Annotated in this window: 44 protein-coding genes and 2 pseudogenes (1 of these 46 only partly in view); 33 read left to right on the forward strand and 13 right to left on the reverse strand. The window is 57.3% G+C overall.

Going from position 1 to position 49,009, the window contains the following annotated elements:
- Positions 1-1,058: the 3' portion of a glutamine synthetase III gene (locus RTU96_RS01245; protein ID WP_312634490.1), read on the forward strand. Its footprint begins 1,033 nt before the window's first position; 1,058 of the gene's 2,091 nt are visible here — the last part of the coding sequence; the start codon falls outside the window, past its left edge; its stop codon occupies positions 1,056-1,058.
- A 57-nt stretch (positions 1,059-1,115) separates the two neighbouring features.
- Here RTU96_RS01245 and RTU96_RS01250 read toward each other — a convergent pair whose 3' ends face one another.
- Positions 1,116-3,314 carry a stage V sporulation T C-terminal domain-containing protein gene (locus tag RTU96_RS01250; protein WP_312634491.1) on the reverse strand — a complete coding sequence of 733 codons (2,199 nt, stop codon included), beginning with the start codon at positions 3,312-3,314 and terminating at the stop codon, positions 1,116-1,118.
- 238 nt (positions 3,315-3,552) lie between these two features.
- Here RTU96_RS01250 and RTU96_RS01255 point away from each other — a divergent pair, with 238 nt between their 5' ends.
- The 3 genes from RTU96_RS01255 to RTU96_RS14715 all read left to right on the forward strand — a co-directional run bounded on the left by RTU96_RS01255 (position 3,553) and on the right by RTU96_RS14715 (position 4,597).
- Positions 3,553-3,882 carry a hypothetical protein gene (locus RTU96_RS01255; RefSeq protein WP_312634493.1) on the forward strand — a complete coding sequence of 110 codons (330 nt, stop codon included), beginning with the start codon at positions 3,553-3,555 and terminating at the stop codon, positions 3,880-3,882.
- 281 nt (positions 3,883-4,163) lie between these two features.
- Positions 4,164-4,418, forward strand: coding sequence for a hypothetical protein (locus tag RTU96_RS01260; RefSeq protein WP_312634494.1), 255 nt, complete (start codon positions 4,164-4,166; stop codon positions 4,416-4,418).
- A 29-nt stretch (positions 4,419-4,447) separates the two neighbouring features.
- A complete protein-coding gene (locus tag RTU96_RS14715) occupies positions 4,448-4,597 on the forward strand; it encodes a hypothetical protein (protein WP_397356235.1) in 150 nt (49 codons plus the stop codon).
- 257 nt (positions 4,598-4,854) lie between these two features.
- On the opposite strand, the pseudogene RTU96_RS14720 reads toward RTU96_RS14715, so the two are convergent.
- Positions 4,855-5,496 (reverse strand): annotated as a pseudogene (locus tag RTU96_RS14720) (response regulator transcription factor); the annotation flags it as partial.
- 229 nt (positions 5,497-5,725) lie between these two features.
- On the opposite strand from RTU96_RS14720, the gene RTU96_RS01270 reads away from it, so the two are divergent.
- The 7 genes from RTU96_RS01270 to RTU96_RS01300 all read left to right on the forward strand — a co-directional run bounded on the left by RTU96_RS01270 (position 5,726) and on the right by RTU96_RS01300 (position 9,006).
- Entirely contained in the window at positions 5,726-5,854 is a 129-nt protein-coding gene (locus RTU96_RS01270) for a hypothetical protein (RefSeq protein ID WP_312634496.1), read from the forward strand.
- A gap of 221 nt (positions 5,855-6,075) precedes the next feature.
- Complete coding sequence (locus tag RTU96_RS01275; protein WP_312634497.1) at positions 6,076-6,531, forward strand: hypothetical protein; 456 nt, start codon at positions 6,076-6,078, stop codon at positions 6,529-6,531.
- 212 nt (positions 6,532-6,743) lie between these two features.
- Positions 6,744-7,010: an S-layer homology domain-containing protein gene (locus tag RTU96_RS01280; RefSeq protein WP_312634499.1), complete on the forward strand. Its 267-nt coding sequence runs from the start codon at positions 6,744-6,746 to the stop codon at positions 7,008-7,010.
- Positions 6,970-7,218 carry an S-layer homology domain-containing protein gene (locus RTU96_RS01285; RefSeq protein ID WP_312634500.1) on the forward strand — a complete coding sequence of 83 codons (249 nt, stop codon included), beginning with the start codon at positions 6,970-6,972 and terminating at the stop codon, positions 7,216-7,218. Before RTU96_RS01280 ends, RTU96_RS01285 begins: the two co-directional genes overlap by 41 nt.
- A 404-nt stretch (positions 7,219-7,622) precedes the next feature.
- Positions 7,623-7,859 (forward strand): hypothetical protein, encoded by a 237-nt coding sequence (locus RTU96_RS01290; RefSeq protein WP_312634502.1) that lies wholly within the window; start codon positions 7,623-7,625, stop codon positions 7,857-7,859.
- A 275-nt stretch (positions 7,860-8,134) separates the two neighbouring features.
- Positions 8,135-8,887: a hypothetical protein gene (locus RTU96_RS01295; RefSeq protein WP_312634503.1), complete on the forward strand. Its 753-nt coding sequence runs from the start codon at positions 8,135-8,137 to the stop codon at positions 8,885-8,887.
- Entirely contained in the window at positions 8,884-9,006 is a 123-nt protein-coding gene (locus RTU96_RS01300; RefSeq protein ID WP_312634504.1) for a hypothetical protein, read from the forward strand. Before RTU96_RS01295 ends, RTU96_RS01300 begins: the two co-directional genes overlap by 4 nt.
- A 141-nt stretch (positions 9,007-9,147) precedes the next feature.
- Here RTU96_RS01300 and RTU96_RS01305 read toward each other — a convergent pair whose 3' ends face one another.
- The 3 genes from RTU96_RS01305 to RTU96_RS01315 all read right to left on the reverse strand — a co-directional run bounded on the left by RTU96_RS01305 (position 9,148) and on the right by RTU96_RS01315 (position 14,350).
- Entirely contained in the window at positions 9,148-10,527 is a 1,380-nt protein-coding gene (locus RTU96_RS01305) for an undecaprenyl-phosphate glucose phosphotransferase (protein WP_312634505.1), read from the reverse strand.
- A 162-nt stretch (positions 10,528-10,689) separates the two neighbouring features.
- Positions 10,690-13,140, reverse strand: a complete 2,451-nt coding sequence (locus RTU96_RS01310; protein WP_312634506.1) for an O-antigen ligase family protein — start codon at positions 13,138-13,140, stop codon at positions 10,690-10,692.
- A 49-nt stretch (positions 13,141-13,189) separates the two neighbouring features.
- Complete coding sequence (locus RTU96_RS01315) at positions 13,190-14,350, reverse strand: glycosyltransferase (RefSeq protein WP_312634507.1); 1,161 nt, start codon at positions 14,348-14,350, stop codon at positions 13,190-13,192.
- 431 nt (positions 14,351-14,781) lie between these two features.
- Between RTU96_RS01315 and RTU96_RS01320 the strand changes: the two genes are divergently transcribed.
- Both RTU96_RS01320 and galE read left to right on the forward strand, forming a co-directional pair.
- Positions 14,782-17,490 (forward strand): S-layer homology domain-containing protein, encoded by a 2,709-nt coding sequence (locus RTU96_RS01320; RefSeq protein ID WP_312634508.1) that lies wholly within the window; start codon positions 14,782-14,784, stop codon positions 17,488-17,490.
- 344 nt (positions 17,491-17,834) lie between these two features.
- Positions 17,835-18,824 (forward strand): UDP-glucose 4-epimerase GalE, encoded by a 990-nt coding sequence (gene galE / locus RTU96_RS01325; RefSeq protein WP_312634509.1) that lies wholly within the window; start codon positions 17,835-17,837, stop codon positions 18,822-18,824.
- Positions 18,825-19,122: 298 nt separating this feature from the next.
- Here galE and RTU96_RS01330 read toward each other — a convergent pair.
- Together RTU96_RS01330 and htpG are read right to left on the reverse strand one after the other, a co-directional pair.
- Positions 19,123-19,230 (reverse strand): annotated as a pseudogene (locus RTU96_RS01330) (AbrB/MazE/SpoVT family DNA-binding domain-containing protein); the annotation flags it as partial.
- Between the two features lie 313 nt (positions 19,231-19,543).
- The gene (htpG, locus tag RTU96_RS01335; RefSeq protein ID WP_312634510.1) at positions 19,544-21,436 is read right to left on the reverse strand and encodes a molecular chaperone HtpG; all 1,893 of its coding nucleotides are present in this window, start codon (positions 21,434-21,436) and stop codon (positions 19,544-19,546) included.
- A gap of 258 nt (positions 21,437-21,694) precedes the next feature.
- Between htpG and RTU96_RS01340 the strand changes: the two genes are divergently transcribed.
- The 10 genes from RTU96_RS01340 (at position 21,695) to RTU96_RS01385 (ending at position 35,662) form a co-directional block, all read left to right on the forward strand.
- Positions 21,695-22,123 (forward strand): hypothetical protein, encoded by a 429-nt coding sequence (locus tag RTU96_RS01340; protein WP_294852941.1) that lies wholly within the window; start codon positions 21,695-21,697, stop codon positions 22,121-22,123.
- 285 nt (positions 22,124-22,408) lie between these two features.
- A complete protein-coding gene (glgB, locus tag RTU96_RS01345) occupies positions 22,409-24,427 on the forward strand; it encodes a 1,4-alpha-glucan branching protein GlgB (RefSeq protein WP_312634513.1) in 2,019 nt (672 codons plus the stop codon).
- 12 nt (positions 24,428-24,439) lie between these two features.
- Positions 24,440-25,648, forward strand: coding sequence for a glucose-1-phosphate adenylyltransferase (locus tag RTU96_RS01350; RefSeq protein ID WP_312634515.1), 1,209 nt, complete (start codon positions 24,440-24,442; stop codon positions 25,646-25,648).
- Positions 25,645-26,760, forward strand: a complete 1,116-nt coding sequence (glgD, locus tag RTU96_RS01355; RefSeq protein WP_312634517.1) for a glucose-1-phosphate adenylyltransferase subunit GlgD — start codon at positions 25,645-25,647, stop codon at positions 26,758-26,760. Before RTU96_RS01350 ends, glgD begins: the two co-directional genes overlap by 4 nt.
- Positions 26,761-26,820: 60 nt before the next feature.
- Positions 26,821-28,497 (forward strand): glycogen synthase GlgA, encoded by a 1,677-nt coding sequence (glgA, locus tag RTU96_RS01360; protein ID WP_312634518.1) that lies wholly within the window; start codon positions 26,821-26,823, stop codon positions 28,495-28,497.
- Positions 28,494-30,929: a glycogen/starch/alpha-glucan phosphorylase gene (locus tag RTU96_RS01365; RefSeq protein WP_312634520.1), complete on the forward strand. Its 2,436-nt coding sequence runs from the start codon at positions 28,494-28,496 to the stop codon at positions 30,927-30,929. The genes glgA and RTU96_RS01365 overlap by 4 nt, the downstream gene beginning before the upstream one ends.
- Before the next feature lie 381 nt (positions 30,930-31,310).
- Positions 31,311-32,615 carry an SPFH domain-containing protein gene (locus RTU96_RS01370; protein WP_312634522.1) on the forward strand — a complete coding sequence of 435 codons (1,305 nt, stop codon included), beginning with the start codon at positions 31,311-31,313 and terminating at the stop codon, positions 32,613-32,615.
- Between the two features lie 21 nt (positions 32,616-32,636).
- Entirely contained in the window at positions 32,637-33,713 is a 1,077-nt protein-coding gene (locus RTU96_RS01375; RefSeq protein WP_312634524.1) for a Trm112 family protein, read from the forward strand.
- 13 nt (positions 33,714-33,726) lie between these two features.
- Positions 33,727-34,602: a TPM domain-containing protein gene (locus RTU96_RS01380; protein ID WP_312634525.1), complete on the forward strand. Its 876-nt coding sequence runs from the start codon at positions 33,727-33,729 to the stop codon at positions 34,600-34,602.
- A 190-nt stretch (positions 34,603-34,792) separates the two neighbouring features.
- Positions 34,793-35,662, forward strand: a complete 870-nt coding sequence (locus tag RTU96_RS01385; RefSeq protein ID WP_312634526.1) for a DNA/RNA non-specific endonuclease — start codon at positions 34,793-34,795, stop codon at positions 35,660-35,662.
- 51 nt (positions 35,663-35,713) lie between these two features.
- Here the strand turns inward: RTU96_RS01385 and RTU96_RS01390 are convergent, their stop codons facing one another.
- Positions 35,714-36,817, reverse strand: a complete 1,104-nt coding sequence (locus tag RTU96_RS01390; protein ID WP_312634527.1) for a PhnD/SsuA/transferrin family substrate-binding protein — start codon at positions 36,815-36,817, stop codon at positions 35,714-35,716.
- 167 nt (positions 36,818-36,984) lie between these two features.
- On the opposite strand from RTU96_RS01390, the gene RTU96_RS01395 reads away from it, so the two are divergent.
- From RTU96_RS01395 to RTU96_RS01405, 3 genes are all read left to right on the forward strand, one after another.
- On the forward strand, positions 36,985-37,269 hold the full coding sequence (locus RTU96_RS01395; RefSeq protein WP_312634528.1) for a cupin domain-containing protein: 285 nt from the start codon (positions 36,985-36,987) through the stop codon (positions 37,267-37,269).
- A gap of 11 nt (positions 37,270-37,280) precedes the next feature.
- Entirely contained in the window at positions 37,281-37,634 is a 354-nt protein-coding gene (locus RTU96_RS01400) for an Hpt domain-containing protein (RefSeq protein WP_312634529.1), read from the forward strand.
- Between the two features lie 400 nt (positions 37,635-38,034).
- Positions 38,035-39,324 (forward strand): ATP-binding protein, encoded by a 1,290-nt coding sequence (locus RTU96_RS01405; protein WP_312634530.1) that lies wholly within the window; start codon positions 38,035-38,037, stop codon positions 39,322-39,324.
- A 115-nt stretch (positions 39,325-39,439) separates the two neighbouring features.
- Here the strand turns inward: RTU96_RS01405 and RTU96_RS01410 are convergent, their stop codons facing one another.
- The 3 genes from RTU96_RS01410 to RTU96_RS01420 are packed head-to-tail and all read right to left on the reverse strand — an operon-like array spanning position 39,440 to position 40,775.
- Positions 39,440-40,150 (reverse strand): MBL fold metallo-hydrolase, encoded by a 711-nt coding sequence (locus tag RTU96_RS01410; RefSeq protein WP_312634531.1) that lies wholly within the window; start codon positions 40,148-40,150, stop codon positions 39,440-39,442.
- On the reverse strand, positions 40,150-40,461 hold the full coding sequence (locus RTU96_RS01415) for a YbjQ family protein (protein WP_312634532.1): 312 nt from the start codon (positions 40,459-40,461) through the stop codon (positions 40,150-40,152). Before RTU96_RS01415 ends, RTU96_RS01410 begins: the two co-directional genes overlap by 1 nt.
- A gap of 53 nt (positions 40,462-40,514) precedes the next feature.
- Positions 40,515-40,775, reverse strand: a complete 261-nt coding sequence (locus tag RTU96_RS01420) for a hypothetical protein (RefSeq protein ID WP_312634533.1) — start codon at positions 40,773-40,775, stop codon at positions 40,515-40,517.
- A 151-nt stretch (positions 40,776-40,926) separates the two neighbouring features.
- Here RTU96_RS01420 and mutY point away from each other — a divergent pair, with 151 nt between their 5' ends.
- From mutY to RTU96_RS01450, 6 genes are read left to right on the forward strand one after another with little or no spacing between them, the layout of a single operon-like run.
- Positions 40,927-42,063: an A/G-specific adenine glycosylase gene (gene mutY / locus RTU96_RS01425; protein WP_312634534.1), complete on the forward strand. Its 1,137-nt coding sequence runs from the start codon at positions 40,927-40,929 to the stop codon at positions 42,061-42,063.
- Positions 42,035-42,517, forward strand: coding sequence for a GNAT family N-acetyltransferase (locus RTU96_RS01430; RefSeq protein WP_312634535.1), 483 nt, complete (start codon positions 42,035-42,037; stop codon positions 42,515-42,517). The genes mutY and RTU96_RS01430 overlap by 29 nt, the downstream gene beginning before the upstream one ends.
- A gap of 51 nt (positions 42,518-42,568) precedes the next feature.
- On the forward strand, positions 42,569-43,051 hold the full coding sequence (locus RTU96_RS01435) for a GNAT family N-acetyltransferase (RefSeq protein ID WP_312634536.1): 483 nt from the start codon (positions 42,569-42,571) through the stop codon (positions 43,049-43,051).
- A gap of 22 nt (positions 43,052-43,073) precedes the next feature.
- The gene (locus RTU96_RS01440) at positions 43,074-43,658 is read left to right on the forward strand and encodes a PF20097 family protein (protein ID WP_312634537.1); all 585 of its coding nucleotides are present in this window, start codon (positions 43,074-43,076) and stop codon (positions 43,656-43,658) included.
- A 38-nt stretch (positions 43,659-43,696) separates the two neighbouring features.
- Positions 43,697-44,284 (forward strand): thymidine kinase, encoded by a 588-nt coding sequence (locus tag RTU96_RS01445; protein ID WP_312634538.1) that lies wholly within the window; start codon positions 43,697-43,699, stop codon positions 44,282-44,284.
- Positions 44,281-45,150: a 4Fe-4S cluster-binding domain-containing protein gene (locus RTU96_RS01450; RefSeq protein ID WP_312634539.1), complete on the forward strand. Its 870-nt coding sequence runs from the start codon at positions 44,281-44,283 to the stop codon at positions 45,148-45,150. The genes RTU96_RS01445 and RTU96_RS01450 overlap by 4 nt, the downstream gene beginning before the upstream one ends.
- Positions 45,151-45,329: 179 nt before the next feature.
- Here RTU96_RS01450 and RTU96_RS01455 read toward each other — a convergent pair whose 3' ends face one another.
- On the reverse strand, positions 45,330-46,103 hold the full coding sequence (locus tag RTU96_RS01455) for an IclR family transcriptional regulator (protein WP_312634540.1): 774 nt from the start codon (positions 46,101-46,103) through the stop codon (positions 45,330-45,332).
- 268 nt (positions 46,104-46,371) lie between these two features.
- Here RTU96_RS01455 and RTU96_RS01460 point away from each other — a divergent pair, with 268 nt between their 5' ends.
- Positions 46,372-47,418, forward strand: a complete 1,047-nt coding sequence (locus tag RTU96_RS01460) for a site-specific integrase (RefSeq protein ID WP_312634541.1) — start codon at positions 46,372-46,374, stop codon at positions 47,416-47,418.
- A gap of 224 nt (positions 47,419-47,642) precedes the next feature.
- Here RTU96_RS01460 and RTU96_RS01465 read toward each other — a convergent pair whose 3' ends face one another.
- Positions 47,643-49,001: a solute carrier family 23 protein gene (locus RTU96_RS01465; RefSeq protein ID WP_312634542.1), complete on the reverse strand. Its 1,359-nt coding sequence runs from the start codon at positions 48,999-49,001 to the stop codon at positions 47,643-47,645.
- Positions 49,002-49,009: the final 8 nt, after the last annotated feature.

The raw sequence follows: 49,009 nt of genomic DNA on the forward strand, positions 1-49,009 counted from the left end.
GCCAGAACGCCCAGTTTTTGCTGTTCCTCGCGGCCTTTATCAAGGGCGTGGACGAATATCAGGATGTGCTGCGCTCCACCGTGGCTTTCGCGGGAAATGACCATCGTCTGGGCGCGCAGGAGGCGCCTCCCGCCGTGGTGTCTGTCTTTTTGGGCGACGAGCTGAACGCCGTGGTGGAATCCATCATTAACGGCACCGCCTATACGGACGCCGGAAAGCGGACGCTGGAGGTGGGCGTGGATGTGCTGCCGTCCATCCGGCAGGACAACACAGACCGCAACCGCACCTCTCCCATGGCGTTTACAGGCAATAAGTTTGAGTTCCGTATGCTGGGCTCGTCCCAGTCCATCTCCGGGCCCAACATCGCTTTGAACACCATTATGGCGGAGGAGCTGGAACAGTTTGCCGACCAGCTTGAAAAGGCGAAGGACTGCACAGTTGAGTTGCAGGCGCTGATCCGCAAGACCTTTACCGAGCATCAGCGCATTATTTTCAACGGCAACGGCTATGATGACGCATGGATTCAGGAAGCCGGACGGCGGGGCCTTTCCAATCTGGCCTCCTCTCCCGACGCGCTGAAAACCTATACCGCGCAGAAGAACATGGATTTGTACATCAAGCACGGCATCTATACTAAGAGCGAGATTGAGGCACGGGCTGAGATTCACATTGAGAATTACGCCACCACCATCTCCATTGAGGGGAAAATCATGTCGGATATGATTCGGCGGCAGATTCTCCCCGCTGTCTCGGCCTATGCCGGGGAGCTGTGCCGCCGTGCGGCCGACAAGAGTGCCATGGGCGCGTCCCATAGGTATGAAACGGATATTGCGGCAAAGATCGGTACGCTTGCCGACGGTCTGTTGGATGCTACAGAGCGGCTGGAGGCGGATCTGGGCAAGCCTCATGGTGATTCCAGAGCGGCGATGGATTACGCCCACGACGCGATCCTTTCCGACATGACCGCCGCTAGGAAGATTGCCGACGAGCTGGAGACGCTGACCGCCCGGGAATACTGGCCCTTCCCGGTGTACGGCGACCTGCTGTTCTATATTTAATTGTAAAAGCTGCGCGCCGGGAAGCGGATTCGCTTCCCGGCGCGTATTTTTTTGCAGTTAGCTCTCCATGTGTTTGCCCATAAACGAGGCGATGGTCTGCGCCAGCTTATATTCCGTTTCGGAAACGGGGATCAGGGGGCCTTGACCGACAAATACCACTGCGCCCAGCAGGTCGCCTTCCGACAAAATGGGGGCCGCCAGCAGAACCTGAAACTTTTCAACAGAGTCGCTTACCGGCATGGTAGGCTGGGCCGGGTCTGCCTGATAGACTTTCCGGGTTTCCATCTGCTCTTCCAGCTCCGGAGAAACGTGCTTGCCCATTAGCTCCCGCCGCCCGCCGCCGGCCACGGCCACAATGGTGTCCCGGTCGGTGACGGCGCAGATGGCGCCGGTGGACTTACTGACGGACTCGCAAAGCTGCCCGGCAAAATCCTCCACGCCGCCCAGCAGCGAGTATTTTTTAAAAATGACCTCGCCGTCCCGGCTAGTGTAAATCTCTAACGGGTCGCCGTTGCTGATAAGATTGACATCAAACACCTTGGCCGGCCTGTTTGGGCTGGACTGAGCAATTTGCAGGGGATGCTCCGCGCTCTGCATGGACTTTTCTCCGCCCTCCAAAAGTGCCATGGCGGGGACCGCTTCCTCTTCAGTCCCAGGGGATGCGTCCGTTCCTGCGGATTGCAAAATCGCGTCTACATCCGCTTTGAGCTGAATTTCAATGTGGTCTTCAAAAATATTCATGCGGTGAATCATCAGCTCCAGATCGTTTCGCTCCAGCTTGGGTTTTTTGAGAATGTCCTCAAATACGTCCAAGGCGGTTTTGGCAACGCGGTTTACCTGAATGATGGTGTTGCGCTTGTCCTCGGTCATGGAAATCTGGTTTTGCAGGCCCGATATGCGGCCCAAAAGGTCGTTCTCCAGCTCGTCGTAGGTCTGCTCCAAAGCGTCCTCCTGCTCCGGGTGGCGCATGATGTCCCGGATGCGCTGGCGCTTGGTGGCTTTCAGTTCCTCCTGAAGGTCCCTGAGGATTTCGTCGAGATGCTCTGCCGAACGCTCCGTTTCGTCCACGTCCTCCTGTTCCCGGACAAGATCTGCGTTCAGCCGGTCCAGCATGGCGGAGGAGTGCTCTCGCACTTTGCGGAGATAGGCCTTCATCACCTCATCCAGCCGATCCACCCGGATATGGTGGCTGGTGCAGGCCTTCAGGCCCCGCTTGTGATACTCTCCGCAGCGGTAGGCGTCCTTTAAATCCGGGCGGCTCATGGCAAACATGGGCGAGCCGCAGTCGCCGCAGAAAAGAAACCCGGAGTATATGTTGTCGTTGACCTTCACGCCCCGGTAATTGGAGGTGGTGCGCTTTTCCCGCAGGGCCATGGTGGTGGCGAAGGTGCGGTAGTCAATCGTTGGCTGATGGTGGTTTTCAAATACCAGATGATCTGATGCATCCCGCTTACATTCTCTGCCGTTAATTTTTTTGCGGGTGTATTTACCCTGCCGCAGCGTGCCGATATAAAAATCGTTGTCCAGAATGCCCTGCACTGTGACGATGCTCCATGTTGACTTCACCTGGCGGCGGTACTCCGCGCCCGCGGCTTCCTTGCGGTCCCGCTCTGCCATGCGGGGGGTGGGAATGCCTTGCTCGGTCAGGTGATTGGCGATTTTTTTATAGCCCCAGCCATCGTTGTAAAGGGAAAAGATGTTACGCACAATATCCGCCTCGGTGGGGACAATTTCAAACAATTGCTGCTTGTTGACGACATAGCCATAGGGCGCGGCGCAGATCCATTTCGCATCCGCCTGCCGCCTCTTGATGACGGATTTTACCTTTTTGCTGGTGTCTGTCACTGGCATCTCGTTGATGAGAAACTGAAACTGGATTTTCAGCCAGTCGTCGTCGTTGGGAAAGTCGATGCCGTCCCCGATGGAGATGATACGCACGCCCGCGTCTCTCAAATCCTCCAGTTCCACCAGTCCTCGGCTGTTCCGGCGGGAAAAACGGGAGAAGTCCTTGACGAGAAGAATGTCCTTCCCATGGGACATCAGCTCCCGCCGCATAATCTGATACCCCTCCCGCTGCTCAAAGGTATAGCCTGAGCGGTCCCGGTCCTCGTAGAAGGAGAGGGAAGAGCCGGGAAAGCGCTGACGCACAAAGTCCGAGAGGATGGCCTTCTGGTTTTCAATAGAGGTGTTGTCCCGGTCCAACTCTTCATCCACGGAGATGCGGCAGTATCCGGCAATGTCAAAACGCTCTGTCAATATAAATCACATCCATAATATTATAGATAGACAACATTGTATATCAACTTTGAAAAATGCGCAAGTGAAAAGGTTGGAAGATGGTTAGGCAGGTGATTTTATCCGAAATCTGGACGAGCCATGTAAGCCGACAGCCATCGTTCTTGCGGCGGTGCTGACAGTCCTTGCGTTAATGCTGGAAAGTCCCCAGAGCATCACGGCCCCGGAGTGAAACGGCGTTTATGATCTGACTGAACTCATGGATTTAAGCGCTTCCGCCATTCTCCTCGCCCCCGGTAACGCCTATTATCCCGGCACATACCTGTCGCCGGGAAACGCCGATACCGCTGTCCCCGAGAGCACCGGTCGGTTTGAGAAAATTCGGGCCGACTATCTCTCCCAGCGGTTTGTACTGAAGGTTCCCGATGACGGGACCGTAAATGCTCTTACCTTTAAGCTTTCCGGCCGCCATACCATGGGGGCGCTGCTGTACGCGGAGGTGCTCCTGCTGGGTATTTACCTGCTCCTTTCCCGCACAAAGGCAACTCTGCGCTGGCCTGCGCTGTTATGGCGGTGTGGGGATACCTGAAAAGCCAGAGTTGGACATTGCTCCCCATATTCGGAAATTTCTCTTTTATGCTGGAATACCTAAGCCCGACGCTTCTGACCACTGCTCTTTCTCTATACCTCGGATAGTATGCGGTTGGCAGATTCCTGCGGGGTGTTCAATATACGGCGCTCATCGGCTCCTGTATTTACGGGGCGCTCGTTCTGTTTGGCGATTCCGTTTTCTATACGTCGGTGCTGGGATATTATCAGTTGTTGCTGGCTTTGTGTATTGTTTCCGGCATCACAGGTATGTTTCGGAACATGCCTCGTCCCACAAAGGAGCAGTCCGCGGCACTATACGGAATCACCGTGTTCTTTATTGCCTCCTTGGGCGACATCGTGATGTACAGCGGCATTTTCGGAGATCGGCGCAAAACGCCCGTGTCGGAAGCAGCCATGCTGGTGTTCGTTCTGGCGCAGACGGTTTCCCAGTTTTTCATGAACGACCGGATATTGGGAGAGGCAAAAAAGTGGAGCAGAAGCTGGAGGCGGAAAAAGCGGCTCTGGAGAATCTGAACCGCTTGAAAACCGAGTTTCTCTCCAACGTGTCCCACGAGCTGAAAACACCGCTGACCGCGGTTTCAGGCCACGCGCAGCTTCCCGGACCGGAACCGCCGCCGCGCAGGACAAATCCCGCATCATTTCCTCTGAGGCCGACCGTCTTGCCCTCATGGTGGGGTAGGTGCTGGACGTGACCCGCATTGAGGAAGGGGGCGTGGTTCTTGAAAAGCGGCCTTGTCATGTGGACGAGCTGGTCTATCGGGCGGTGGAAACCCACTTCCCCATCCTGAACAAGGGCGGAAATCGGCTGGAGATTGATGTGGGACTTGATTTGCCGCAGGTGAACGCCGACGCAGGGCGCATTACGCAGGTGCTGGTAAATCTGATTGCCAACGCGCTTCGGCACACGACAAAGGACGTCATCACTCACGCTGCCGTCGTCCAGCCCCAGATGCTTTCGCAGCCTTGAAATATTTACCGAGACAAGACTCTTCCAGTCGCTCTCCCCGGCGCCCCAGGTGCGCCGGTAAAGCTCCTCACCGCACACCCTACGCCCGGCCGACAGAGCAAGGCAGCAAAGGAGCTGAAGCTCCTTTGGAGGCAGAAAAATCTGGTGGCTCTCCAATGTGACGATTCCCGACAGAACATCAATAGACAGCGGCGGAAACTCAATGCGTCCTGCGCATTCCAGCTCTTTGCGGCGGAGCTGGGTGGCAATCCGCGCGCTCAGGACAGTTAGGTCATAGGGCTTGGCAATGTAGTCGTTCCCTCCCTGCATAAGGCCCTTTACCACGCTCTCATTTTCGTCCCCACTGGTCAGGAAGATAATGTGCGCGTTTGTTTTTCTCGGTAACTCCGCGCAGAAGTCAAAGCCCAGTCTGTCGGGAAGCATTACCTCTAAAAGGACGAGATTCGGCGTGTGCTCCTCCAGTAAAAGTCGCGCCTGAGAAAGCGTTTCAGCCGCGGTGACGCCGTATCCCTGCCCATCCAGATACTTCTGGTTGAAGCTGCCGACCTTCTGCTCGTCCTCCACCATGAGGATATGCGCCTGTCTCATGGATTCACTCGCTTTTTGCTTTTTATGTTGCACCATTTTACCGCAAAAAGTCGCAGATTACAATTTTGCAATTCCGGACACAGGAAAAAATTTCCATGCCATGCTCGAAAATGCAAGGGAGGTGGTGGAAATGCCGGAAATAAAAGGCGTCTAGTCCGGCGCAGATATGCTTGATATCCATCTGGACAACGGGAATATCCTGCTTCTGGACTGTGGCCTGCTCATCAATCAGCCGGGCCTTGAGGCGCTGGCATAGGACGGTGGGGTGTATTTTCCCCGGGCGGAAAAGGATCGCATTTTCTGGGCGGACGGCCCGGAGCTGACGCTGGAGGATATTGTAAAGTTTGTGACCGGCACTAAAACCGAGGAGCAATCAAAGGACGCGGTGCGTTAGCGGCATATTCTGTGAGAGTGAAAATGGAGGGGTAATCTGTATGAAGCAAACGTTTAAGAAGCTCGGCAGCAACACCTCCGATGAGAATTGGTCGTGGGATGAAGCGAATAACACTTTTACCATCAGGGCAATATTTCGGGTGACATTGAATTCAGCAATGAATCGGGAGACGTCACGCTGACGGAGAGTGGATTTTCCCCCTCGTCAGCCCCACGCTTTATTTGAACGTGGCGGAGACGGGAGACAATCCCTTTTATCTGGATCCCGCTTTTGTCAGTCCCTACACTGGTCAAACCGACAAATATGATTGGGACGGCGTTGGGAAAGTACTGGCGTTATTCGGATTTAATTATGCAAGTGACGAAAACACGGCGTTGCGCATTGAAAACGGCGATGTGACGTTTGCGCTGGCTTTCGGCATGACCAAGCGCTTTACCAGCACCTACACGGGCAATGGCAGCAGCTACGGCATCGATGTGCTGGGAGGTGCTACCGTCTGCGGAGGCACGGCTACGGCCTCAGGCGGGCCAGCAGATTCAGGGAGCAAATTGTTAGGTATCTATGTATTTGATGGTGCTAAACTACTTATAGACACCGGGAAACTGATCGCTAAGGGCGATACACAGGCAATAGATATTGGGGATGATGGCGTAAACATGGGCTTGCCCAGCGCTTAGCCAACGCGGTAGCCTCAGCCCCTGGCGGGGAGGGCACCGGAAAAACGGAGGCCGAGTTTGTAAACGATGCCACTTATAAATATATAAAGATTGAGACAGGTGAAGCCTATGTTGAAATCAGTGATCAGGCGGGCTTAGCGGCCATTGCCAATAACCTGTCCGAAAACTATTGCCTTGTCGCGGACATTGCCCTGATCGGCAGTAGGGCGCCCTTGGGATCCGGCACGACGGCAGCAACCTTTGGCCCCAATAGGACGCTGACAAGAGACCGGTTTATTATTATGCTGATGCGGGCCTGTGAAATAGCGCCGGATGAGAACCCGACAGATAATTTTTCCGACGCCGAAAACACCTATTATATCGGCTATCTGGCAGCGGCAAAGCGCTTAAATATCTTCAGCGGTGTAAGCGACAACAGTTTTATGCCCGGAGCCGTCATTGTCCGGCAAGAAATGTTTACGCTGCTGTACCGCCCTTAAGGTTCTAAACAAGCTGCCTTCTGGCAACTCCAGAAAAACTCTCGCTGATTTCACAGACAGCGACAGCATCGCAGCTTATGCACAGGGAGCCATGACCTGTCTGGTGGAAACGGGGGCTGTCAGCGGACGCAACGGCCTGCTGAGTCCGAAAGCTGTCACCACCCGCGCACAAATGGCTCAAGTGCTTTACTACCTGCTGGCAAAGTGAAATCGCACTTTAAAAGCAAAGGACAGCCGGCCACATTTGCGACCGGCTGTCTCTTTGCATTTATATTGTCGTTGTGTGATAGCAAGTGCTTGCTGCGGGGTAAAACTTGACTTCTCACAGCGCGCGCACTCGGCTTGCCTTGCGGGGCGGGTTCATAATCTATCTTTGGCTGAGCCGCTCTTTTTTGGATAAGTGCTTAAAGATAAAAAGGGTTATAAGCGCTGCGGACGTTGTACGTATGCGCGGCATATACATCCACAATTTGGGAATACTGATTGCAGCATTGGCAGCGCGTCCCTTTGGGTAAAAGGTGAGGATTACGGATTTGTTTACCGAAGGAAGCAGTAGGTCTGCGTTTTGAAAAGCGGCGCCGTATGCAATTTTACAAAAGGAGACAACGCCTGTTGGAAATATGCGTCAGGTCCAATCAAAAGCTGGTGGAGGTCTGGCTGACAAATGAAGAGCGGCAGGACACGGCCTTGCGGGAGGAACTGAATGCCCTTTATCAAACATATAGGGAAAAAAGCTTTCTCGTGGCGGTTTTCCAGTCCGGCGGGCAAAGCCTTGCCGACGTCACCAGCGACCTTCTCTGCCATAGCCGCAAGCGTCTGGCGCAATTGGAAGTCTGCGGAGCGGGCTGATTTTAACGCACGAAACCGACAAGCCGTGAGGTCCTCCTCACGGCTTTTTATTTATTCAGCGGCAAAGCCGTAAAAATTTTTACAGAAAGTGTGTACGCTGGCGTACATGAATCCTTCTTAAACTGTGTGAGAATAAGACCCGTTTTTGTTTTCACGGAATTTAATTGATTTTCCGGCGGCGGGCGGGCTTAAAAACGCAGCGGGGCAGATCCGCAGCGCCACACATCCGGCGCGAAAAGATGGAAACACGCGCCGAGGACAAAGGAGGAACTTTTTTGGACCGGACAGAACAATATCAACTCAGCCGCTGGCAAAAATCGGACCGCATTCTGATGGATGACTTCAACGCAGACAATGCCAAAATCGATGCGGCGCTGGCGGTAAATGCCGCCGCAATTGCAGCGGAAAAAGCCACCCGCGAAGCGGGGGCCGCCGCTGAAGAATCTGCACGCAAAAGTGCGGACGCGAATGAAGAAGCCACCCGCAGAAATGCGGACGCAGCAGAAGAAGCCGCGCGCAAAAGTGCGGATGCGGCTCTGCAAAGCAGCATCATCACCACAAACCCCATCGCCCGCTTGGCCGACGTGACCCTTGCGTATGACGCCAATCAGGTCAATCTTTCCCTCGCGGGCATCGACTGGGCAGCATACGCCGAGGTTGTGTTTTATGCTAGATTAAGAGCCGTGGCCTACTCAACGCGGGTGGAACTGACGCTGGACGAAGACCGGGGTGCTACAAGCTATTATTTTTCCACCAGCACCGGGTACAACATTCAATCCACCCTGGGCGGGTTATATGTTGATTCGGGGGGATCTTCGTTTGGAGCCCGCATTCCCTATACCCGGCTTGGCTTTCTCCTGCATTGGTTTGGTGCGCCGGACAGCAATACCAGCGGTTCGCCGCTGAGCTACATAAGTTATTGCAACGGGACTCAAAAACAGCGAATCCAGTACTCCAATCTGAATTTTAACGCTTCTCAGCCACTGGCGGCGGGAAGCCGCATCGTGATGTTGGGGGTGAAGCTGTGAAAATTGCGGTTTTGAACGTGGACGCCGACGGCACGCAAACCCTGCTGGAAAAAGAGGTCCCGGAGGATTTCTTTGAGGTTTTGTCCGCACCCCGGCAGGAGGAAGCTCACGGAGAATAAAAGCAGAGAAGCCCCCCTCCGAAAGGAGCGGGGCTTCTCTAATAAGGATGGGCGGTTCGCATTACGCGGATCGCCTATCCTTGTAGAGAAAAAAGGACTGGCGCCGCCCAAATCGGGCGCAGGGACAGTGGGAAGCGCCTGTCAAATTTTCAGCTTTTCATGGTTCACCGCACGAAACACAGTCATCAGCAGAATTTTCACATCGAACAGAAGACTCCAGTTCTCAATGTAATAGAGATCGTGTTCGATGCGGCCCTCGATAGATGTGTCGCCCCGAAAGCCGCAAACCTGCGCCCAGCCGGTGATGCCGGGGCGCACCTGATGCTTGACCATGTAGCGGGGAATATTCTCCCGGAACTGCTCCACAAAGTGGGGGACTTCCGGCCGCGGTCCCACCAGAGACATGTCGCCCTTGAGGACATTGAAGAATTGGGGCAGCTCGTCAATGGAGAGCTTGCGGATCAAAGAGCCGAACCGGGTTTTTCGAGGATCGGCATTGGTGCTCCAGCCGGTGGATTCCTTGGCGTTGACCCGCATGGAGCGAAATTTGTACATCTGAAAGGGCTTTTTGTTGCGCCCCACCCGTTCCTGCCGGAACAAAATGGGGCCGGGAGAGCTGAACTTCACGCCGATGGTCGCAAATATCATCAGCGGCGAGGTGAGGATAATCAAAATCAGTGCGCCGAGAATATCCTCCGCCCGCTTCAAAAAGGCGTTGCCCAGATTGTCCAGCGGAATGCGCCGCAGGTTAATAAGAGGCAGTCCGTCCAGATTGTCCACCTGAGGATTGCTGGGCAGATGTGCGGCGTAAAAGGGAATAATGGACGCCTTTGTGCCGGTTTTTTCGCAGACGGAAATGAGACTTGGCATCTTCCCGTTGTCCGCTCCCGGAATCGCCAGCACCACCTCGTCCGGCTTGCGCTGATTGAGTAGGTCCTCCAAATGGTCATATCCGCCTAAAAGAGGAAGCGCGCCCCACGGGTCTCCGTCGGAAACCACGCCGTCCACCAGAAAGCCGAGGTTTTTCTGGGCCGCCACCTTTTTTAGATAATTTTCCGCTGCCGGGCCCCTGCCCACCAGCACCACATGCTTAAGATTATAGCCTTTGGCCCGAAAGCGGTGCAGCAGAAGCCGCAAAAACGCCCGCTTCGCCAGAAGAAGCCCACTTGCAAAGCAGAAAAACAGAACCAGAGTCCAGCGGGACATGTTGTTCAGATGAAACACAAACAGAATCGCCACCAGCAGCGCGGTGTCCATGGCGGTGACGCTTAAAAGCCGCGCGGCCTCCCGATGAAAGCGGATGGAGCGGTAGGACTCGTACAACCCCGCCATGGCGTAGCTCAGCAGGCACAGTGCCGCAGCCGTCCCGCCCAAAGCCACATAATAGAAAAATGGAATCCCCTCAATGCCGCCCAGAAGAGAAAAACGCACCCAATAGGCCAGCAGCATGGAGACAAACACCAATACCCCGTCAGACAGGACGTGCAATTGGTTCAGCAGCCGCTGGTTCTCCTTAATCATTCCAAAATCCTCCCAAAACCGACATTTTATGCGCATTTGATTGTACCCCGGAAGCGGACTTCTGTCAACCGGCGCGGGCTTGTCCGGTTCACAAGGAATATGAAAAGCGGCAGCCCTCAGTTCGGAAGGCTGCCGCTTTTTGGTCAATGCCCGGTGCGGGCGTTATTTAAGAGAGTCCAAATAGGTCTGAGCCCGGCCGTACAAGGTGACGGGCTGAAGAAGATAGTGATTGGCCTCCTGAAGCTGCGCCGCAATGCCCAAGGACAGCTCCCGGAATTCCGGCGTACCGTCGTCCTGCTCCGCCAGAAGCGTAAGCGCATACTGCCACGCCCCTGTCCGCGCCCGGTTGAATGCGAGGTGGCGGGAGAGGGCGGTAAACGCACCTTGCGGAATGTGGTTGTCAAAAAAGTACTCCGCAAGGTAGTCCGGGTCGGTATTTCCGGGTCGGGTATAGGTCGAGGCATACAGGCCCGCCTGATTCTGAATCGCCTCGTCGTCGGACTGCGCGCTGTAATAAATATAGGCCTGCGTGGCATCCTGACGGCTGAAAGGATCGCTGCCGATGGCGCTGTCAAGCCGCTGGAAAACGGTGCCCTGCCCGAACATCATGTCGTTGTCCGCCCGCAGATGGTTCAGGAGAAGTCCGCTCCAGATCGTTGTGATTGCAAGGGCGGAGAGCAGCAAGGCCTTGCGGGCTGTCCAGCCCTTCGCGGGAAAAGGCTGCATGTTCCCGGCATTGGGCTTCGATGTGGGCTTCTTTGTTTTTGTATCCGCAGCCACAGCGGTTTCCATGGCGGGGACTTTCGCCTGCTCCGGAGCGGTCTGCGTGCAGTGGACAGCGATTCCTGCCCAGATACAGAACATCAGTGACAGAAATGAGCTAAGAGAAAAGGCTGCTTGGTTGAGTGCCTGAAGCGCGGCGAAACCCGTCGCCGCAAACAGCGCGGGAGCCAGAGGCGCACCTCGCTTCCGTCCTGCCAGCGCCGTCCAAAAGGAGGAGGCCAGCACGCCCGCAAACAGGGCAAGGCCGATTACGCCGGCATCCGCCAGTGTCTGGACGTAGTGGTTGTGGACGTACCGGCTCTGGTACTCAAACCGGGCGACGGAGTAAAGCCCCGCTTCCACCGCCCCAAGTCCTTCGCCCAGCAAGGGGGACTTTTCCCAGATGCGCAGGCCGTCCCGCCAGAACTCCGTCCGCTGGACGGAGTTCTGATTGGCCCAAAGGCCCTGAAGCCGATTTGCCATGAATCCCGGCAGCAGCCTGTAATGAAGCTTCAGACTTCCGTCCTCCGTCCCGGTATAGGAAAGCTGTTCCACCGTCCCGCCCTCGGGCAGGGAGACGGCAAACCAGACCGCCTCCGTCCCCACCGGCACGGTGAAAGTCGCACCGTCAGATACGCCGTCGTAAAGCACCGTGGAGGTGTGGAGAATCAAGTCGGTTTCATTCTGACAGGTAACGCGTACAGCGGCGTTTCCGCTGCTCTTGGCGGAAAGGGTGTACGCCCCGGCAGAAAGGTTCGCAGCCCGGTTCAAAACCTCGCCCGGCGCCAGGGAGGCCGGGCCGGTGAGCTGAAACGCCAAGATTCCGTACACCGCTCCGCAGAGCACCAGCGCACCCGCTACGCCGAGAGACAGCGCTTTGTGTCGGGAAAGAGCCGTGCAGATTCGCTGGGACAAAAGCCTGTCCAGCCCCGCAAGGCCCGCGGACCCCGCCAGCGCCGCAAGCAGGGGAACGAGGGAGAACTGCTTTGTCCCGTCAAACACGGAGATATAAACCGCCAAAACCCCAAGCATGGTAACCGCCAGCGTTTCCACCATTAAAACGGCGGCGGGGAGCCTTTCCCCCTTGGGCATCACCAGCAAAAACAGCACGAACGCAACGGCAATAAAGCCCATGGCGCCAAGGCTGAACGCCAGTACGAAGCCCAGCGCCGAGAGAAACAGACACACAGTGTGAAACGCCCGCTCCCGGCCTTGGCTGCTCAGGGCCAGACCCAGTGCCAGCAGCACGCCCAGTCCTGTCACACTGGCGAAGGTGTTGCCGTCGGCCAGAAGAGAGTTGATGCGGGTTCCCGTCTCAAGGCCGGAATTGACGCTGTAATCCTGTGTAAACGTCTCGACGATGGCGCGAAACGCACCGGAAAACCAGTGGGTGGATACCAAATCAATACTCAAAAAAGAAAACAGAGCGGAGACGGCGGAGACAGCGGAAATTGCGTTTCGTCCCGCGTTTTTCCCGCTTCCTGCCGTAAAAATAATCAGCAAAAACAGCAAAAACCCCGCCAGAATCTTTGCAAACTCCTTTAAAGCCAGCACGGGGTAGGGACTGCGGAAGCAGGATATGCCCGCCCACAGCACATACAGCGTCACCGCTAGAAACAGAAGCCCCAGACGCGGGGCTATGGGCCGCTTACGCAGAAGAGCCGCCGTCAGCAACGCTCCCAGCGCCAGCAGAATGCACAGCATTGTTACAGACTCCTGTGCGGTGAGTGTCACCAGTAAAAACAGCCCCCCGGCAAACAGAGTCAGACTCCGCCGGTCGCAAAGCTCCTCCGGCAGCGCGCCCGCTGCACCCGGCGCGTAAAGCAGGTGGTTCTTTTTTGTGTTTTTCATCTATCAGACCTCCGGTTATGCGTTTTTATAGTCTATCGTCACCGCGCGCTCAGCGCTTGGCGCTTTCGGTCGTCCCCGCGAAAACGGGCTTCCGCTCCGCCATGCCGGGTACAACGGAGAGGTATGCCTCCATCACCTGCGGCAAAACCCGCCCCAGCCCATAGGGCAGGGATGCTTCGTGGGCCTGCGCACCCAGTTTTCGCCGCAGGTCCGAATCCTCCGTCAGTCGGAGAAGCTGCGCGGCGCAAGCCGCCGCGTCGCCGTAAGGATACAGCAACCCGCCGCCGTCGGCAAGCAAATCCGTGTGCCCTTTCACCGCGCTGGCCGTCACCGGAAGCCCGACGTACATGGCCTCCATTACATTAAAAGGCAGTCCCTCCGACCGGCTGGCGGAAACCGCTAGGTCAGCAGCGGCGTACCACCGGGGCATGTCCGGCTCCGAACCGGGAAAAAACACCCGGCGTTCAACACCCAGATGGGTTGCAAGCGCTTTGCATTCTTCCAGCAGTGCGCCCTGTCCGGGCAGGGCCAGCTTCACTCGCTCCGGCAGCAGCGCCATGGCCTGAAGCAGTACGGACTGCGACTTCCGGGCGGAAAATTCCGCCGCGTGAACCGCGAGAAGATCATCCGGACCAAGCCCCAGTTCCTGCCGCAGCGCCGAACTGTCGGCCTCCCGGCCCTCCAGATGGGAAAAATCCACCCCCATGCCGGGAACGTTCTCCACCCGCTGTCCCAGTTTCTTTTCCCGTGCCAGCGCATAGTCCCATTGGTTCATGGTCAAAAGCAGATCGGTCTGGGGAGCGGTCATCCGCTCTGCCGCGAGGAGAATTTCCCGCTTGAGAGGTGCCGTCCTATTATCAAATAAATATCCGTGAGCCACGGTGACAAGGAGGGGCCTGCGCCCGCTTAAGCCCGCCGCGGCGCGGCGGGTAAAAAACGCCGCCAGAGACGTGTGAGCCACCACAAGGCTGTATTGCGTCTCCTCCATGGCGCGGCGCAGAAGCGCCTGAGCACGGAAGTTGGCAGGAGCGGTCATTTTCTTTTCAAAAGGAAGGTGAATTACCCGGTCTGCTTCCGGAATTGCCATGCTTTCTCCCCCGCAGGCAATGTGAACCTCCCACCCCAGATGGCGGAACGCCGCCAGATAGGGTCGGTGAAAATTAAAAAGGTGGGAATATGTAGACGCGGTAAACAGTACGGCTTCGGACACGGCGGACTCCCTTCGGCGCTTCGCGGCTTTCTTACAAAACTCTATTATATTTGACTTGCCTCGTTTATTCAAGTAGGATTGGGTGAAATGAAGAATTTACTTTCCGTCCGCAGGAAAAATCCGCCTGCGGCGGCTGTGTTACAAGATTGTTACAAATGCGCAAAGCTATTGCGCCGTCAAAAAATATCTGCTAGAATCCAGAATGAACAAACGAGGGGGACTCTCCTTTCCCGGAGCAGATACGGGACCGGCTAGCCACGGTATGTGCGCCGGGCGAAGAAAGACCCATTCGGACGTTCAACATTTATGTCGCGGAAACCGGATCTGTGCAAGGCGATAGCGCAGGTCCCAAAACCAACGGTTTGGGGGACCGGCGTGTGTCCCTGACACGGACTTCGGCGAAAGCGGCAAATTTTTAAGGAGGAAAATCCATGAAGAAGTTCCTTTCTCTGGTAATGGCTCTGGTTATGACCATGTCTTTGGTCACCATCGGCGCCGGTGCCACCGAGTACAAGGACTTCACCGACAAGAGTGAAGTTCAGTACGAGGAAGCAGTTGCAGTTCTCAACAAGATCGGTATCATCACCGGCTATGAGGGCGGCGACTTCAAGCCCACCGGGGCTCTGACCCGCGGCGCTGCCGCCAAGATCATCGTTTCTCTGATGATCGGCTCCGAGGCCGCCGGTTCCCTGCAGGTTGCTGCCGCTCCCTACAAGGATGTGCCCGTGACCAACACCTTTGCCGCGGTCATCTCTTACTGCAAGACCGCTGGCTACATCAACGGCTACTCTGACGGCACCTTCCGTCCCACCGGCGCCCTGACTGGCTTCGCTTTCGCGAAGATGTTGCTGGGCGCTCTGGGCTATAAGGGCGACGTTGAGGGCTTCTCCGGCTCCGGCTGGACCATGAAGGTCGCTTCCGTCGGCTCTGTTGCCGGCCTGTACAACGACTTCATCACTCCCTTCCAGGGCAACGCCGGCGTGACCCGCGAGCAGGCCTGCCAGCTGGCGCTGAACACCCTGAAGGCTACCAAGGTTGAGTACAAGGGCGATAACATCAACGTCTCCACCGGCGACGCGAATGTGTCCATCACCAACCAGAACCACACCGATGTTGTCAACAGCAGCAAGACCGACGGCAATATCTGGAAGGATTCTGCCAACGGTTACGTTGCGCCTAAGGACGGCAAGATGCAGTTTGCCGAGCAGCACTTCACCGACCTGAAGCAGGTTGGCTCCGGTACTGAAGATAAGTACGGCCATCCCGCCAATCAGTGGAGCTACAAGAACGTCACCATTGGCAAGTATGCCAAGGCGGCCGACTTTACCTTCACCGCTGGCACTTCTGGCAACACCGACAGCGACAAGCTGAAGAACCTGGGCCTGGATGGCTACAAGGTTGCCGATGATACCAGCATCCGTGTGAACGGCCTGTCCGACAGCTTCAACACTGTGTTTGCTGCATTCAATGCTGCTAACGTTGATGAAGCCAAGATCAACAAGTATTCTGCCGATCTTGGCAGATTCTTGGGCCTGTTCGGCAACGGCACCAAGGTTGAGATCTATGTGGGCGATATCGCCGACGTGATTTCTGACATCGTGGTTACCAAGACCGAAATCGTTGAGATCAGCACCGTCACCAGCAAGAACATCACTGTGAAGAAGGCTGAGGAAGCTCCCTTCACCGGTTATTCTGCTGTGAAGGACGACGACGACGCATTTGCGGTTCTCTCCGGCATGAAGTCCGGCGACTATGCACTGGTCACTCCTCTGAAGGACGGTAGCACTGTGGTTGACACCGCCGCCGCTCCCACCGTGGTCACCGGCGCTCTGACCGGCGTCACCAACAGCAGCTCCAACAAGCTGAACGGCGTGATTGTGGGCGGCACCACCTATAAGCTGGCTGCTAACCGCGACTTGGATTCTCTGCCCGATACCGGCCTGAATTCCGACACCGTGAAGAACTCCAAGAAGGACGTCACCCTGCACCTGGATCAGTACGGCTATGTCATGCTGATGGAAGACGCCGGTTCTACCAGCGAGTTCTTTGTCTATGCTGCCAACGGCTCCATGATGTCTGGCAACCGTGTTCTGAACACGGTTATCGGCTATGACTTCTCCGGCAACGAGATCGAGCTGAACATCGGCAATGACACTTATCCCACTACGGCTAACACCGCACACTTTGGCGACATCCTGACCTACACCAGCACCGGTGCTTCCAGCAAGGCCGACTATGCGGTCTCTAAGGTTGCATATAATTCCACCAACAAAACCAAGGGTTCTGTGACTCCTGGCACTCTCCCCGCTGTGAGTTCTAGCACCACCAGCATTGCTGGCTTTACTGTTGCTAGCGATGTGAAGACCATTTTTGTCAACTGGGACAACGACACCATGACCGCTGCTGGCCAGCCCACCAACACCACCGTTGAGGTCAAGAATATCTCCGTCGTCAGCGGTGTGGCAAAGGCCACCGCTCTCGAGTTGACCAATGCACAGTTGTACCTGAACAAGGACGGCGTTGTCAAGGCTATCGTCATCATGGATGAGTCTCAGTCCGCTGTCAGCGACAAGGTCATGTTCATTGAGAACGTGAAGGTCTATGGCTCTGGCACCAACGGCAACACCTATACCTACAACGCTTGGATTGACGGCACCCCCGATGTGGAAGTGCAGTCCACCGACAGCGTGACCACCGGCCAGTTTGCCACCTATGTGGAGAAGGCTGACGGCACCTACACTCTGCGCACCGTGAACGGCACTACCAGCGCCACTTCTTCCTTCACTGTGAAGCTGAAGTTCAACGGTACTGCTCTCACCGCCATTAACGGCAACAATGAGAACCTGATTTATAATCTGGGTAATGCTACGGAAGTTAAGGTATACAACGCTGCCGGTACCGATGTCAGTGCTACGCTTAATACAGATCCCGGCATGCTGAATCTGGCTGGCGCTGTGTGGTCCGATCTGACAGAGCGCGGCTTTGCCTCCGGCAAGAGCTTGGCCGACTTCCCTGCCGACGAGTATCCCACCGGCAAGGACGTGATTGAGCTGAGGATCATCATGAACAACAATACTAACGCTGAGAGCCAGTACAAGATTTCTCAGGTCGTGGTTGTTGGTTTCACCAACGCTCTCTAATTCCTGACTGACTGAGAACTTCGGTTTTTTGTTAGAAAACGGCCCGCCCCGAAAGGGGCGGGCCGTTTTTTGCGCTATGCTTTGCAGGATAGCACTTTTAGTTGCTTTAGGGAACCTGCTTTAACTGAATAAAAAATTTTACACAAGCAAGCGGGTGTGTTTCTTACTCTAATCTCCTCCTGCGCGGATGCTTGCGTGGCGGTTTGATCGCTTTTATCCGGGGCTTTCCTTGCTATAAAAAACGTGGTACAATATTCGGGAAAACAACAGCATCCGCCTGTGCCCACTCAGAAGACGCCGCGCTTTTTAAGCGGGGCCGCGCAGGTGAAACGGAGGAAAAGACAATGGCAATTCTGGTTCTGGGGGGCGCGGGGTATATCGGGTCCCACACTGCGCTGGCCCTTTTAAACGCGGGCCGGGACGTGGTGGTGGCCGACAGTCTGAAAACCGGATTCCGGGCGGCGGTGCCCCCATCAGCCCGATTTTATCAAGGAGACATCCGGGATCGGTGCTTTTGCGATTCTCTCTTTGAGCGGGAGAAGATTGACGGGGTGATTCACTTTGCCGCCAGCTCCCTTGTGGGCGAGAGCATGACTGCTCCCCTGCGGTATTACGACAACAATCTGGGGGGCACACGGGTCTTATTGGAGAGCATGACGGCCCACGGCGTGCGGGACATCGTGTTTTCCTCCTCCGCCGCGGTGTACGGAGAGCCGGAGCGGGTTCCGATTTCCGAGACGGACAGAAAAGTTCCCACGAATTGCTACGGCGAGACGAAGCTTGCCATGGAGCAGATGATGAAATGGACTGCGGAAGCTCACGGACTGCGCTATGTCGCCCTGCGGTATTTTAATGCCTGCGGCGCGCAGCCGGGGGGCTCTATGGGCGAGGCCCACGATCCCGAAACGCATTTGATTCCCCTGCTTTTGCAGGTGGCAAACGGCAGGAGAGAGCAAATTTTTATCTTCGGGGACGACTATCCTACCCCCGACGGTACTTGCATCCGGGACTATGTGCACGTCTGCGACTTGGCTGGGGCCCACATTTTGGCGCTGGACTATCTGGCGGCAGGCGGGGACAGCGGCGCGTTCAACTTGGGGAGCGGGGCTGGCTTTTCCGTCAAGCAGGTATTGGAGGAGGCTCGCCGCGTCACCGGACACCCCCTTCCGGCTAAGATTCGGCCCCGCAGGGCGGGGGACCCGGCGCGGCTGGTGGCCTCGGCGGACCGGGCGCGGACGGTGCTGGGCTGGGCGCCGGAGTACGGCGATTTGCGTACCATTCTCCAAACTGCGTGGGACTGGCACAGCGCCCATCCGGACGGCTACGGAAAGTAATGCTCCAAGGCAAAAAAGTTCATCAAAGCTTGCAGCCAGATTTGCCAGAGGTGTTTCGTAGAGCGGAAAATGCACTGAAACGCGGTTGCATCAGAGCGACGGCCCGGAGGTGGGCCTTATCTTTCCGGAATGCTGTTTGCCGAGGGCGCTGTTTTCCAAGCCAAAAACAAGCCGTGCCGGTCGTTTTAAGACGATCAGCACGGCTTGTTGCGTTTCTCAGGGCGTTATGTACTCAGAAGCCTATCCGTTGGGAGAGGGCCAGCAATCCTCCGCAAAACCGCTGCCACGGTGTCAATGTAATCAACAATGGGTCGCCCTCGCGAATGCGCATGGTGCGGCGAATTTCTTTTGGGATAACCACTCGGCCCAGATCGTCAATGCGGCGTACAATTCCAGTTGCTTTCATCTATAAATTCCTCCTAAGGCATCATTTGGACAGGTGGCCATAGTATCCGCAGGATTTGTTTCCCTATGCGGATGGATTTACTGGAACTGTCTGGAAATAGCTTTCTATTTTTAAAAATTTTACGCCGCTAGGTATAGTCTCGGGCAAAAAAATATGGCAAGGCCGAAAGAAAAAGCTTCCACCCGTGTGCGGTATGGCACACGGATGGAAGCAAAGGGAATAAAGACCTGGCAACAGATTTTGCGGTTAGGTACGAGTCTTTTACTTTGTGCATCGCCGCGTTTTATTTCGCTGCGATGCGCACTTTTTGAAATCAAACCAGCAGCTCGCACACCAGGTCGGTGTAGCCCGAAGGGTCTTCCAGCGGGAGGCCCGCGATGAGCAGAGCCTGATTGAACAGGAGGGCGGCGTATTTTTTCGCTTTTTCCGGGTCCTCCGTCACGGCCTTTTCCAGCGCGGCGAAGACGGGATGGGCCGCGTTCAGCTCCAAAATACGCTCTGCCTTCGGTGCTTGCTCGGGCTGTACCGCAGCAAAATATTTCTCCATTTCAAAGCTCAGGCCCGGCCCGGCGGTAAGGCATACGGGATGGGATTTCAGGATTTTGGAAGCCCGCACCTCTTTGATCTGCTCTCCGAGAGCTTCCTTCACAAAGTCAAACACAGCTTTGTGGTCGTCTTCCTCAGTCTCTTTGGGCGCTTCCTCGCTTTCCGCCTTGGGGGCGGCCTCACCGGAGAGGGCGGAGAGGAACTTTTTCTCCTGATAGGTCATCAGTGCTTGTGCGGCAAATTCGTCCACATCCTCGGTGAAGTACAAAATCTCCGTCCCCGCGTCCTTGAGGGCTTCGAGCTGGGGCAGGCGGTCGATGGCTTCCACTGTTTCGCCTGCGGCGTAGTAAATGCTCTCCTGGCCCTCCGCCATGCGAGAGATGTAATCCGCCAGAGATACGGGCTTTTTCTCCGTGGAGGAGTAAAATAGCAGCAGGTCCTGAAGCTCTTCTTTCTTTGCGCCGTAGTCAGACACCACGCCGAATTTCAACTGGCGACCAAAGTTTTTCCAAAACTTTGCGTATTCCTCCGGCTCATCCTTCATCATTTTCTGAAGGTCTGCCCGAATTTTTTTATCCAGATTGGCGGCGATGACCTTTAGCTGCCGGTCGTGCTGCAACAGCTCACGGGAAATGTTCAGACTCAGGTCGGCGGAGTCCACCACGCCCCGGACAAAGCGGAAATGCTCCGGCAACAGATCGGCGCACTTTTCCATAATCAAAACGCCGTTGGAATAGAGCTGCAAACCCGATTCAAAGTCCTTGGAGTAGTAGTTGAAGGGCTGTTGAGAGGGGACAAACAGCAGCGCCCGATAGGTCACCGCCCCCTCGGCGGACACGGCGATCACCCGCTGTGGCTCCGCATAATCGTTGAATTTATCCCGGTAAAACTTGTCGTATTCCTCTTTTTTCACCTTGGACTTCTGCCGCTGCCATAGAGGGATCATGGAGTTGAGCGTTTCCACCTCGGCATAGGTTTCGTACTCGGGATGATCTTCGGGAGAATCTTCCTTTTTGCGGGTTTTGCTGATCTCCATGCGGATGGGGAAACGGATGTAATCCGAGTATTTGCGCACCAGCTCCTGAAGACGCCAGCCCTCTAAAAACTCACTGAATTTTTCGTCGTCTGTGTCGGGGCGCAGATGCATAATCACGTCGGTGCCAAAGCTTTCCCGCTCACACTCCGTGACGGTGTACCCGTCTGCGCCGGAAGACTGCCACAGATACGCCGTGTCAGAGCCGTATTTCTTTGTCACCACCGAGATGTGGTCGGCCACCATAAACGCGGAGTAGAAGCCCACGCCGAACTGACCGATTACGTCGGCATTTTTAGCGTCATCTCCCACCTCCTGCCGGAACTGAAAGGTGCCGGAGGAGGCGATGACGCCCAGATTGCTCTCAAGGTCCTCCTTGTCCATGCCGATGCCGTTGTCGGACACGGTGAGAATGCGCCCGGTCTTGTCCGTTTTGATTTCAATTTTGAAATCCTTGCGCCCAAGGCCCACGTCCTGATCCGTCAGCGCCCGGTAGCACAGCTTGTCGCAGGCGTCACTGGCGTTGGAAATGATCTCCCGGAGAAAAATCTCGTGATGGGTGTAGATGGAGTTCACCATCAGATCAAGAAGTCGCTTGGACTCCGCCTTGAATTGTCTCTTTGCCATGGATGATACACTCCTTTTTCATTTTTCAAAACGACACTATTATAGCATCGCCCTGCTGAAAATGGAATATCAAATTTCAAAATTACATTTAAAATGAACGTAAAAATCCTGCAAAAAACCCGCCCGGAGCTTTAAAACCGAAAAAGAAGTAACCAAATTGTAAATTCCGAACGGAAAGAGTTGTGAAGAGAAAAAAATGCGAGTAGAATATATTGAATCCCGAATGGGATATGTTGTTTTGAAAAGGAGCCTTCCTCTATGGGATTTGTGCAGAGGCTGCGAGGCGGCCTGGCCCGCCTGATGTACGGGCGAAACGGCGCGGATCGGCTGGGTCTGGTGACGATTTGGACCTCGCTGGGCCTGAACATTGTCTCCGCCCTCCTTCGAGGGCGGGTGCCCGTGGCGGGCGCGGTGCTTTATTGGGCGTCCATGGCCTTGGCGGTCTGGGCGATTTTCCGGATGTTTTCTAAGGACCTCTACAAGCGCAGGGAGGAGAACAGCCGTTTTTTGCAGTTTTGGTGGAGACTTCGCAACGGACACAAAAACGCGAAGGATCGCCGGGCCGACACGGAGCATAAATACTTCACCTGCAAAAGCTGCAAAACCATCTGCCGTGTTCCGGTGGGCAAGGGTAAGGTGGAGATCACCTGCCCCAAGTGCGGCGCTAAAATCCGCGGAAAAACCTGAATTCAGAGGACAGCCGTCTTTGGCGGCTGTCCTCTGTTGTTTTTGGGGATGGATGGAGCCGGGAAGAACCTTTTGCAGGAAAAGACAAATTTGCCCGAAAGCGTTTGTGCAGTCTATAAAAAGTCGTTGAAATCCACGAAAGCACAACCTACATTTCGACAGGGCACATTCTTGACGCTCCGAAGGCCCTAGGGTATAATTGAAATAAAAATTGGGCGCACGCAGCGCACACGAAAACGATTAACCGCCGATGGAGGAATTTTCCCGGCGGGAAGGAGTGAGGATATGGGGGAGAGCGGACATGCCTTGGCGTTCCACGCGGGGACGCTGTCAGACGGCTGGAACTGGCTTGGCGCCCACCCCGCTGGGGAGGCGGGCCTTGAAGGCTGGCGCTTTCGGGTCTGGGCACCCCATGCGCTGACGGTGAGCGTGGTGGGAGATTTCAACGAATGGGATATCTCCGCCGATCCTCTCACGCGGGAGGGGGAGACGTGGACCGGCTTTGTGCCGGAGCTTCCCGGATTCACCTCATATAAATACGCCGTCACCGGCCCGGACGGGAAGGTCCGCTATAAGGCGGACCCCTATGGCTTCCACACGGAAACCCGCCCCGCCACCGCAAGCAAGCTTTATGATATCTCCGGATTTTTGTGGACCGATAAAGATTTTCAAAAAGAAAAAGCGGGCCGTCCCGGAAACACCGGGCCGCTGAATGTGTACGAGGTGCATCTTGGCTCTTGGCGCAGGCGGGAGAATGGGGATTTTTACGATTACCGTTCCATGGCAAGGGAGCTTGCCGCCTATGTAAAGGAAATGGGCTATAACGCGGTGGAGCTGCTGCCGGTGACGGAGCATCCGCTGGACGACTCATGGGGATATCAGTGCACCGGGTATTTCGCGCCCACCTCCCGGTACGGAACGCCGGAGGACTTTATGTGGTTTGTGGACCATATGCATGAAAACGGCATTTCCGTAATTTTAGACTGGGTTCCCGCCCACTTCTGCAAGGATGAGCAGGGACTGTATGAGTTTGACGGAGATTGCTGCTACGAATATGCGGACCCGAAAAAGCGGGAACATGCGGGATGGGGGACGAGGGTTTTTGACTATGGACGGACGGAGGTAGTGAGCTTTCTTCTCTCTTCTGCCCGGTTCTGGCTGGAGGTCTATCACATCGATGGGCTGCGGGTGGATGCGGTGGCCTCCATGCTGTATCTGGACTATGACCGTCCTGCGGGCCAGTGGACCCCCAACAAAAACGGTGGCCACGAAAATCTGGAAGCTGTGGAATTTCTCCGGGCGCTGAATCGAATGGCCTTTTCCATAAATCCCGGGGTGTTGATGGTGGCGGAGGAATCTACCGCTTGGCCCTTGGTCACCCGTCCGCCAGAGGATGGAGGGCTGGGCTTCAACCTCAAGTGGAATATGGGCTGGATGAACGACATATGTCATTATTTAAAGCTGGACCCCTATTTCCGCCAGTTCAACCACAAGGACCTTACCTTTTCCATGATGTACGCGTTTTCGGAAAATTACGTGCTCCCCATGTCCCACGACGAGGTGGTACATATGAAAGGCTCGCTGGTGGGGAAGATGCCGGGAGACTATGAAACGCAGCTTCGTTCCCTCCGCGGCTTTTACGCGTATTTTCTGGCCCATCCGGGAAAAAAATTGCTGTTTATGGGCCCGGAGCTTGGCCAGTGGCACGAGTGGGACGCAAACGGCGAGTTGGACTGGTATCTGCTGAAGCAGGAGCCAAACCGCAAAACTCTGGCATTTTTTCGAGCGGCAAACCAATTTTATCAGAAAACCCCGGCTCTGTGGGAGGAGGACTTCCGGCAGGAGGGCTTCCAGTGGCTGGTGGCGGATGACAACCACAACAATGTGGCGGTGTTCCTGCGCAGGGATTCCAGGGGCGGGGCGCTTTTGTGTGCGGTGAATTTTTCGCCCAACACCTACCCCGACTATCGAGTGGGCGTGCCGGAGCAGGGGCGGTATACCGAGGTGTTCAACACCGACGGGGAAGCGTTCGGCGGCGAAGGCTATGGAAACGATTCGCCCGTGGAGACGCAGGCGGTTCCCTTCCACGGGCGGGCGCAGTCGGTGGTATTGCGCATTCCGCCCTTTGGGGGCGTGTTCCTGCGGATGGAGAAGAACGCGGCAAATTCCACGAAAGCCGCAGTGTCCAAAAAGTTCCCAAGCGCTGAAACGCCCTCTCCAAAAAGAGCGGCGGCGAAGGGGACAAAGGAGAAAAACGCCGGGCGCCAAGCCGCGAAAAAGGCGGCTCGAAAGCCCGGTAAATGAGGAGGCAGAGGCATGAAAAAGGAGTGCATCACCATGCTGCTGGCCGGCGGCCAGGGCAGCCGGCTGTACGTGCTTACCGGCGATATGGCAAAGCCAGCGGTCCCCTTCGGCGGGAAATACCGCATCATCGACTTTCCCCTGTCCAATTGCGCAAACTCCGGAATCGACACCGTGGGCGTGCTGACCCAATACCGTCCGCTGGAGCTGAACGCATATGTGGATAACGGCCAGACCTGGGACTTGGACAGCAGCACTGGCGGCGTCCACATTCTGCCGCCCTACCAGTCCGCCGCGGGCGGTACGTGGTATAAGGGCACGGCAAACGCCATTTTTCAGAACATTGCCTTCGTCAACCGGTACGACCCGGAGTATGTGGTGATTCTCTCCGGCGACCATATCTACAAAATGGATTATTCCCGGATGGTGGAGCGGCACAAGGAGACCGGCGCGGCCTGCACCATTTCCGTGATGGAGGTCCCTTGGGACGATGCTTCTCGCTTTGGCATCATGAACGTGGACGCAGGCGACATGGTGACGGAGTTTGAGGAAAAGCCCAAGCACCCCAAGAGCAACCTTGCCTCTATGGGCATTTACGTTTTTAGCTGGAAGACCCTGCGGTCCTATCTGGAGACGGATGAGGCGGACAGCGCTTCGGACAACGACTTTGGAAAGAATGTCATTCCCGCCATGCTGCAAAACGGCGAAAAAATGGCGGCTTATCGGTTCGAGGGCTATTGGAAGGACGTGGGGACGCTGGAATCCCTCTGGGATGCCAACATGGATATGCTTTCCCCGGAGTCGGGCCTTGATCTGCTGGACGAAGCGTGGCCCATTTACGCACAGTCCCTCTCCCTGCCTCCGGCCTTCCTTGGGAAGCATGCCAGGGTGAGCCACAGCGCCTTCAACCGGGGCGGTAATCTGGAGGGGACGGTCGAAAACTCCGTGCTTTCCGCCAGCGTCACGGTGGAAGAGGGGGCGCGGGTCAGCTATTCCGTGCTGATGCCCGGCGTCACCGTGAAGGCTGGGGCCGTGGTGGAATATGCCATTGTGGGGCAGGACGCGGTGATTGGTGAAAACTGCCGCGTGGGCGCGTCGCCCGAGGAGGCGGACCCCCTTTCGTGGGGGCTTGCGGTGCTGGCCCCCGGCTGCGTACTGGAGGCGGGGATCAGCGTCCCGCCCAAAGCCATGCTGGATGAACGCGGCGAGGAGGTGGCAAGATGAACGGACTGCACGGAATTATTTTCTGCTATGAGCGGCGAAACGATTTGAAGGAGCTGACTGTCGGGCGCTCCGCGTCCTCTCTCCCCTTTGCCGGACGGTATCGGGCCATCGACTTCGGCCTTTCCAATCTGGTGAATGCCGGGGTAACGGATGTGGGCGTGGTACTCCACGGGCAGTATCAAAGCCTGATTGACCATCTTGGCAGCGGCAAGAACTGGGACCTCAGCCGCAAGCGCGGGGGACTGAAGCTGCTGCCTCCCTTCGCCTATGAGCGGACGGGCGGCGGATACGGAGAATTTCGGGGGAAAATGGAAGCGCTGGCGGGGGTGCGCAGCTATCTCCAGTCCATCCGGCAGGACCATGTGGCGCTGATGGAAGGGGACCTTGTGGTAAATCTCCCTCTTGCCGAGGTGCTGGACCGGCATATTCGCTCCGGCGCGGACATTACCACCGTCTGCGGGGACGACAGCTTTGCCGTGGACAACGGCACCTATTTCCAGTCTGACGGAGAGGGACGGGTGCGGGAGGTTTTATACCAGATGCATACGCCCCGGGGCTATCGGGGGCTGGAGGTGTACATCCTGTCCACAAAGCTTCTGGTGGAGCTGGTGGACCAGTGCATCAGCCGCGACCAGTATAGCTGGCGGCACGACATTCTTCAGGCCAAGGCGGGAGAGCTGAATATCCGCTCCTTCATCTGGCCGGGGTTTGCCGCCCAGATTCGCTCCGTGCAGGAGTATTATGACCGCAGCATGCAGCTTCTGGATGCCTCCATCCGGGCGGAGCTGTTCACGCCGCTGCGGCCTATCCGGGCAAAAAACGCGGACAAATCGTCCGCTTACGCCGGTCCCGGCGGCCTCTGCGTCAACTCGCTGATTGGAGACGGCTGCAAGCTGGAGGGGACGGTGGAAGGCTCTATTCTGTTCCCCGGCGTGGTGGTTGAGGAGGGCGCGCGGGTGCGCAACTGCGTTCTGTTTAAGGACACCGTGATCCGCCGCAACGCGGATTTGGCCCATATCATTGCCGACAAACGGGTGGAGGTGCTTCCAGACCGCACGCTGATTGGACACTCCTCCTATCCACTGGTGGTGAGTAAGGGCGCACGGGTGTAAAGTCCGTCCGCTTGCGGGCGACTTGGAAGCGCGGTCATGAGTTAGAAAGGGGAAACCGCCATGAAAATTTTGTATGCCACCAGCGAGGCCGTACCCTTCTGCAAAACCGGAGGGCTGGCCGACGTGTCCGGCTCTCTGCCTGCCGCCATCGCGGCGGAGGGCGCTCAGATCGCCGTGGTGTTGCCGCTGTACCGGCGCATCCGGGATCAGTTTGGCCCTCAACTGGAGTACCTTTGCTACGACTATGTGAATCTGGCGTGGCGGCGGAGCTATTGCGGGCTGTTTCGCCTTGTGCGGGACAAAGTGACCTATTATTTCTTGGACAACGAGCAGTATTTTAACCGCGCAAATTTATACGGCTATATGGACGACGGAGAGCGGTTTGGCTTTTTCTCCCGGGCGGTGGTGCAGATGCTGCCCCATATGGCCTTTTGGCCCGATGTGATTCACTGCAACGACTGGCAGAGTGCCCTCATTCCCATTTATCTGAAAGACGACGGCGTGCGGGAAGAGCGGTACCGCGCTGTGCGCACCGTCATGACCATCCACAACATCGAGTATCAGGGACGGTTTGGGCCGGAGGTCACGGGGGATTTGTTTGGTCTGGACTCCGGCTGGGTGAACGACGGCACCATCATGATGGATGGGGACGTGAATCTTTTGAAGGGGGCCATCCTCTGCGCCGACGCGGTGACCGCCGTGTCCCCCTCCTATGCCGAAGAGCTGAAATACGCCTATTTTGCCCACGGGATGGAGAGCGTGATGCGCCGGTGCGCCTATAAGCTCTCCGGCGTACTCAACGGCATCGACATGAAGCGCTACGACCCCGCAGCCGACTCGCTGCTTGCGAAAAACTACTCCGCCGACGATCTTACCGGCAAGGCCGCCGACAAGGCGGAGCTGCAAAGGATGATGGGCCTGCGGGAGGAGCCGGACACGCCGATTCTCGCGGTGGTAAGCCGCCTTGTGGCCCACAAGGGGCTGGACCTCATCCGGGAGGTGTTCCATGACATTATGGAGCTTCCCGTGCAGTTGGTGGTGCTGGGGCAAGGAGAAGAGAAGTTTGAGGAGTTTTTCTCCTGGGCGCAGGGGCAGTATCCCGGGCGGATGGCGGCGCATCTTGGCTATGACGAGGCGCTTGCCATGAATATTTACGCGGGGGCGGATTTGTTCTTGATGCCCTCCCGCAGCGAGCCCTGCGGCCTGAGCCAGATGATCGCCATGCGGTACGGAACGGTCCCCATCGTCCGAGAAACCGGCGGGCTGAAGGACACCGTCCACCCTTACGAGGCGTGGCGGGATGCGGGCAACGGATTTACCTTTGCGGCGTACAACTCCGGGGATATGCTCTTTGTCATCCGGCAGGCCGTTGGCCTTTACTGGGACTATCCGGACCATTTCCACCGCCTGCGGCAGCGCTGCATGGAAGGGGACTTTAGCTGGCGGCGCAGCGCGGGGGAATACCTGCGGATTTACAGCGGGATCACCGGAAAGCTCCGGGTCAAGCCAGTGGGCACGGAGCCCGAGAGCCCCGCCGGGGAGGAAGTGCTTGGAAACCCCGCAGCGCAGGAGGAATCCGCTCAACCGGAAAAGGCGGTTCAACCGGCGGAGCCGGAGAAGGTTGAAAGGTCCGCCACAAAGGCGCCGGAACAAGCGAAGCAAGCCGGAAGAAAGACAGCCAAGAGGAAAGGAAGCGCGGACGAGAAGGAACTGTCCGCGGATAAGGCAGACGAATGACGGCATTTACAACAAGGGAACTGGAAGACGCGCTGACCCGCAAGCTGATGATCAACTTTGGGAAGACCGCCGAGGAGGCCGGGGAGACGGAGATGCTTCGCGCCTGCGCGCTTGTGCTGCGGGACGCCATGGCCCTGCGGGGCGTGGAAACCCGGCGGGAAACCCGCCAAAGGGAGAAAAAGAAGGTCCACTATCTGTCTCTGGAATTTCTGATGGGGCGGAGCCTTCAAAAAAACGCATATAATCTGGGGGTGCTTCCCCAGTTGAAGGAAGCGCTGGAGCATCTGGGCTTTCAGGCTGGAGACGTATTCGAGCTGGAGCCGGACGCGGGCCTTGGCAACGGCGGTCTGGGCCGTCTGGCTGCCTGCTATCTGGACTCTATGAGCACGTTGGAAATTCCCGCCACGGGGTATTCCATCTGCTATGAGCTGGGGATTTTTAAGCAGAAGATCGTGGAGGGCCAGCAGGTGGAACTGCCCGACGCGTGGAAGGGCATCGGCTCCGCGTGGCTGCTGCCAAAGCCGGAAGAGGCCCGGCAGGTCCGCTTTGGCGGGACGCTGCGGGAGTTTTGGAACGACGGGCATCTCCACATCGTGCAGGAGGGGGGAACCACCGTGCTGGCCGTCCCCTGCGACATGGAAATCGCCGGGTATGACACCGGCCACACCAACAAGCTGAGATTGTGGGACGCAAAATCCCCCAAGCCCGTGGATATGAGCCTTTACTCCAAGGGGGAGTATCTCAAGGCCACGGAGGATGAGGCCATGGCGGAGGTGATTGCCAAGGTCCTTTATCCCGACGACAACCATGAGGAAGGCAAATCCCTGCGGCTCAAGCAGCAGTATTTCTTCGTCTCCGCCACGGTGCAGAGCATCGCGGAGGAGCACATGGCGGAATTTGGCACCATGGCCAACTTCCACGAGAAAAACGTGCTTCAAATCAATGATACCCACCCGGCACTGGTGATTCCCGAGCTGATGCGGATTTTGATTGACGATGCGGGCATGGGATGGGATCAGGCATGGGAGATTACCACCCGGTCTGTGGCCTACACCAACCACACGGTGCTGGCGGAGGCGCTGGAGAAGTGGCCCCAGGCGCTGTTTGAGCGGCTGCTGCCCCGCGTTTGGCAGATTACGGCGGAGATTGCCCGCCGGTGGGAGGAGAAGTGCCGCGCGTATTTCCGGGACGAGGAAAAGGTGCGGGACACCGCCGTGGTCTGGGACGGGGTGGTCCGCATGGCGAACCTGTGCATCGCGGGGGGAATGCGGGTCAACGGCGTCAGCGCCCTCCACTCGGAAATTCTGAGAAGCGACGTGTTTCAAAACGCCTGCGCCATGGAGCCGGAGAAATTCACCAACGTCACCAACGGCGTGGACCATCGACGCTGGCTGGCGGAAATTAACCCGGGACTTCACGGGCTGGTGTGCGACCTTGCGGGGGGCGAGACGTATCTCATGGACCCTCAGGCCCTTGGAAAGCTGGATGCGTACGCCGACAATCAAGAGGTGCTGCGCCGCCTTGCGGAGATCAAGCGCAGGAACAAGGAGGATTTTTCCGCCTATGCGAAACAGCAGCAGGGCGTTCTGCTGAACCCGGATGCGATTTTCGACGTGCAGGTGAAGCGCCTCCACGAGTACAAGCGCCAGCTTTTAAACGTGCTGCACATCATCGCCCTTTACCAGCGGTTGCAGGACGACCCGAACGCCATCGACCGGCCCCGCACCTTCCTTTTCGGGGCAAAGGCCGCGCCGGGCTATGCCGTGGCAAAGCGGATTATCCACCTGATTAACTCTTTGGCGGACCAGATTGACCACGATCCCGTCTGCCGCGGCAAGCTTCAGGTGGTGTTTTTGGAAAATTACCGGGTGTCTCTTGCGGAGCGGCTGATGCCCGCCAGCGAGGTTTCCCAGCAGATTTCCACCGCCGGAAAGGAAGCCAGCGGCACTGGCAACATGAAGTTTATGATGAACGGCGCCCTGACTGTGGGGACGCTGGACGGCGCCAACGTGGAGATGCACGAGGTTTTGGGGGATGAGAATATGTTCCTCTTCGGGCTCCGGTCAAACGAGGCGGCGGCTTTAAGCCGGGAGGGGTATCTCCCCCAGAGACTGTACGCCCGGGACCCGGTGCTGCACCGCGTATTGGACGCGCTGAAAACCGGCTTTCGGGACGCCGTGAGCTACGAGGATTTGTACCGGCGGCTGCTGTTCGGCGACCATGGCGCGCCTGCGGACGAATATCTGCTGCTGGCGGATTTTTCCGCCTACTGCGACGCGGAAAAGCGTATGGCGGCCACTTATGCCGACCCCCAGAAATGGAATGCCATAAGCCTGCGGAACATTGCCCGCAGCGGCGTGTTCGCGGCGGACCGGGCGGTGGCGGAGTACGCCGACCGAATTTGGAACGTGCCCCATCGCAAGGTGCGGTAAGCTTTCGCCGTGAAAAGGAGCGGACCTCACATCCATTTTGTCCCGGCTTTACAAATGAGGACAAAACGGATATAATAATAAAGCTTTGTTACGGAGGGGAAACGCGCCCGGACCCGGTCGGCATCGGCAAAACGCCGGGGCGGCGGGAAACGGCCCGAACCGAACACAAACCTTGCCCGGCTGTTTCCAAAAGCAGCCGGGCATTTTGCCGTTTTGGGCGGTGCAGCATATGAAAAAACGCTGCTGTGAAGCATTGCGGGCCGCGCGGCTGCGCTTATTTGGAAGATTCTTTCTGCGCAGCGGGCCAGAACAACCGCCGCCCGTGCGCATGGAAAATACGTTATAATTTGACCGTTTACAAATACAAAGGAGGAAACCTGCATGGGACTGATCAAAGCTGCAAAGGGCGCCGTCGAGGGGGCGCTGGCGGACCAGTGGAAGGAATATTTCTACTGTGAGGCTTTGCCTGCGGACGTACTGGCGGTGAAGGGACAAAAACGCACGTCCCGCCGCTCGTCCAACACCAAGGGAAGCGAGAATATCATCACCAGCGGTTCTGTCGTCGCCGTGGCAGACGGGCAGTGCATGATGATCGTGGATCAGGGGAAGGTGGCCGAGGTGTGCGCCGACCCCGGCGAATTTATCTACGACGCATCCACCGAGTCCTCCATTTTCTCCGGCGAACTGGAGGAGAGTGTCCACCGCACCTTTGAGAGCATCGGCAGGCGGTTTACCTTCGGCGGTGAGCCGCCCAAGGACCAGCGGGTTTACTATTTCAACACCAAGGAGCTGCCGGGCAACAAATACGGTACGCCCAGCCCGGTTCCCTTCCGGGTGGTGGACCGGAACGTTGGGCTGGATATGGATATCGCCATCCGCTGCTTTGGCGAGTACAGCTACCGCATCTGCGACCCGCTGCTGTTTTATACCAACGTCTGCGGCAATGTGGAAAGCAGCTATACCCGGGAGAGCATTGACGGACAGCTCAAAAGCGAGCTGATGACCGCCCTCCAGCCCGCCTTTGCAAGAATCAGCGAAATGGGCATCCGCTATTCCGCCCTGCCCGGCCACACCATGGAGATGGCACAGGCCCTCAACGAGGTGCTTAGTGAAAAATGGAGGAAGCTGCGGGGTCTTGAGATCATCTCCTTCGGCGTTTCCAGCGTAAAGGCAAGCGAAGAAGACGAGCGGATGATGAAGGAACTGCAACGGAACGCGGCCCTCCGCGACCCCTCCATGGCGGCGGCTCATCTGACGGGGGCGCAGGCGGCGGCGATGCAGAGCGCGGCGGCAAATACGAGTACCGGCGCTCCCATGGCGTTTATGGGAATGAACATGGCGGGGGCCGCAGGCGGCATGAATGCGCAGGAGCTTTACCGCATGGCGCGGGAGTCCGCGCCGGGACAGTCCGTACCCGGGGGCGGCTGGACCTGCCAATGCGGCGCGAAGGCCACCGGAAAATTCTGCCCCGAATGCGGCAGGCCGAAGCCCGCACAGGACGGCTGGACCTGCGCCTGCGGCGCGGTGAACAAGGGCAAATTCTGCGCCGAGTGCGGCAAGGCAAAGCCTGCGGGCGTTCCTCAGTACAAGTGCGACAAGTGCGGCTGGGAGCCTGCCGACAAGGCCCGCCCGCCCAAATTCTGCCCCGAGTGCGGCGATCCCTTTGACGACGGAGACCTTCAGTAAAACAGACGGAGGCGAATGCCCATGCCCACCAATATTACCAATTACCAGTGCCCGGCCTGTACAGGCCCTTTACACTTTGGGACCGCATCGGGAAAGCTGGAGTGCGAATACTGCGGCTTGTCCTTTGACGTAAAGGTCATTGAGCAGCTTTATGCGGACAAGGAGCAGGCGGCTGCCGCGCAGCCGGAGCCGGAAGCCACTATGGGCGGCGGCGAGTGGAGCGAGGAAGAAGCGGCCCGCCTGCGGGCCTATTCCTGCCCCTCCTGCGGAGCGGAGCTGATCTGCGACGATACCACGGCGGCCACGTCCTGCCCCTATTGCGGCAACCCTTCGGTGATTCCCGCCCAGTTTTCGGGACACCTCAGGCCGGACTGCGTGATTCCCTTCCGCCTTGACAAAAGTGCCGCCGTGTCGGCGTTGGAGCGGTATTACAAGGGCAAGCGCTTTTTGCCCAAGTCCTTTGCTTCCGGAAACCACATTCAGGAAATTAAGGGCGTTTATGTCCCCTTCTGGTTGTTTGACGGCAAGTCGGACGGGAATCTGAACTTTCGGGGAACCAGAGTTCAGGTGTTTAGAAGGGGAAACGAGGAAGTCACTGTGACCGATCACTTCCGGGTGGTGCGGCAGGGCACCGTGGATTTTCAAAAGGTGCCCGTGGACGGCTCCTCCAAAATGCCCGACGCGCATATGGACGCCATCGAGCCCTTCGACTACGGGGAGTTGAAGGAGTTTTCCACCGCGTATCTGCCCGGCTTTCTGGCGGATAAGTACGATCAGGACTCTGCGGAGTGCAAGGACCGGGCTTATTCCCGTATCAAGGCCAGCACCGAGGACGCCCTTTCCGCCACGGCCCGGGGCTATGCGACATTGAGGCAGGAGAGCGGAACCGTCCGACTTCAAAAATGCAAGGCAAAGTATGCCCTGCTGCCGGTGTGGATGCTGGCAACCCGCTGGGAGGGGAAGGATTTCCTCTTTGCCATGAACGGCCAGACGGGAAAGCTGGTGGGCGACCTGCCCATGGATTGGGTGAAATTCTGGCTGTGGTTTTTCGGGATTTCTCTGCCGCTGATGGGTCTGCTGGGCCTGATTTTGCTGTGAAGGGGGCGGGAATATGAAAAAGACAGGACTTTTTCTGCTTTTGGTGCTTGCCCTGACATTCGCGCTGCCCCTGCCCGCCATGGCGGCGGAGCTGGACGCGGTGACGGACGCGGCGGGCCTTTTGACGGAGACAGAGCGCGGGGAGCTGAACGACCGAGCGGAGGAGCTTGCCCAGCAATACCAGTGCGCGGTGTACATTGTCACGCTGGAAGACATGGAAGACATGGGCGGCAGCGATGCCTACGACCTTGCCACGGCTGTTTACACGGAGTACGACTTGGGCTACGGCGAGGAGAAGAGCGGGCTGCTGCTTCTTTTGAGCATGGCGGAGCGGGACTATGCCCTGATTGCTTACGGCTATGGAAACACCGCCTTTACCGACTACGGAAAGGACGTGCTGCTGGATGAGGATGTGCTTCCTCTTTTGGGAGAGGATGCGTATTACGAGGGCTTTTCCGCCTATCTGGATACGGCGGGGGAGTATCTGGGTCTGGCGCGGGACGGGAAGCCTTTCGACGTGGAAAACGCCCCGGGATACGATGAAACGGAGGGCCGCTATGAAACGGGCAGCGCATACGGCACAAATGCCCGGCCCAAGCATGATGATGAGGAATTTGCCATCAGGCTGGGCGCGGTAATTTTGGTGCCGCTGCTGCTGGCGGGCGGAATTTGCCTGTACTGGAAACGGCAGATGAATACCGCCGTGTCCGCCCGAACTGCCGACCGCTACATTCCCTCAGACGGTTTTCATCTCACTGGTCAGCAGGATACCTTCCTCTACCGCACCGAGACGCGCCGCAGAATTGAAAATCATACCTCCGGGGGCGGACACGCTGGGGGGACTTCTATGCGTTCGGGCGGCTTCTCCGGCAGAAGCGGAAAATTCTGACTGGGCGGCGGGGCGCCCGTTATACCCCGGCCGGGTGGACATGATTGTCGCCGCCCGCGTCCGGAAAGAGGTTATTCACCCGGGGCAGTGCCGCTTACGGCGACGGAAGAAAAAGTGTTCTTCCGTCGCCCGTTTTTCCATCTGCATCATACCGAGCCGAGTTTTAATAGTACCGATTAAAGGAGCGTTCATGAAAAAGGCACAGAGTATTTTTCTTCCGATTTTTCTCGCAGTTGCAGTTCTCTTTTCCGGCTGTGCTCCGGCGGCGCGGTCCCTTTCCTTTACACTTTCGGATGTGCCGGAGTTTTCCGACCAGCCCTACGTTCTGCTGAACGACAACCTGCCGGCTTTTCCAGATACAGATTACGAGGAAACCTCTTTTGAGGAATACAGTTCCTTGGATCTTTTGGGCCGGTGCGGCCCGGCCTATGCCTCTGTAAGCCCGGACACCATGCCTACAGAACCCCGGGGTGAAATCGGGCAGGTGAAGCCCTCCGGCTGGCACACGGTGAAATACGACCTTGTGGACGGCAAATACCTTTATAACCGCTGCCACCTGCTGGGCTATCAGCTTACAGGGGAAAATGCCAACGAGGAAAATCTGATCACCGGAACCCGGTACATGAACGTGGAAGGGATGCTGCCCTTTGAAAACGAAGTGGCCGACTATGTGCGCGAAACGGGGAACCATGTGCTCTACCGGGTTACGCCTGTTTTCGAGGGAACCGAGCTTGTGGCAAGGGGCGTTCAGATGGAGGCCGAATCCGTGGAGGACGGCGGCAAGGGCGTGCAATTTAACGTGTACGTCTACAACGCCCAGCCCGGCGTTACCATTGACTATGCCACGGGGAACAGCTATCTGACGGGCGAGAAGCCCTCGGCTTCCTCCGATACTTCAGAAGAGGAGAGCTATGTGCTCAACACGAAGTCCATGAAATTTCACCGCCCGGACTGCTCCGGCGTTCTCTCCATGAGCGAGAGCAACCGCCGGGACTATATCGGCAACCGGGAAGATTTGATGGGGGAGGGCTATACCCCCTGTGGACAGTGTAAGCCCTGAAGGCCGAAAAAGCACCGCCGGACAGGCGGTGCTTTTTTATCGCTCTAAGACTCAGCCGCCAAGAGTGGCAAGGCGGCGCATACCGTTCAGGTCGCCGTCGCTCACCGGAGCGGAAAAGACCCCGCCCAGCGCACCGGTCACGTCGCCCTGCACGCGGGACATCTCCTCCATCGCTGCCGCCAGAGCGGAGCGAAACTCCTCCCCGGTCAGTATCTCGTCTCCCGGACAAGCAGCTAAAATCGTGTCATAGTACTTCTCAGTAACGCCGATGACGGCGGTTTCGTCAAAAATTCCGCCGGGGCGCTGCAGCTCTCCCTGCCAGAAGGACGCCAAATACGGCCGTATGTCGGCAGGAATGACGGCCACGTCCGCATCTCCTGCGGCCAGCGCGGTCAGGAGATCTTGTCCGCTCCCACTCGGCAATGAGCTTACGGCCCTCCCGGTCAGGTCAGAGAGGGTGTTCCCTTCATAGTGATCCGCAAGCCACAGGTCGGTCATGTTTGTTTCATCCGGGGTCAGAAGCCACGCGGCCCGATCAAGCTCATCCCAAGTCAGGGGCGTGTCCGACGCGGCCCGGTTTGCCAACTGAAGGCCATAGTCTGACGGGCCTGCCAGAATCAGATATCGCTGCCCGCCGGAGTCTGCTTCGCTGTGAGTGCTTTCCGCGCTTTTCCAGTCGGCAGGGTCGGAGCTGTCGGGCAGGCCGCCGTGCTCGTGTGCCGTCAGCAGAGGGACGGCGGACCCGCCCGCCTCCACAAAGGAATCACCGGGCAGCACGGCTAAATCCACGCCACCCTCCTCCAGAGCCTGAGCTGTGGCCGCCGGAGACGCGCCCACGGTGACCTCTACCGCGCCAGCTTCCACGCCGTGGTTGGCCAGCGCGGATTTCAAAGCCTGCGGAAGGGCCTGGACGGCGTACATCAATGTGTCGGAAGAAAGTCCCTCCCGGCGGGTCAACTCCAGCCGCAGCGTTTCCAGCTTCAGCGGTTCGTCGGCGGAAGAAGAGGCGGACGAGGAAGCGGAGGTCGATCCGGTCCCCGCTTTGCAGGCGGACAGGCAGGATATCAGCAAAAGCGCCGCCAGCGCGGCCGCAACGTTTTTCATGGCAATTTCCTCCAGATAAATCATAGGCTCGTTGGCTGCAAGGGTAGACATTTTGGGGGCCGTGTGGTATGATAACCGCATAATTTTTGTCAGTTAATTGTATCATCGGATCCAGCCGGATGCAAGGCCGGCGGCAGAAAGAACAGGAGGAAATGGAAATGTATCAGCGCTCAGAAAATTGCCATCGCGAGGATCAAAACATACGCGGCGGGAAGGGCATGACCCACATCAAAGTTTTGGCAACACCGGATCAGATGTACGGCAAGGCCAGAATTTTCAACCACATGACCCTCGACCCGGGCTGCTCCTTCGGATACCATGCTCACGAGCATGAGACGGAGTTTTACTACATTCTAAGCGGAGAGGCGATCTTTAGCGACAATGGCACGGAAGTGATTCTCCACACCGGAGACATTGCCGAAACCGGCGGCGGCGATGCCCACAGCCTGGAAAACCGCGGCGACGTGCCGGTGGAGCTGATTGCTCTGATCATCAACGAATAAGGCGCGCATTTGTGAGCAAGCTGACCGATCAGCTCCGCGCCCACGGCGCGGACATGGACGGAGCCATGAATCGCCTTTTGGGCGATGAGGATCTGTACGCCATGTGCTTCGACCTGTTTTTAGAGGATACGGCCTTTGCCACGCTGGGTGTCGCGCTGGATGCGGGGGACCGTGCCGCCGCGTTTGAGGCGGCCCATTCACTGAAGGGTGTGGCCGGGAATCTGGGCCTGACCCGGATTTACCGGCTCAGCGGTGAGCTGGTGGAACCGCTGCGCGGCTGCGCAGCGGCAGAGACGGATCTTCCGGGCCTGTACGCAGACCTGATGGAGGAGCGCGCCGTACTGCGTCTTTTGACGGAGAAATAGATGGCCGACTCTTTTTACAAAGGGGCGGTGGGCCGCGCGTCAATCAGCCCACAGGCGCAGGGGAAATGAAAAAGGCCGCTTGAGGGGCCTTAGTTTTTTGAAAATAAGCGGAGCGGAGGAACTTGAATCCTTCGCTCCGCGTTTGCTGTTTTCCGGTTTCAGAACGAAAAGTGCCCCGGCTTTGTGAAAAGCTACGTCTCACAGACACTATTTTGCATGATTTATGTGCACAAAATCCGAAAAGTCATTTGACTCTTTGGGGGAATATGCTATAATAATAAATATCACAGATTTCTACCGATTTTGACCTGCCTGCGCCCAGAAACCGACGGGGCGGGGCTTGCGGGCGCGGCGAACAGGGAAATCCGCGTCCGAATGATATGAGAGGAAAGTGACCCGGATGGATCGTACGGCCTATGGGCATCTTAAAAAATGGAAAGAGCGGAAAACCCGCCGTCCGCTGATATTGCGGGGACCCAGACAGGTTGGTAAGACTTGGCTGCTGCGGGAGTTTGGCGAGAGGGAATATGCGCGGTGCGTATATGTGGATTTCGAAAGCAGTGTCCAGATTTCCGGTTTGTTTGACGAAAATCCTTCGGTGGACCGGATTGTCACGGAGCTGGAGCTGTATGCCGGATACAAAATCGACCCGGCAGAGACGCTGCTGGTGTTTGACGAGATTCAGGCCATTCCGCAGGCGCTGGCCTGCCTGAAGTTGTTTGGCAAGGAGGCGCCGCAGTATCATGTTCTCTGCGGAAGCAGCGGTCTGGACGCGGCAATCCGAAGCGGCGCACCCTTCCCTGCGGAGTGGGTGGAGGTTTTGGATTTGCACCCTCTGTCTTTTTTCGAGTTTCTCCGTGCAGTGGGCCGGGAGAAGTACGTGGAGATGCTGCGGGAAAGCCGCTATGACTTGACACCCAACTACCGTCAGGACTATATCCGATTTTTAAAATACTATTGCTTCGTGGGCGGTATGCCCGAAGCGGTCGGCGCCTTTGCGGCGGACCGCGATTTTTTTGCCGCCCGGGAGGCACAGACGCGCATTCTGTCCGTCTACGAGCAGAGTTTTTCAAAGTATGCGCCCATTGACGCGCTGCCTCGCATCCGAACGTTGTGGAGCAGCATTCCCCGGCAGTTGGACCGGGAGAACCGGAAATTTCTCTTTGGAGCCATGAAGGAAGGCGCCCGCGCCCGGGAGTTTGACGCCGCGCTGACATGGCTGACGGACAACGGCCTTGCCCGGGACATCCATCGGGCAGAGGTGCCGGAGTCGCCGCTGGTAGCCAGCGAGGATGCCCGGGCGTTTAAGCTGTATCTTTCGGATGTGGGCCTGCTTGGCTGTATGCTTGGTCTTCGGCAAGATATGCTGCTGGAGGGCAACTCCGTGTTCCAAGCCTATCACGGGGCGCTGACGGAGCAGTACGCGCTCCAGCAGCTCGACAGCCTGAACCAGATGGTCGTGTGCTACTGGATGGCTCCCCGAGGTACCGCGGAGGTGGAATTTCTGGTGGACAACGGGTTGGAGGCCATTCCCGTGGAGGTGGCGGTGGAGCAGAACCTCCAGTCCAAAAAGCTGAAGGTTTTCCGGGAGCGGTTTTTGCCGCGGCAGTCCATCCGTGCTTCCCTTGCGGACTATCGCCGGGAACAGGGACTTTTGAACCTGCCCCTCTGGGCGATTGAGACGCTGTAAAGTACAACTGGCGACTGCACGGTGATGCCCGGTAAAAATGAAGTACGCTTTGGCGAATCAATCGCCAAAGCGTACTTTTTCCTGTAAAGCGGGCAGGTTCCCATAAGACGGGTGCTCACAGGTCCCATTGCTGTCCCATCCGCTCCACTGGGAGCAGGGTTTCCGCCCATTGAGGATGTTCCTCCAAAAAGCGCTGCGTGGGGCTGAAATCCTTCCACTGATGCATGGGAATCAGCCGCTGAACTTCCGCCAGCTCCAAGAGATAGCAAAGGCCCCAGTCGGCGGCATTTCCCTGACGGGGGTCGAGTGGGGCAAAGGCCAAGTCGATGCGCCGTCCCCGGAGAGGTTCAATATACCGCTTAAAATCGGCCTCCATATTCCGGTTCCAGTCTCCCGGCTCTTCTTCCCAGTGCCACCAGTTCAGGTCCCCAGCATGGTAAAGGGTTTTTCCCTCACAGGTGATGATCAGCGCAACGCCCTCGTCGGTAGAGGGCAAAGTTTCCACCGTGACGCCGTGGGGCAGCTCCATGCGTTCGTTCCCATCCAACACGGCGCACTTATCCGCCGTTTCGGGAGAGAGTCCCCATTTTTCCCGGTTTTCGGCGGAAAGCTCGATGCCTCTCCCCAGCAGGAAGCGGACCTTGCGGCTCCCGTCGTCCAGAGAGAAAATTTTTGAGGTAAAGTGGTCGCCGTGGGCATGGCTTGCAAAGCAGAACAGCGGCTTGTCCGAAAGGGGCGGCAGTTCGCCTTTCCACCAGTCAAACAGGAGATAAACACCATCCAGCTCCACAAGAAAGCCGCTGTGGGCCAAAAATGTGATGCGCATTATTTGAATTTCACCGCCGTGCCGTAGGCCACAACCTCAGCCGCGCTTTGCATCACGGAAGAGGATGCGTACCGCAGGCCCACCACCGCGTCCGCGCCCAAATGCTCCGCCTCGTCCATCATGCGCTTTGTGGCAATGGCCCGGGCCTCGTCCAGCATGTCCGTGTAGCTTTTGATCTCGCCGCCCACCAACGTTTTCATCCCGGCCATAAAATCGTGGCCGAAGTTTTTGCTGAATACCACTGCACCCTTCACTGCCTCCAAGGCTTCCAGCTCCCGTCCGGGAATCGTCTCAATCGTAACCAGTTTCATTTGTAATTCCTCCTGTCACTTTATGTATATGCGCCGCCCGCACCGGTCCAAAATCAATAGCGCTTCGCGTCTTCTTCTTCTCCCTGGCCAAGCTCCCGCAGGCGCTGAATCAATGCACAAATCACGCCCACAATCACTGCCACGGGAAGCGCCAACAGCAGCGCCGCCACCGGCGCAGGCGGAATGCCCGCCGGGTCCGTTTCAAAGCCCCAGACCATCAGCCAAATCATGCCCAGCATCAGCACCGCCATGAAAACCGCGCAGGCAATGGGAGCGATGTAGCGCCCGGGGCCGCCTCTTTTTTTCCAATTCATAAAATCATCCTCCTGCTCCGACCGCGTATAAAGAGCTTCCGAAAAATTTTAAAAAGGGATATCCCCATGCAGCGAAATATGCTATACTTGGAGCATGGTTCCTCCTGAAGGACGGAGCCTTGAAATTTACTTTTCAGGAGTACAGTATATCATGCCCCGTACCCATCTGACAACTCTATCGGATATTGTTTCGCCGCTTCTTTTTTGGTATCGTGCGAATGCCCGGGACCTGCCTTGGCGGAAGACCCGGGACCCTTACCGTATTTGGGTGTCGGAGGTGATGCTCCAGCAGACAAGGGTTGCGGCGGTGTTGGGATATTATGGGCGGTTTTTCACTGCGTTTCCCACGGTGGAGGCGCTGGCGGACGCGTCGGAAGAGACGCTTCTCAAGCAATGGGAGGGCCTTGGCTATTACAGCCGGGCCAGAAATTTGCAGCGGGCGGCACGTCTTGTGGCTTTGACCATGGAGGGACGCTTCCCCAATACCTATGAGGGGCTTCTTGCCTTGCCGGGGGTCGGAGACTACACAGCCTCTGCTGTGGCCTCCGTGGCCTTCGGACTGCCGGAACCTGCGGTGGACGGCAACGTGCTCCGGGTGTTTACCCGGCTGACGGACTGTCATGACGACATTGCCGATTCCGGGACGAAAAAAGCCGTTCGGGAACAAATTGGCGCGGTGATGCCCGGAGAACCGGAAGATATCCGCATTTTCAATCAGGCGCTGATGGAGTTGGGGGCCGTGGTCTGCGTGCCGAATGGCCCGCCAAAATGCGTACAGTGCCCTCTTATGGCGCGCTGCCTTGGTCGAAGCCGGGGAACAGCGGAGCGTTTGCCGGTAAAGTCCCCCAAAAAGGCCCGGCGGATTGAGGAAAAAACCGTGTTCCTTTTCCTGCGGGGGGGAGAGATTGCTTTGCGCAAGCGGCCCGAGGGCGGTCTGCTGGCAGGGCTGTGGGAGTTTCCCAACGGAGAGGGCACGCTGGACGAGACGGCGGCGGCCGATCTGTGCGCCCGCTGGGCGCTTTCTCCCCGGGTATGGAAGCGCCGATTGACGGCGAAGCATATTTTTACCCATGTGGAGTGGCATATGACGTGTTATGTGCTGGAGGTTTCTGGCAACGGGCCGGAGGACTTTTTATGGGCGGACGGATTGGTGCTGGAACGGCTGGCCGTGCCATCGGCTTTCATCCGGATGAAGGAAGAGGCAAGAACCGCACTGGAGGAATACCATGGTGAAAAACAGCTTGAAGGAGGTCCTTCCCATGGGCTTGACGGTGGAGCTTGCATATGACTGTCAGGACGAGATTTGTTCGCTGTTTCAGGAATATACGGAGATGCTGGTGCGGAAGAGTCCATCCGTTGCGGACTATCTGAACCTCCAGCACTATGACGCCGAGCTTTGCGACCTTGAAGGCAAATACGGCCTGCCGGATGGGCGGGTGTATCTTGCGCGGGTGGACGGCGCTGCGGCGGGATGCGCCGCGCTGCGAAAGCTGGACGACACCCGCTGCGAGCTGAAGCGGATGTATGTCCGTCCACAATATCGCGGGCAGAAAATTTCCAGAGTGCTGCTGGACCGGCTTCTGGCGGACGCGCGAGAGATCGGCTATCAAAAAATGCTGCTGGACACCCTGCCGTTTTTGACACAGGCCATCACCATGTACCGGCGGCGGGGATTTCAGAATATCCCCTGCTATAACGACAGCCCCTTGCCGGAAACCATTTATATGGAGCTGGAGCTGTAAGTCTTAAAAGCCAGAGTTTGAAACGTAAGCGGAAAGCGAGGTACTGCTGGTATGTTGTTGACATTGGAATTGGCTTATGAACAGCCGGAGGTCATGCGCTCCATGATTCAGGAATACGTGGATACGCTGATTTTGGCAGTGCCGCCCTTCGCCTCGTATTTGCAGGTGCAGCACTGCGACGCGGAGCTGGCAAATCTGCGCCAAAAATACGGCAAGCCGGACGGGCGGCTCTATCTTGTCCGGGTGGATGGAACGCCTGCGGGCTGCGCCGCTTTGCGGCGGCTGGACAACGAGAGCTGCGAGGTGAAGCGGCTGTATGTCCGCCCTCGGTTTCGGAAGAAGGGCGCGGGCAGGGCGATGATGGAACGGCTGATTTCCGACGCGCGGGAGGTTGGTTACCGGCAGATGAAGCTGGACACCCTTCCCATGCTGCCCGACGCGCTCCGCCTGTTCCGCGCGCTGGGGTTTCAGGAGATTCCCCGGTATAACGACAGTCCGCTGCCGGGAACTATTTTCATGCAGCTTACGCTGTAACATCGTCAAAGGAGGCACTACCATGGCTTTTTGGAACCGGGACGAGGAAAGCGATTGGGAAAAGCACCAGAGAGCGAGGGAAAAGGAGGCGGATAAGGGGGAAAAACCCACCGTCTCCGACGAGTTCAAGGCGTATTTCAAGACCGTCCGTCAGGGCCTGGGCGCAGAGGACGGCTATGCCCAGCAGCCGGGAGAGAAGGACACGCCCTTGAAAACTTTTCTGTCCCGTTTAAGCCGGGACAAGCCGGAGGAGGAAGAGGGACCGCCGGAGAAATGCCCGTGGTGCGGCGGAGATATGGTCAAGGGCTATTTGTGGGGCGGACGGGGTGTGTACTGGCAGGAAAAAAAGCCGGGATTTTTCTCCAGCGGTTTTTTTGCGGAGACTGTGGACGTGTCCGAGCCGAGCGACTTTGGTTGTCAGTATAAAATCATGTGGCATTGTGCCGCCTGCCGCAAAATGGTGACGGACATCCGGGACCTGAATCCGCCGCTGGGCGAGAGGAAGCCGGAGGAGCATTCCCTTTCTTACGAAGAGCAGATCAGCGTGGCGGAGCACGGGGACGGCGAAGCGGAAGCTACGGCGAACGAAACGAAGGAAGAGAACTAAACGAAACGGAAGAGACATAAGAGGGAGAAAACAACTGCATGGCACAGCTATACTTCAAATACGGGGCTATGGGCTCCAGCAAAACGGCAAACGCACTGATGACCCGATTCAACTATGAGGAGCGAGGCCAGCAGGTGCTTCTGGTGAAGCCCCGGCTGGACCTGCGGGACGGGGACCATATGGTGTCCTCCCGCATCGGGCTGAAATATCCCTGCATCTATTTTGACGAGATGCAGAAAATCAATCCCATGGAATTGCAGCAAAACGCCTGCATCATTGTGGACGAGGCCCAGTTTCTCACCAAGGAGGAGGTAGACTACCTTGTCTCTCTGGTGGACGACGCGGGCATTCCCGTCATCTGCTATGGCCTGCGGGCGGACTTTAAGGGCGACCTGTTTCCCGGCAGCGAGGAGCTGCTGGTGATGGCGGATAAAATCGAAGAGGTGAAAACCATCTGCTGGTGCGGCAAAAAAGCTTCCTTTAACGCCCGGTTTGACAAAAGCGGCCGGGTGCTGAAGGAGGGGGCGCAGGTTGTGCTGGGAGCCAACGACCAGTACATCGGCCTGTGCCGCAAGCACTGGCGGGAAGGAAACCTTGGTCCCGATTTCAAGGTGGAGCAGCCGTGATTTGCAGCATTTGTCCCCGGAGCTGCGGGGCCGAGCGAACGGATACAGTTTCCGGCGGCGTGTGCCAAATGCCGCTGATCCCTGTGGCGGCGAAAGCCATGCTTCATTTATGGGAGGAGCCGTGCCTTGTGGGGGACCGGGGCGCGGGCTGCGTCTTTTTCTCCGGATGCAATCTGCGGTGCAGCTTTTGCCAGAACGGAAGTATCTCCCAAGGAGACTGTGGAAAGCCCGTAAGCGTCTCCCGCCTGCGTGAGATTTATGAAGAGCTGATTGAAAAGGGCGCGGCGTGCATCGACCTTGTAACCCCCACCCACTTTACGCCCGCTGTGGCCGAATCGCTGGATCGGCCTCTGCCGGTTCCCGTGGTGTGGAACTCCGGCGGCTATGAAAAGCCGGAGACGCTGGGGATGCTGGAGGGAAAGGTGCAGATTTACCTGCCGGATTTGAAGTATGCGCTGCCCGGACCCGCGAAGGAATACTCCGGCGCGGAGGATTATTTCCACTGGGCCAAGGCCGCGATTTTGGAGATGTTCCGCCAGACGGGGCCGTATCAGATGGAGAACGGACGGCTGAAATCCGGGGTTTTGATCCGTCATCTGGTGCTTCCGGGAGAGCTGGAAAACACCCGCCGGGTGCTGGACTGGGTGTCGTCCGCCTTTCAGCCGGGGGAGGTGCTGTTCTCGCTGATGGCCCAGTACACGCCCCAGCCGGGAGCAAAGGGGGCCCTTGCCCGTCGGGTGACAAGGGCGGAATATACCGCCGCCGCGCAGTATATGGAAAACTGCGGGATTACCGACGGCTATTTGCAGGAGCGCACCTCCGCCAAAGAGGAATACACGCCGGACTTTGACCTTTCCGGTATTTGAGAAAATCGCCCTCAACACGCTGAAAGCACGTCCTGTGCCTCACTGGGTGACTCGGCCCGTGTTGCTTAAGACGGTATCTAATTAAAAGGCCCGCCTGTCCGGTAAAAACCGGACAGGCGGGCCTTAACTTAGCGTGGAAGTAAATGCGATCTGCAAGCACAGCGTCAAACAGCGCGGTGCTATTTTCCCTGCCGATACCCCATGGCGCTGGAAATTTGGCCCGCGGTGGTCTGCGTAAGAAGCAAAGCGTCTCGAAATTCCCGGGACTGGGCTTTGTAGAACATGCCGATGATGCCCACGGCGTATTTCACCTGTCCGGAGGCATCCCGAATGGGCGCGGACACCGACCCCAGCCCGATTTTGTACTCCCCATCCTCCACGGCGTAGCCCTGCCGGCGGGCAGCTTCCAAATCCTTTGCAAGGTCCTTCCATGTGACAGGCGTGTGGGGCGTATAGGCGGAAAGGGGCTGGAGCTTCAGAATGCGCATGGCCTCGGATTCCGGCATGGCGGCGAGAAAAACCTTGCCCTGCGAGGTGCAGTGAAGCGGCAGGCGGGTTCCCACCTCGGACACCACCCGCAGCCCCGCCCGACTTTGAACCTGATCAATGGTAATGGCCTCGTTTCGGTTCAGCACGGACAAAAAGACCGACTCGCCGGTTTTGGATGCCAGATGCTGCAAAAAGGGCCGGGCCAGCTCCGAAATGCTCCACCCGGCGCTGACGGCGCAGCCGTATTCAAACAGGCGGACGCCCAAAAAGTATCGCCCGTCGGGCTGCTGCTCCACCGCGGAAGACTCCCGCATGGAAGAGAGCAGACCGTATACAGTGCTCTTGGGCCAGCCGGAGCGTTCGCTCAGCTCCGCGAGACTTAAAGGAGCCTTCGCCTCGGACAGAATGCCCAGCAGGCGAAACGCCTTTACGACAGACAAAACCAGCTTGCTTTCCCCCGGCATGGCGGCGTCCTCCTTCCACGGCTTTAAAAGTTGCGTTGCCGAAATTATAACAAATACACGGGACAAGTACAACTGGAATTTGATAATAACGACTGGATATTTGATATTGCCGAATGAATTTCTTGCACTTGCCAAAAGATTTGAAAGATGTCGCTGGAATTGCCCCACCGGGTGGGGAGATTTCATAAAACGGACGGAGGGGACGGCTTATTCCCTTGCCAGAGAGGGAGGATAATGGTAAAATAATAGGATAAAAGCAATTCATGAAATGAAAGATGAGGTTGAACAGCCAATGCCGGAGGAGAACAGGAGCTGCGTGCTGGGGGACCAGCTTCATAAGGGGATGACCGTCCGGGGCGTATTTGAGCTGTGGCTGGCTGCGGCCCGCAAAGAGGTGAACGCCGCTTCTTATGCGAATTACGAGCGGATTGTCCGGCGGCATATTTTGCCGTGTCTGGGAGAAGCGGTGGTGGACTATCTGACCGTGGCGGACATTCGTGGTTTTTTGGACGAGCGGCTGCGCAGTGGACGGATGGATGGGAAAGGCGGACTGTCCCGAAAGACCGTGTCGGATATTTCCCGCGTGCTGAACGCGGGAATGAAGCTTGTCAACTGGGACCCCGATTTATCCCATGGCGGAAGGGTGTTTGTGAAGTCCATGCACCCCAAGCGGGACACGGATACTCTGACGGACCGCCAGGTTGCGGCCTTAACAGAATACCTGACGGAAAATCTGGACCGCAGCAATGCGGGCTTTCTGCTGTGCCTTTACACGGGGATCAAGCTCAGCGAAATCTGTGCGCTGAGGGACTCTGATTTTTTGCTGGAGGAGGACCGGCTTCAGGTCCGCCGCACTCTTCAGCGGGTCACAATGCGGCAGAGCTGCGGCGACCCAGACGGCGCCGAGGGGCGGCAGGACACTGTTGCGTATGACCCGGAAGACAGCGGATACCGCGATTTGGCGCTGGCTACCGGGCTGTCCATGCAGATGTGGACGCTGCTGCGGGGCGGAGACGGGACGGCGTACTTTCTGACGGGAACCGACGACCAGCCGCTGGGACCGCGCACCTATCAGTATCGCTTTCAGAGCATGCTCTCAAGCTGCGGCCTGCCACAAACTGTGAATTTTCATATGCTCCGCCATACCTTTGCCCTAATGTGGATGAGCAGCGGCGGAGAGCTTGGGGCGCTTAGCCGCGCGCTGGGACACGGCTCTGTAAAGACCACGCAAGCCCGCTATGAGGGCCTGCTTCAAACGGTGGAGCCGATCGCGCCCGACCATGCGAAGCTGATTAGCCCAAGCGCGGTAAGATAAACGGCAGGCACGCGGGATGTGCCGCACATTAGAAATATACGCAGCCATAACTTGACAAAACAGGCGCCGAGAGTATTCTCGGCGCCTGTTTCTTATTAAACAACAGGAGGGGAACCCAATTGCTGGGTCAATGCCTGATGCTTTCTTATCTGCGGGAAAGCGACAGATTCAACAAGCGTCCAAAAATGCTGCGCATGAGGCAATCATAATTTCCCCGGACATGCTTAGCTTTCGTAGCACTTGGGGTCCTTGGGCAGGAAAATCTCCAGAATCAGCCCCACAACAAACACGCCTGCTACCATGTTGTTTGCGAAGATTTCGCCGATCATGCTTGGCATGTAATCAAAGAAACCGTCCACCTGCGTCACGCCCACGCCAAGACAAAGGGACGTTGCAGTAATCAGGGTGTTGCGGTTGCTCATGCCTGCCTCATGCATCATCTTGATGCCGGACATCATGATGGAACCAAACATGATGACGGTGCAGCCGCCCAGTACGCAAGCCGGAAGCGTGGTGAAAAAAGCGCCGATGGGCGGAAACAGGCCGCCAAGGATCATCGCCAGTGCGCCGAACATAATGCAGAAGCGATTCACCACATGGGTCATGGAGATCAGTCCCACATTCTGGCTAAAGGAGGTGATTGGCGAGCAGCCGAACACGCCGCCGGAAACCGCGGAAATAAATCCGTCCACGCACAAGGAGCCGGAAACCTCTTTGGCGGTGATGTCGCGGCCAAGGCCGCCAGTGCAGGTGGCTGTGGTGTCGCCGATGGTTTCCACGGCGGAGACGATGAATACAAGACAGAAGGAGACGATGGAGCCGATTTCAAACTGCGGCTTGAACGCCACCAACTGCGGAACGGCAACCACGCCGAGGGACTGCACGGTGGAGGACATTGTGCCGAAATCCACCATGCCGAAGAAAATAGAGACGATGTAGCCCACCAGCATACCAAACAGAACATAGAGCTGCTTGGCGATTCCTTTTAGCGAGGTGTGGAAGATGAATGCGGAGGTAAGGGTAATCACCGCCACAAGCAGATTCTGCCAAGAGCCCAGCGGGTAAGCGGAGGAAGAGGCAAAGGAGGAAACGCCCACGCTCAGGATACTCAGACCAATGGAAACCACCACGCAGGCGGAGAGAATCGGCGTAATAATTTTGCGCCAGTATTTTGCCGTCAGGCCAAGAACGCCCTCAAAGCAGCCGCCCACGATAATGGAGCCGACCATGATGCCGTAGTCCTTAGACGCCGCCGACAGGCAGGCGGCAAGGAAAGTAAAGCTGAGGCCCATGACAACCGGCAGTCCGGAGCCGAGAAAACCGATGGGATAAAGCTGTACCATGGTTCCGATTCCGGCGATAATCATGCAGTTTTGAATCAGGCGCGCCGTTTCTATCGCGGTAAAGGGCTGTCCATTGTACACTGCGACGGATGCGATAATGATGAGCGGTGTCACATTTGCCACGAACATGGCAAGCACATGCTGTAGGCCGAAGGGAATTGCTTTGCCGATGGGGACCCGGCCGTCCAGGCGGTAGACATTCTCTACACTGACGTCCTCCGAACGCGAAATTTTCCTCATCTAACAAG

This window comes from Oscillibacter sp. (genome assembly GCF_032018205.1).
Classification (GTDB): domain Bacteria; phylum Bacillota; class Clostridia; order Oscillospirales; family Oscillospiraceae; genus Oscillibacter.

Coding starts and splice junctions, on each gene's coding strand:
- RTU96_RS01255 (WP_312634493.1), top strand. CDS start 3,553: ATGGATTTAAGCGCTTCCGCCATTCTCCTCGCCCCCGGTAACGCCTAT.
- RTU96_RS01260 (WP_312634494.1), top strand. CDS start 4,164: ATGCCTCGTCCCACAAAGGAGCAGTCCGCGGCACTATACGGAATCACC.
- RTU96_RS01305 (WP_312634505.1), bottom strand. CDS start 10,527: ATGATTAAGGAGAACCAGCGGCTGCTGAACCAATTGCACGTCCTGTCT.
- RTU96_RS01310 (WP_312634506.1), bottom strand. CDS start 13,140: ATGAAAAACACAAAAAAGAACCACCTGCTTTACGCGCCGGGTGCAGCG.
- RTU96_RS01320 (WP_312634508.1), top strand. CDS start 14,782: ATGAAGAAGTTCCTTTCTCTGGTAATGGCTCTGGTTATGACCATGTCT.
- galE (WP_312634509.1), top strand. CDS start 17,835: ATGGCAATTCTGGTTCTGGGGGGCGCGGGGTATATCGGGTCCCACACT.
- htpG (WP_312634510.1), bottom strand. CDS start 21,436: ATGGCAAAGAGACAATTCAAGGCGGAGTCCAAGCGACTTCTTGATCTG.
- RTU96_RS01340 (WP_294852941.1), top strand. CDS start 21,695: ATGGGATTTGTGCAGAGGCTGCGAGGCGGCCTGGCCCGCCTGATGTAC.
- glgB (WP_312634513.1), top strand. CDS start 22,409: ATGGGGGAGAGCGGACATGCCTTGGCGTTCCACGCGGGGACGCTGTCA.
- RTU96_RS01350 (WP_312634515.1), top strand. CDS start 24,440: ATGAAAAAGGAGTGCATCACCATGCTGCTGGCCGGCGGCCAGGGCAGC.
- glgD (WP_312634517.1), top strand. CDS start 25,645: ATGAACGGACTGCACGGAATTATTTTCTGCTATGAGCGGCGAAACGAT.
- glgA (WP_312634518.1), top strand. CDS start 26,821: ATGAAAATTTTGTATGCCACCAGCGAGGCCGTACCCTTCTGCAAAACC.
- RTU96_RS01365 (WP_312634520.1), top strand. CDS start 28,494: ATGACGGCATTTACAACAAGGGAACTGGAAGACGCGCTGACCCGCAAG.
- RTU96_RS01370 (WP_312634522.1), top strand. CDS start 31,311: ATGGGACTGATCAAAGCTGCAAAGGGCGCCGTCGAGGGGGCGCTGGCG.
- RTU96_RS01375 (WP_312634524.1), top strand. CDS start 32,637: ATGCCCACCAATATTACCAATTACCAGTGCCCGGCCTGTACAGGCCCT.
- RTU96_RS01380 (WP_312634525.1), top strand. CDS start 33,727: ATGAAAAAGACAGGACTTTTTCTGCTTTTGGTGCTTGCCCTGACATTC.
- RTU96_RS01385 (WP_312634526.1), top strand. CDS start 34,793: ATGAAAAAGGCACAGAGTATTTTTCTTCCGATTTTTCTCGCAGTTGCA.
- RTU96_RS01390 (WP_312634527.1), bottom strand. CDS start 36,817: ATGTCTACCCTTGCAGCCAACGAGCCTATGATTTATCTGGAGGAAATT.
- RTU96_RS01395 (WP_312634528.1), top strand. CDS start 36,985: ATGACCCACATCAAAGTTTTGGCAACACCGGATCAGATGTACGGCAAG.
- RTU96_RS01405 (WP_312634530.1), top strand. CDS start 38,035: ATGGATCGTACGGCCTATGGGCATCTTAAAAAATGGAAAGAGCGGAAA.
- RTU96_RS01410 (WP_312634531.1), bottom strand. CDS start 40,150: ATGCGCATCACATTTTTGGCCCACAGCGGCTTTCTTGTGGAGCTGGAT.
- RTU96_RS01415 (WP_312634532.1), bottom strand. CDS start 40,461: ATGAAACTGGTTACGATTGAGACGATTCCCGGACGGGAGCTGGAAGCC.
- RTU96_RS01420 (WP_312634533.1), bottom strand. CDS start 40,775: ATGAATTGGAAAAAAAGAGGCGGCCCCGGGCGCTACATCGCTCCCATT.
- mutY (WP_312634534.1), top strand. CDS start 40,927: ATGCCCCGTACCCATCTGACAACTCTATCGGATATTGTTTCGCCGCTT.
- RTU96_RS01430 (WP_312634535.1), top strand. CDS start 42,035: ATGGGCTTGACGGTGGAGCTTGCATATGACTGTCAGGACGAGATTTGT.
- RTU96_RS01435 (WP_312634536.1), top strand. CDS start 42,569: ATGTTGTTGACATTGGAATTGGCTTATGAACAGCCGGAGGTCATGCGC.
- RTU96_RS01440 (WP_312634537.1), top strand. CDS start 43,074: ATGGCTTTTTGGAACCGGGACGAGGAAAGCGATTGGGAAAAGCACCAG.
- RTU96_RS01445 (WP_312634538.1), top strand. CDS start 43,697: ATGGCACAGCTATACTTCAAATACGGGGCTATGGGCTCCAGCAAAACG.
- RTU96_RS01455 (WP_312634540.1), bottom strand. CDS start 46,103: ATGCCGGGGGAAAGCAAGCTGGTTTTGTCTGTCGTAAAGGCGTTTCGC.
- RTU96_RS01460 (WP_312634541.1), top strand. CDS start 46,372: ATGAAAGATGAGGTTGAACAGCCAATGCCGGAGGAGAACAGGAGCTGC.
- RTU96_RS01465 (WP_312634542.1), bottom strand. CDS start 49,001: ATGAGGAAAATTTCGCGTTCGGAGGACGTCAGTGTAGAGAATGTCTAC.